Genomic DNA, 56,851 nt, shown 5'->3' with positions numbered 1-56,851 from the left:
CAAGAGCATCCGCGAGGTGACCTTCCGTTCCCGTTACGGTCTGAGTGTGGTGGGGATCCGCCGGGATGGAGAGGCGCTGACCGGCAAGCTGGTGGACGAGGCGCTGCAGATGGGGGATACCCTGCTGGTGGTGGGGAACTGGAGCCTCATTCGTCAGTTGCAGACCCATCATCGCGATTTTCTGCTGCTGGGCCTGCCTGCGGAAGTGGACGAGATGGCGCCGGCCCGCAGCCAGGCCATCCACGCCCTGATTGCCCTCGGGGTCATGATAGTGCTGATGGTGACGGATCCCGTGCCCAACGTCATCGCGGCGCTCATCGCCTGCCTGCTGATGGGCAAGTTCCGCTGCATCGATCTGGAGAGTGCCTACAAGTCCATCCACTGGCCGACCCTGATCCTCATCGTGGGCATGTTGCCCTTTGCCCTTGCATTGCAGCAGACCGGCGGGGTGGATCTCATCGTCGGCGCGCTCATCTCGGCAGTGGGGGAGATGGGCCCCAGGGTGATGCTGGCCAGCCTCTTCGCGCTCTGTGCCGTCATCGGGCTCTTCATCTCCAACACGGCGACGGCGGTGCTGATGGCGCCCATCGCGCTGGGGACGGCCCATCAGATGGGGGTCTCGCCTTATCCCTTTGCCATGACCATCGCCATCGCCGCCTCGGCAGCCTTCATGACGCCGGTCTCGTCGCCGGTCAACACCCTGGTGCTGGGCCCGGGCAACTACAAGTTCATGGATTTCGTGCGCATCGGCGTGCCCTTCACCTTGCTGGTGATGGTGGTCAGCGTCATCGCCATCCCCTGGTTCTTCCCGTTCTGACGACAGCAAACGATATGGCGGCCTGCGGGCCGCCTTTTTATTGCCCGCAGCGCTCTGCGAGATGAAAAGGGCGGCATCACGCCGGAGCAGGACATAGCGCCGTCGCAGAGGAGAGCACAAGGCTCAGCCGTTGAGACATGAGGTGGCGTTGCAGGCGTGCGATGGCGTGGAGAGGGGAAGAAGAGCGGCAAACGCCGGATACAAAAAAACCAGCCTGAGCTGGTCTGTTTGGTACTGCTTTCGATGGTGCGGAAGGAGAGACTCGAACTCTCACGCCTAGGGCGCCAGAACCTAAATCTGGTGCGTCTACCAATTTCGCCACTTCCGCAAGAATAATGGTGGCTATGACGGGATTCGAACCTGTGACCCCCGCATTATGAGTGCGATGCTCTAACCAACTGAGCTACATAGCCGTCTTGTGCACGACTTGCGTCGAATACAAGCAAAAATGGCTGGGGCACTAGGATTCGAACCTAGGTATGGCGAGATCAAAACCCGCTGCCTTACCGCTTGGCGATGCCCCAACAGTGTTCTTTGCAATCGGATGATTGAAGGAACGTTTTTCAAACATGGTGGCTATGACGGGATTCGAACCTGTGACCCCCGCATTATGAGTGCGATGCTCTAACCAACTGAGCTACATAGCCGTTTGTTGTCAACCACAAACGTGGAAGAGAACAGAAAAATGGCTGGGGTACTAGGATTCGAACCTAGGGATGGCGAGATCAAAACCCGCTGCCTTACCGCTTGGCGATACCCCAACTAGAGATGGTGGCTATGACGGGATTCGAACCTGTGACCCCCGCATTATGAGTGCGATGCTCTAACCAACTGAGCTACATAGCCAACCGTGCTTCCAGTGAGTCGTTGCCTCGTCACTGTGCGGCCGGAATTATGCGTATCTGGCTCTGGGGCGTCAACCCTTTTTTTGTTTGAAAAAACGAATTTGGGTGCGTTTGGCGAGTTATTGGCCGCTGTCGTGCAAAAGCCCAACAATCTGGTTTTTTTTACGACATTCGCACCCAGATCGCGCCTCTGGCCAGATAAAAAAGAGGCCAGCAAATGCTGGCCTCTCATGGGGTTAGACGTTGAACAGGAAGTTCATGATATCGCCATCCTTGACGATGTAGTCTTTCCCTTCCGCGCGCATCTTGCCTGCTTCCTTGGCGCCTTGCTCACCCTTGTAGGTGATAAAGTCGTCGAAGGCGATGGTCTGGGCGCGAATAAAGCCTTTTTCGAAGTCGGTGTGGATCTTGCCAGCGGCCTGCGGGGCGGTGGCGCCTACCGGAATGGTCCAGGCGCGCACTTCTTTCACACCGGCGGTGAAGTAGGTCTGCAACTTGAGCAGCTCGTATCCGGAGCGGATCACCCGGTTCAGGCCCGGCTCCTCGATGCCCAGATCCGCCATGAACTCGGCGCGGTCTTCGTCGTCCAGCTCGGCGATGTCCGCCTCGATGGCGCAGCAGACGACCACGACAACGGCGTTTTCGGCGGCGGCTATCTCACGGACCTGATCCAGGTAGGGGTTGTTCTCGAAGCCATCTTCCGCCACGTTGGCGATGTACATGGTGGGTTTGAGGGTCAGGAAGTTGAGGTGGCTGACGGCGTCCAGCTCATCCTTGTCCAGCTTCATGCCGCGGATCATCTGGCCGTTTTCCAGGGCAACCTTGATCTTCTCCAGCACTTCCACTTCCAGCTTGGCATCCTTGTCGCCGCCCTTGGCACGCTTGGACTGGCGATTGATGGCGCGCTCGCAGGCATCCAGGTCGGAGAGGGCCAGCTCGGTGTTGATCACCTCGATGTCGTCGGCCGGGGAGACCTTGCCCGCCACGTGGACGATGTTCTCGTCCTCGAAGCAGCGCACCACGTGACCGATGGCTTCGGTTTCACGGATGTTGGCGAGGAACTGGTTGCCAAGGCCTTCGCCCTTGGAGGCACCGGCCACCAGGCCGGCGATGTCCACGAACTCCATGGTGGTCGGCACGACACGCTGCGGATTGATGATGGCCGCCAGCTGGTCGAGGCGAGGATCCGGCATGGGGACCACACCCGTGTTCGGCTCAATGGTGCAGAACGGGAAGTTGGCGGCTTCGATGCCGGCCTTGGTCAGCGCATTGAACAGGGTGGATTTGCCTACATTGGGCAGGCCCACGATACCGCATTTAAAACCCATGGATTGTTACCTTGTTGGTGGATGCTTCAAGGGGCCGCGCGGGCGGCCCGTGTCGTGTTGCTTGACCCCGAGGCGAGGGATCTCGCCAGGGGGCCGGTCATCTTGAACTGCCTGGCGATGCAGGCTGAAGGCCTAGACTTTCTCGGCCTTGAAACTGTGCAGGCGATTCATGGCCTTGGTCATGTCCTGCTTGAACAGGATGTCGGTGGCGCGCAGGGACTCGTCCAGCGCGGCCTCGATCAGACTCTGCTCACTGCTGGGCGCCTTGGTCAGCACGAAGCCGGCGACCAGCTCCTTGGCGCCCGGATGGCCGATGCCAAGGCGCAGCCGGAAGAAGTTATTGTTGTTGCCCATCCTGGCGATGATGTCCTTGAGGCCGTTATGGCCGCCGTGACCGCCCCCTTGCTTGAACTTGGCGATGCCGGGAGGCAGGTCCAGCTCATCGTGGGCCACCAGCATGGCTTCCGGCTCGATCTGGTAGAAGCGGGCGAGCGCGGCCACCGCCTTGCCGGAGAGGTTCATGTAGGTGTTCGGGATGAGCAGCCGCACATCCTGGCCATCCACCTGGATGCGGGCGGTGTGGCCGAAGAACTTGGGCTCTTCGCGCAGGCTGACGTTGTGCCAGCGTGCCAGTTGCTCCACATACCAGGCGCCCGCATTGTGGCGGGTCTTGGCATATTCGGGGCCGGGATTACCCAGCCCGACAATCAGTTTGATTTGACTTGTCACGCTTGATGTCTTCACTCGCTACTTGCCATGGGCGGATGACCCGGGGCAATGGGACGCAATATTCTAGCCGCCGAGTGGCGATCACTCAACCAAAGTGCGGCAAGGTCGGGGAAAAGCCGGACAGAAGGGCTCGGGTGGGGTGGCTCGTCCGAGGTTTTCGTCTCTTGCCGAGTGGAGGCTGGCGGCTGGCGCCAGGCACCCAAAAAAACAAAAACCGCCATTCGGCGGTTTTTGTCACAACAGGGTCTATCAATGCTCGAACATGGCAGAGATGGACTCTTCGTTGCTGATGCGGCGAATCGCTTCGGCCAGCACGGAGGAGAGGGTCAGCTGCTTGACCTTGCCGACTGCCTTCATCTCCGGGGTGAGCGGGATGGAGTCGGTGATGATCAGCTCGTCGATGACCGAATTCTTGATGTTTTCAACGGCGGTGCCGGAGAAGACAGGGTGGGTCGCATAGGCGAACACGCGCTTGGCACCACGCTCTTTCAGCGCTTCGGCCGCTTTGCACAGGGTGCCGCCGGTGTCGATCATGTCGTCGACGATGACGCAGTCACGACCGGCTACGTCGCCGATCAGGTGCATGACCTGGGAGACGTTCGGACGGGGACGACGCTTGTCGATGATGGCGATGTCGGTGTCGTCCAGCAGCTTGGCGATGGCACGGGCACGGACTACGCCGCCGATGTCCGGTGACACGACCACGGGGGATTCGAGGTTCTTGGCCTTCATGTCTTCCAGCAGCACCGGGCTGCCGAACACGTTGTCGACGGGGACGTCGAAGAAGCCCTGGATCTGCTCGGCATGCAGGTCAACGGTCAGCACACGGTCCACACCCACGCTGGAGAGGAAGTCGGCGACGACCTTGGCGGTGATGGGCACACGGGCGGAGCGGACGCGGCGGTCCTGACGGGCATAACCAAAGTAGGGGATAACGGCAGTGATACGGCCAGCTGAAGCACGACGCAGTGCATCCACCATGACGATCAATTCCATCAAATTGTCGTTGGTCGGGGCACAGGTGGATTGAATGATGAAGATATCGCCACCGCGTACATTCTCGTTGATCTGTACGCTGATCTCGCCGTCGCTAAAGCGACCTACGGCAGCATTGCCGAGTTTGATAAACAGGCGATCTGCGATCTTCTGGGCTAGTTCCGGCGTTGCGTTACCAGCAAACAGCTTCATGTCAGGCACGGTTTGAAACCTCGGGGTTGCATCCAGTATGTGGGGAGTCTGATTTTAGACCCGTATCGTTTGGGGGCAAACGATTTAGCAAGATGACGGACAAGGTCTCTGGGCGATGTCGAGGATGGCGTCTCATCACCCGCAGGGTGGGTGGACGGGAATCCACCTTGAGCGCCATCGCGTCAGATTGGCCCAAGACACATCGACGAGGTCAACACCTCCCGATACGGCCTCAACAAGGAGAGAGTTGGCTGGGGTACTAGGATTCGAACCTAGGAATGGCGAGATCAAAACCCGCTGCCTTACCGCTTGGCGATACCCCAATCACTGACTTGTTGCAAAGTGGCGAAGAGTGGTGATATGTTCTCGCCCTTGGCGACAAACCCATCCCAGCCTTCCGGCACTTTGGCCAACACCTTCCGAGCAGCCATTTCGTCTTCAAATTGAGCAAAGACGCAGGCGCCAGTGCCCGTCATTCTTGACGGCGCGTATTCTAGCAACCAGCCGAGCGCATTGGCAACCTCGGGGTGGCGCTTTTTCACCAGCAATTCGCAATCGTTTTTCCACTCCCCTTCCAGCAGATTGCCCAGGGTCATCTTGGGGGTGTCGCGAGGCAGTTCCGGATCCTGAAACACGGCCGCCGTTGCCACATGGCAGTCGGGCTTGAGCACCAGATACCAGGCAGCGGGCACCTCGACCGGTTGCAGTCGCTCGCCCACTCCTTCTGCAAAGGCGGCCCGGCCGCGCACGAACACCGGCACGTCGGCGCCGAGCTGCACGCCGAGCTGCGCCAGCTCATCCTCGCCGAGGCCCGCCTGCCAGAGATGGTTCAGGGCCACGAGCGTGGTGGCGGCATCGGACGAGCCCCCGCCGATGCCGCCGCCCATGGGCAGCACCTTCTCCAGCCGGATATGGGCCCCCTGGGGGCTCGGCAGCCTGGTTTGCAGCAGGCGGGCGGCGCGGATGATGAGGTTCTGTTCATCGGGCACGCCGGGAATGGCGGGGCTCAGGGTGAGCTGGTCGCTACCCGGGATCACCTCGAACTCCAGCCAGTCGCCGTGGCTGAGGAAGATGAACAGGGTCTGCAGCTCGTGATAGCCGTCGGGGCGGCGGCCGTTGACGTGCAGGAAGAGGTTGAGCTTGGCCGGGGCGGGCCAGCGGATCTGGCCAGGCTTCATCATGGTGCTGTGCTCCTGCGCCATCACTGTGCCAGCGTCCACTGGTTGATCTGCAACTTGAGGCGGCTCTCCTGGCCCGTCATGGTCAGCAGGTGCGGCAGGCGGTAGCCGTCCTGGTCCCGGTAATCGCCGTAGAGGATCTGCCACTGGCCATCGCGCACACTGGCGAGGCTGGCGTCGGGATTGAGCTCGAACTCGGCGTTGCCCGGCAGCCCCTTGATCCACTCCGGCAGCCCGGCCACCGGAATGTGCCAGCCGGTGAGCTGGTAGACGAGCGCCTCGGCATCCTGGCTCTGGTGCAGCCTGCCGTCGTTGTCGAGCAGGGTCACCTCGCCCCCGGTGCGGGAGAGCTCCAGGATATGGGTGCCGATCAGGCTGGTGAGGTTGAGGCGGTAGTCGTCGCCGTTCTGCTGCCAGTTGAGGCGGGCGCTGCCCTTCTGGCGGGCGGTGATGATGGCCATCTTGCCCGACAACTGCCAGTGTGTGAGGCGTTCGAGGCGGGCGCGCTCCTGCTGCCAGTTGACCTGATCCCGCTGGGGTTGGGTGGTGGTACAGCCCGCCAGCACCAGCAGGCAGGCGAGGGAGAAGATACGCAACAACAAGGTGGAGCTCCGCAGATGAGGTTTGCGACAGTATAAGGGGCGGCCGTATTGCTTTTAAAGACTTACCCTTTCTCGTACAATTGTCGGCCTCTACACCCTGTGCATGAAACGATCATCACCCACCCATGAGTCTGCTTGCCCTCGGAATCAACCACAACACCGCCAGTGTCGCCTTGCGGGAGCGGGTCGCCTTTGGCCCGGACCGCATCGATCGCGCCCTGCGTGAGCTGGTGGAGCAGCCTGGCGTCAGCGAGGCGGTGATCGTCTCCACCTGCAACCGCACTGAGCTCTATTGCAGCCTGGAGCAGGGGCAGGGGGAGCAGGTGCTGAACTGGTTGCAGCGGTTCCACGCGCTGGAGGCGAGCGAGGTGCTCTCCGCCATCTTCCGGCACCAGGACGAGGAAGCGGTGCGGCACCTGATGCGGGTGGCCTGCGGCCTCGACTCCCTGGTGCTCGGGGAGCCGCAGATCCTGGGGCAGATCAAGCAATCCTACGCCCACGCCCAGCAGGCGGATGCGGTGAAAGGATCCCTGGAGCGCCTGTTCCAGAAATCCTTCTCGGTGGCCAAACGGGTGCGCACTGACACCGAGATCGGCGCCAGCGCGGTGTCGGTAGCCTTCGCCGCCGTGAGCCTGGCCCGCCGTATCTTCTCCGATCTCTCCCAGACCAAGGTGCTGCTGGTGGGCGCCGGCGAAACCATCGAACTGGTGGCCCGCCATCTGCGCGAGCAGAGCGTGACCCGGATGATGGTGGCGAACCGCACCCTGCAACGGGCCCAGTTGCTGGCAGAGGAGTTCGGTGCCCAGGTAATGACGCTCGAAGAGATCCCGGACTACCTGCACGAGGCGGACATCGTCATCAGCTCCACCGCCAGCCCCCTTCCCATCCTCGGCAAGGGCATGGTGGAGCGGGCGCTGAAGGCCCGCCGCTTCAGGCCCATGTTCCTGGTGGACATCGCCGTGCCGCGTGACATCGAGGCCGAGGTGGACGAGCTCTCCGACGCCTACCTCTACACGGTGGACGACCTGCAGGGCATCATCGAGCAGAACCTCGAGACCCGCAAGCGGGCGGCCGCCGAGGCGGAGCTCATCGTCCAGGAAGAGCGCGACGACTTCATGGGCTGGTATCGCAGCCAGCACTCGGTGGATCTCATCCGCGATTACCGTCACCAGTCCCAGCAGGTGGCCGATGAAGAGCTGCAGCGCGCCCTGCTGGCCCTGCAACAGGGCGAGAATGCCGAGCAGGCCCTCAGGGCCATGGCGCACCGCCTCACCAACAAGTTGATCCACGCACCGACCCAGGCCCTGCGCCAGGCCGCCGCCCAGGGGGATGCCCACAAGCTGGCCCAGCTGCGTCAGGTGCTGGGATTGTCACAAGAATCATAGTGTTGGGGCGGCCCCTTGGCCGTCCCGTCCTCCATCGAGAATCCAAGAGTCATGAACCCGTCATTGATCAGAAAGCTGGAAGGCCTCATCGAGCGCCACGAAGAAGTACAGGCCCTGCTCGGCGAGCCCGGGGTGGCCTCGGATCAGGACAGATACCGTGCCCTGACCCGGGAATATGCCCAGCTGGAAGACATAGTCCACGCCTTCCAGCGTTTCCGTCAGGCCGAAGAGAACCTAGAGACCACCCGGCTGATGCTGGAGGAGGAGGATGCCGACCTGCGCGAGATGGCGCAGGAGGAGCTGCCGCTCGCCAAGGCGGCCTTCGAGGAGCAGGAGCAGGCGCTGCAGGTGATGCTGCTGCCGCGGGATCCCAAGGATGACAACAACTGCTATCTGGAGATCCGCGCCGGCGCCGGTGGTGACGAGGCGGCCATCTTCGCGGGGGATCTGTTCCGCATGTATTCCCGCTACGCCGAGCGCCAGGGCTGGCGTGTCTCCATCGTCAGCTGCAACGAGGGCGAGCACGGCGGCTACAAGGAGGTGATCGCCAAGGTGGACGGCGAGCACGTCTACGGCCGCCTCAAGTTCGAATCCGGCGGTCACCGGGTGCAGCGGGTGCCGGAGACCGAGTCCCAGGGCCGGGTGCACACCTCCGCCTGCACCGTCGCCGTGCTGCCGGAAGTGCCGGAGGCCGAGCAGATCGAAATCAACCCCTCGGAGCTGAAGATCGACACCTTCCGCGCCTCCGGGGCCGGCGGCCAGCACGTCAACAAGACCGACTCGGCCATCCGCATCACCCACCTGCCCACCGGCCTGGTGGTGGAGTGCCAGGACGAGCGCTCCCAGCACAAGAACCGCGCCAAGGCGATGTCGGTGCTCTCGGCCCGCCTGCAGGCGGCCGAGGACGAGCGCCACCGCGCCGCCGAGCAGAGCACCCGCCGCAACCTGGTGGGCTCCGGGGATCGCTCCGAGCGCATCCGCACCTACAACTACCCCCAGGGACGCCTCTCCGAGCACCGGATCAACCTCACCCTGTATCGCCTGGGCGAAATCCTGGAGGGAGATCTGGACTGCGTGATCACCCCCCTGGTGCAGGAGTATCAGGCGGATCAGCTCGCCTCCCTGGCCGAGAGCAACTGATGCAGATCCAGCAGGCCCGTGCCCATATCATGGCGACCCTGGCCTCCGGGGAATCCCCCCGCGCCGACGCCGATGCCCTGCTCTGCCATCTGCTGGAGTGCCGGCGCGGCTACCTGATGACCTGGCCGGAGCGCGAGCTCGATGCCGCCCAGCAGGCGACCCTGGCGGGCTGGCTGGCGCGCCGCCTCCAGGGCGAACCCATCGCCCACCTCATCGGCGAGCGGGAGTTCTGGTCCCTGCCGCTGAAAGTGAGCCCGGCCACTCTGATCCCGCGCCCGGATACCGAGGTGCTGGTGGAGCAGGCGCTGGCGCGCCTGCCAGCAGGCCCCTGCGCCCTGCTGGATCTCGGCACAGGGACCGGCGCCATCGCGCTCGCGCTCAAGTCCGAGCGACCGGATGCCGATGTATGGGCCGTGGACAGGATGCCGGAGGCCGCCGCCCTGGCCCGCGCCAACAGCGCCGCGCTGGGCTTGCCCGTCACGGTGCGGGACGGCAGCTGGTTCGAGCCGCTCTCGGGTGCTCCGCGCTTTGCGATGATCGTCTCCAACCCGCCCTACATCGACGGGGCGGATCCTCATCTCGACGAGGGGGACGTGCGCTTCGAGCCCCGCTCCGCCCTGGTGGCGGACGAGCAGGGGCTGGCGGACATCCGCCTCATCGTGGCAGGCGCACCTGCCCACCTGGTTCCCGGTGGCTGGCTCCTGCTGGAGCACGGCTGGGAGCAGGGGGCATTGGTGCGTCAACTCCTGTTGCAGCAAGGCTACGACCAGGTGGAAACCGTGCGCGATTACGGTGATAACGAGCGAGTGACCCTGGGGCGGCTGGCTCGTTGACGATGACGGGCGGGCTCTTCCCGCCCCCGTGCAAGGAAATGTTATGTATGTTGTGCTCAAGCATCTGCACCTCGCCCTGATAGCCGGGGCCGTGCTGATGTTTATCCTGCGCTTTTACTGGTCGCAGACCGGCTCCGCCCTGGCGGGGGCCCGTACCCTCAGGGTGAGCGGCTGGCTCAACGGCCTGGTGGTGCTCTCCGGCGTGCTGTTGTGCATGGTGCTGGACCTCAACCCCCTCAACAACGCCATTCCCTGGCTCAGCGAGAAGCTGACCGCGGTGCTGGTGGTGATGTTTCTGGCCATGATGGCCCTGCGCCTGGCGCGCAGCAACGGCATCCGCTGGTTTGCCTTCCTGGGCGCCCTGGGGTGGATCTTCTTTATCGCCAAGCTGGCGGTACAAAAGCAGGCCAGCCTGTTCGGTTAGGGATGACGACGATGATACGCGTGGACGAATGGACCGATTTCGAAGCCCATGACATCGCCGAGCTGGCGCTGTCGGTGAGCGACGAGATCCGGGGACAGGGTGGGAGCGGGGAGGCCGAGCTGGCCCGCCTCGATGCCTGGCTGGACGAGGCGATTGCCGAGGGGGACTGCGACGAGGTGCGCCGCCAGCTGCTGCAGGGGTTCTACCAGACCCTGGGGTTTCGCGGCGACTGGCAGGATTACTTCTCGGCGGCCAACTGCGACCTGAACCAGGTGCTGGCAAGGCGCAAGGGGATCCCGGTCAGCCTCGGCATCCTCATCATCCAGCTGGGTCGCAAGATAGGGCTGGATGTGGAGGGGATCTGCTTCCCCGGCCACTTCCTGCTGAGCTTCGCCGGCCTGGAAGGGGAGGTCTATGTGGACCCCTTCAATGGGGACGAGCTGAGCCGGCACCGCATCGAGCTGCTGCTGCGCGGCGCCCTCGGCAACCTGGCGAGCCTGAGCGACGACCACCTGCAGCCATCGGGGCAGTGGGAGATCATCGAACGGTTGCTCAACGTCAGCAAGGGGGCCCTGCTGCGGGAGGAGCGGATGACGGAGGCGCTGCGCTGCAGCGAGCTGCTGCTGCGCATGAAACCCGGCGATCCGCTGGAGACGCGGGATCGGGGCTTCATCTACGAGCAGCTCGATTGCCCGCGCTTCGCCGCCGACGATTTCGAGTACTTTATTGAACAATGCCCCGACGATCCCGTGGCCGACGTGCTGAAAACCCAGCTGGCCAGTCTGGATCTGAGCCCCAAGCCACTCCATTGAGGGGGCTGGGAAATCAAGCGGAAGAATATCGAGGCCGCCGTGCCCAGGGCACAGCGGCCGGATGTGGATTCAAGCCCCGAGCCCTTTTACCTAAGGAAGCCTGAGATGGAACAGAAGAATATCAAGATCAACCAGATCGACGTCGCCAACGACAAGCCCTTCGTGCTGTTCGGCGGCATGAACGTGCTGGAGTCCCGCGACATGGCGATGGCGGTGTGCGAGAAGTACGTGGAAGTGACCAGCAAGCTGGGCATCCCGTTCGTGTTCAAGGCGAGCTGGGACAAGGCCAACCGTTCCTCCATCCACTCCTATCGTGGCCCGGGTCTGGAAGAGGGGATGAAGATCTTCCAGGAGCTGAAAGCGACCTTCGGCATGCCGGTGATCTCAGACCTGCACGAGCCCCATCAGGCCAAGCCGGTGGCGGAGGTGGTCGACGTCATCCAGCTGCCCGCCTTCCTGGCGCGCCAGACCGATCTGGTGGAGGCTATGGCCCGCACCGGCAACGTCATCAACATCAAGAAGCCGCAGTTCCTGAGCCCGAGCCAGATGAAGAACATCACCGACAAGTTCGAGGAGTGCGGCAACGATCGCCTTATCCTGTGCGAACGCGGCGTCAACTTCGGCTATGACAACCTGGTGGTGGACATGCTGGGTCTGGGCGTCATGAAGAAGAGCACGGGTGGCTACCCCGTCATCTTCGACGTGACCCACTCCCTGCAGTGCCGTGACCCCCTGGGCGCCGCCTCCGGTGGTCGCCGCGAGCAGGTGGCCGAGCTGGCCCGTGCCGGCATGGCGGTGGGCCTGGCAGGCCTGTTCATCGAATCCCACCCGGATCCCAAGGTCGCCCGCTGCGACGGTCCGAGCGCCCTGCCGCTGGAGAAGCTGGAAGGCTTCCTCAAGCAGATGAAGGCCATCGACGATCTGGTCAAGGGCTTCGAGCCCCTCGATACTTCGGTCTGATCCAGGCTTAGGTTGAAAAATGCCCCGCTCTGCGGGGCATTTTTATTTCTTCCGTCTTCACATGGCGCCGCTTCATGGTCATTACTGCAAGGTTGCTGTGGTGTTAATGATGTTAAATATATTGTGTGATTGATGTCGCTAAATTGATTCTTATAACGTGTGAAAGTGCCGCCGTCGGAATGGCGAAATGGCATGAACCGGGTGAGAGGTGTGAACTGTCTCGCCGCGGATCCCTGCACGCGTTTTTTGCCATCGCCCGTGTCAATTAATTAACAGGACGTTGAGCATGCACAAGAAAATAGTCAGCAGCCTCTACTTTCAGGTGATATTGGCCATCACCATCGGAATATTGCTGGGGCACTTCTATCCGAGCCTGGGCGCCGATATGAAACCCCTCGGCGATGGTTTCGTGAAATTGATCAAGATGATCATTGCCCCCGTTATTTTCTGTACCGTGGTGACGGGGATCGCCGGCATGGAGAGCATGAAGGCAGTCGGCAAGACGGGGGCCATCGCGCTCATCTATTTCGAGGTGGTGAGCACCCTGGCGCTGATCATCGGCCTGTGCGTGGTCAACCTGCTGCAACCCGGGGTCGGCATGAACGTGGACCCCTCCTCGCTGGATGCCAGCGCCATCTCCGCCTATGCGGAGCAGGCTCAGTCACAGGGCATCGTCGCCTTCCTGCTGGACGTGATCCCGGCCAGCGTGATCGGCGCCTTTGCCAGCGGCAATATTCTCCAGGTGCTGCTGTTTGCGGTGCTGTTTGGTTTTTCCCTGCATCATATCGGTGAGAAGGGTAAGGCTATTTTCAATATCATCGACGGCTTCTCCCAGGTTATTTTCGGGATCATCAACATGATCATGAAATTGGCACCTGTCGGGGCATTTGGTGCCATGGCGTTTACCATAGGAAAATATGGCATCGGCTCCCTGGTACAGCTCGGGCAATTGATCGCCAGCTTCTATCTGACCTGTCTGCTGTTTATTTTCCTGGTGCTTGGCAGTATCGCCAAGGCAAATGGCTTCAGCATAGTGCGCTTTATTTCCTACATCCGGGAAGAGCTGCTGATCGTGCTCGGCACTTCCTCATCGGAATCCGTATTGCCGCGCATGCTGGTGAAGATGGAGGCGCTCGGCTGCAAGAAGTCGGTGGTGGGCCTGGTGATCCCGACCGGTTACTCCTTCAACCTGGACGGCACCTCCATCTACCTGACCATGGCCGCCGTCTTCATCGCCCAGGCGACCAACACCCCGCTGGACTTGTTCCATCAGCTCACTCTGCTGGTGGTGCTGCTCATCTCCTCCAAGGGGGCGGCCGGGGTCACGGGCAGCGGCTTCATCGTGCTGGCGGCGACCATCTCGGCGGTGGGACATCTGCCGCTGGCCGGGCTGGCGCTGATCCTCGGGATTGATCGCTTCATGTCGGAGGCGCGCGCCCTGACCAACCTCATCGGCAACGGGGTGGCGACCCTGGTGGTAGCTCGTTACTGCGATCAGCTCGACGAGGCCACCATGCAGGACGCCCTGGCGAAACCCGTGGTGGCAAGGCCGGTGGACCTGCGAAGCTGAGCCAGGTTCCGGCGGTGATCATCACCCATGAAAAAACGGCCCGAGGGGGCCGTTTTTTTATCTCTTTACGCAGGGCGCCTTACAGGCTCTGGGTGAAGGTGCGGGTGACCACGTCACGCTGCTGCTCCGGGGTCAGGGCGTTGAAACGCACGGCGTAACCGGAGACGCGGATGGTGAGCTGCGGGTATTTTTCCGGGTTGGCGATGGCGTCTTCCAGGGTTTCGCGGCGCAGTACGTTGACGTTCAGGTGCTGACCCCCTTCGACCACAGGCTCTTGCTGAACCGGCAGTTCACGGTATTCGAATTGACCCAGGTCGGAGAGGCTGACTTCCTGATCGGCGGCAAAGCTGTCGCCCTTGGCGCAGATGCAGCGAGCCTGTTGTTTCTCTTCGTCCAGCAGCCAGAAAGAGTTCAGCAGAGCGGCGTTGGCGGACTGGGTGATTTGGATGCCCTTGATCATGGTATGACTCCTCATAGGAAAGCGGATTCAACGGTAAGCACATTACCCTGATGTTTTTAAACCACCTCTTGGAAGGAATGATTTAACGGGGCCTTGCCTTACACCTTTACTTCGTTGGGGCCATATATACCACGACGGTAATATTACGAAAATTGATCCAAATCAATAAAACCCCATTTTGCACGCATTAAAAGGGATTAAATCATTGAGTTGAATCAAAAACAGATCATTTTTCTGTTTTTGTAAGATATATGAATTATGCATTTTTTATTATTCATATCTAGTAATTTAACTACACCTTTAGGGTTTATTTCTGGCGTCAGCGAAAACCGGCCTGCCCATGAGGCTTGTCCGAAGGACATCCTGTTATTCCTGTGTCGACGCAGCCCCGGTCATTGCCCGTGAACGCCGCCGCCACTTCCCAGGCTGGCCAGGCTGAGCCTGACCTCCATGCGGTTGCGTCTTGGGGGCGAGGACCCTATCCTGAGCCCCTTGCTCTATTGACCGAGGAGATAGCGGTGCCAAGCTGGACAGAAGGCGGGGAGTGGGGAGAGGGAGAGGCTGGCATGCCAGCCAGGATGGAAGGAGTGGATTCGCAACGAGAGGAGACGGGTGTGCTGACCTGGAAAGATGTGATTGGTTCGGAGAAAGAGCAGGCGTATTTCATGGACACCCTGGCCACCGTCAGGGCCGAGCGGGAGGCGGGCAAGGTGATCTATCCCCCGGCGACCGAGGTATTCAATGCCTTCAAACTGACCGAGCTGGATGACGTCAAGGTGGTGATTCTGGGGCAGGATCCCTATCACGGCCCGGACCAGGCGCACGGCCTCTGTTTCTCCGTCTTGCCCGGAGTGCGCACGCCGCCGTCCCTCGTCAACATCTACAAGGAGATGCAGCGGGATCTGCCGGGTTTTGTCACACCCAATCACGGATTCCTGGAATCCTGGGCCAGACAGGGAGTGCTGCTGCTCAATACGGTGCTGACGGTCCAGGCGGGCATGGCGCACTCTCACGCCCACCTGGGGTGGGAGACCTTTACCGATCGGGTCATCGAGCGGATCAATGCCCATTGCCAGGGAGTTGTCTTCCTGCTGTGGGGCGCTCATGCCCAGAAGAAAGGGCGCTTCATCGACCGGTCGCGCCACCATGTGCTGAGCGCCCCCCATCCCAGCCCGCTCTCTGCCCATCGCGGTTTCATCGGTTGCGGCCACTTCTCCGAGGCCAATCGCCTGCTGGTCCAGCAAGGACGCAGTCCCATCGACTGGCTCTCGGTCTGCGCCGATCCGGCGGCCTGACGCCGTGCATGCACAGGGGAAATGGTGTCCCCTGTGCCTCCTGTGGTGAGAGGCTGGTGCAGCCGCTGTCTGCATCCGACTTGATTGAGTGCAAAGTTCAGGCAATAAATGACCGTATACTCGAGACAGACGTTTTCTCATTTCAGTGCAAGGAGTGCCCATGTTATCCAGTCTGCATAAGGACCACCTCAACATCACCCGGTTGCTGACGCTGCTCAAGCAAAAGCTGGCGGCCATTCGCAATGAGCAGCCGGTCAGCTACTTCCTGCTGCGGGATGTGGTGGATTATCTGCGCGAGGTATCTGACAAGTACCACCACCCGAAGGAAGACATGATTTATGACTACTACCTGAAATACAGGGTGGTGGAGGGGGAAGTGGCCAACCGGTTGCACGAGGAGCACGCCCGTCTGCTGGATGCAGGGACCGAGCTCAAGGAGATGGTGGAGATGATCCTGATGGATGCGGTCATCCCGCTGGATCAGTTCGTGGCCTGTCTGGAGCAGTTCATCGAGCAGCAGGAGGCGCACATGAACTATGAGGAAGGGGTCATCTTCCCCCATCTGCGCGACTCCCTGACCGAGGATGACTGGCGTCATCTCGAACAGCTCTGGCAGAACCGGGCCATCAATGATCCCCTGTTCGGGGCGGAGGTGAGCCAGCACTTCCAGGCGCTGGCCAAACAGCTCTCGCTGCCTGCAGCCTGACAGGATCACCCATAAAAACAGCGCCCCGGTCAATCCGGGGCGCTGTTTTTATGGCTCCACTCGCTGGAGTGAAACATGGGCGACGTGGGCGTATCAGAGCTCCAGGTCGTCCGATCCTTCATAGGCGATGTCGATGGCCTGCAGCTCCTTTTGCAGGCGGTGCTTGTCTTTAAGCGCCTCAATCTCACGCCATTTGCGTTTTTTTCCCGTTGTCCCGCGGCTACGTGAACCCAGCTCAACGACCTCGTCAAAATCGAAGTTGAACATGTCCATGGCTCCCTCCTTGGTTTTATGGTTTTCACCATCCGTATAACACGACGCCTTTGAAAATAAAACGTTTTTATGACGAAGTTGTGACAACCGGAAACAGGCACAAAAAAACCGGGCTGCCCTTTCGGGAGCCCGGTTTTTGCAGCGCCACTTCGCTCTGTGAGAGCCGTGTGGCGAGCGGCCTTACAGGTGGCTTGCCAGCATGGTTTCCAGCTTGCCCTGGTCGATGGCGAACAGGCGGATGCCTTCCCCCAGTTTCTCGACTGCCATGGCGTCCTGGTTCAGCTCCCAGCGGAATTCGGCTTCGGTCATCGGGGCCGGTTTGGCTGTGCGCTCGCCGGTGTAGTCCAGTTTGCGCACCACGGTGCCTTCGGCCTTGCTCAGCTCTTCCAGCAAAGCGGGGCCAATGGTCAGGCGGTCGCAGCCGGCCAGTTCCAGGATTTCGCCGGTGTTGCGGAAGCTCGCGCCCATGACCACGGTCGGGTAGTCGTGCTGCTTGTAGTAGTTGTAGATGGCGGTGACGGAGACCACGCCCGGATCTTCACTGGCGGTGTAGTCACGGCCGTTCTTGGCCTTGTACCAGTCGAGGATGCGGCCCACGAACGGGGAGATGAGGAAGGCGCCGGCTTCGGCACAGGCACGAGCCTGGGCGAAGGAGAACAGCAGGGTCAGGTTGCACTGGATACCCTCTTTCTCCAGCACCTCGGCGGCACGGATCCCTTCCCAAGTGGAGGCCAGCTTGATCAGGATGCGATCATTGCTGATGCCGGCTTCGTTGTAGAGGCGGATCAGCTTGCGGGCCTTGGCGATGCTGGCGTCGGTGTCGAAGGAGAGGCGGGCGTCCACTTCGGTGGAGATGCGGCCCGGGACGATTTTCAGCACTTCGAGGCCGATGTTGACCGCCAGCTTGTCGCCTGCGTCGATGATTTGCTGTGCCTTGTCCTGGCTCTGGGATTTGGCCCAGGCAATGGCGTCCTGGATCAGGGCTGCGTACTCGGGGATCTCGGAGGCCTTGAGTACCAGAGAGGGGTTGGTGGTGGCATCGATGGGCTGGTAGCGCTTGATGGCTTCGATGTCGCCGGTATCGGCAACCACTGTGGTCAGGGCTTTCAGCTGGGTCAATTTATCGGCCATGGCAAATATCATCTCTTTATGAGGGAGCAATCCCAGGGTGGCGGGCATGAGACGGCAGTTCTGAAATTAAATTACAAGATCCCGGCGGCTCAGGCTCAGAAAGGGGCGATGGGCAGGCCCCATCGTCATTGCCTGCCTAATTAATACGGATGTGGCGCATCCTGCAATAGGGGGGCTTGTATGCGAATCAGCCAGGTGGTGAAAGCGGTACCGGCTGTCGGGTGAAAGTGTTTGATAAAAAAAGAGTTTTATTCATGGTGTGGCGGCTGGCTCCGACATGGAAAAGCGCAATTATTTTGGTGGATTCATGAATTTGTGCGGGAGGTCACATAAATAGTTCTGTCAGCTACTTGAAATTTAATTACGTGTAAAACGTTTTGCGTTACAACCCCTTGCCGATGAGGCATGAGAGGCAAACGCTTGTCTCCCTGGTTTCGTTTCACTCAGCGGTTTTTACCCCCATGGGATGAGTTGTAAAATGGTTCTCTATTGGCTCTAATTTGTGTGGGGCTGGGTTGCGCATCAATTTTTGTTGATTTATTGCGTGCTAAATGAAGCTTTTTTGCATCAAATTGCTCGTTTTTTGTCTCCCCAGTGAGCCCTGTCACTATTCTGAATTCCCTCGCTATGCTAGATTCCGCCCCTTCGGCGCAATGCTGGTTCGGAAATTGACAGAGAGCGGTCAGCGCAGACTGGCCATGGATGTGATAACAACGAGAGAATTATGGACACCTTGATTGCAATGATTAACGACCTGATGTGGGGAGCCGTGCTCATTTACCTGCTGATCGGGGTCGGTATCTTCTTTACCTTCCGTCTGGGCTTTATCCAGATCCGCCACTTCGGCCACATGTTCTCGGTCCTGCGCAACAGTCGCAAATCCGACAGCGCCGGCATCTCCTCCTTCCAGGCTCTGTGTACCAGCCTGGCGGCACGCGTCGGGACGGGCAATCTGGCCGGTGTGGCCGTCGCCATCTATCTGGGTGGCCCTGGCGCCGTCTTCTGGATGTGGCTGATCGCCTTCATCGGCATGGCCACCGCCTTCGTGGAGAGCACCCTGGCCCAGCTCTACAAGGTCAAGGATGAGGATGGCAACTACCGGGGCGGTCCCGCCTACTACATGGAGCGCGGCCTCGGCATGCGCTGGATGGGGGTGGTCTTCTCCCTCTGCCTGCTGCTGGCCTTCGGTCTGGTGTTCAACGCGGTGCAGGCCAACTCCATCAGCCTGGCCATGAACGTCGCCTTCGGCATCCCTGACTGGGTGAGCGGTCTGGCCCTGGTGGTGCTCTCCGGCCTCATCATCTTCGGCGGCATCCGCGGCATCGCCCGTTTCGCCGAGCTGGTGGTGCCCTTCATGGCGCTCGCCTACATCCTGATGGCGCTGTTCGTGGTGGCCATGAACATCAGCGAGCTGCCCGGCGTGCTGGCCCTGATCATCAAGTCTGCGTTCGGCATCGAGCAGGCGGGTTCCGGCGCCATGGGCTATGCCATCTCCCAGGCGATGATCAACGGCATCAAGCGCGGCCTCTTCTCCAACGAGGCGGGCATGGGCTCTGCCCCCAATGCTGCCGCCACCGCCACCCCCTATCCGCCGCACCCGGCCTCCCAGGGTTATGTGCAGATGCTGGGTGTCTTCCTCGATACCATCGTCATCTGTACCTGTACTGCCGCCATCATCCTGATGTCCGGCCAGTTCGAGCCGGGCTCCGGTGTGACCGGTGTCGAGCTGACCCAGCGTGCGCTCTCCTCCCAGGTGGGCGGCGGTGGCAACATCTTCATCGCAGCGGCCATCTTCTTCTTCGCCTTCACCTCCATCGTGGCGAACTACTCCTATGCGGAGACCAACCTGGTGTTCCTCGAGCACAACCACAAGGGCGGCCTGATGCTGTTCCGGATGTTCGTGCTGGGCATGGTGATGTTCGGCTCCGTGGGCGAGCTGCCGACCGTGTGGGCTCTGGCGGATGTCTCCATGGGGCTGATGGCCATCGTCAACCTGGTGGCCATCCTGCTGCTCTCCGGCGTCGCCATCAAGCTGGCCAAGGACTACAACGACCAGCTCAAGCTGGGGCGCGTCCCCACCTTCGATGCCAACAAGTACCCCGAGCTGCGCAGTCAGCTGGAAGAGGGGATCTGGGACAACCCGGGCAAGAAATAAGCCCGTGTTGCAAGGTGATTGAAGGGGAGCCATGGCTCCCCTTTTTCATGGGTAAAAAGAGGGGGTGGCTTCACACAGACTTCACAGAGCCTCATCGGCAGCACACCTCGTGGGACTATGCTGGGCTCATCAGTCGCCGCCATGGCGATACCTTGCTAACGACAGTCAGGAGACATGCTATGCAACAACGACAATCCATCCTGTGGGGCGCTTTGGCCACCCTGATGTGGGCCGGTCTGGCTCATGCCGGTGACAAGGCGGCGACCGATCCCCTGCGCCCCGTGGTGGATGCCAGCATCCGGCCGCTGCTCAAGGAGCACAGGATCCCGGGCATGGCGGTGGCCGTGCTCAAGGATGGCAAGGCCCACTATTTCAACTACGGTGTGGCCGATCGGGAGCGCGCGGTCGGTGTCAGCGAGCAGACCCTGTTCGAGATAGGCTCCGTGAGCAAGCCCCTGACCGCGACCCTAGGAGCCTATGCGGTGGTCAAGGGAGCGATGCAACTGGATGACAAGGCGAGCCGGCACGCCCCCTGGCTCAAGGGATCCGCCTTTGACAGCATCACCATGGGGGAGCTGGCTACCTACAGCGCGGGCGGCTTGCCGCTGCAATTCCCCGAGGAGGTGGATTCGCTCGAGAAGATGCAGGCCTACTACCGCCAGTGGACCCCAGCCTACTCGCCGGGTTCCCATCGCCAGTACTCTAACCCCAGCATAGGGCTGTTCGGCCACCTGGCGGCGAGCAGCATGAAGCAGCCGTTTGCCCAGTTGATGGAGCAGACGCTCCTGCCGGGGCTTGGCCTGCACCACACCTATGTCAATGTGCCGAAGCAGGCCATGGCGAGTTATGCCTATGGCTATTCGAAAGAGGACAAGCCCATCAGGGTCAGCCCCGGCATGCTGGCGGACGAGGCCTACGGCATCAAGACCAGCTCGGCGGATCTGCTGCGCTTTGTGAAGGCCAACATCAGCGGGGTTGATGACAAGGCGTTGCAGCAGGCCATCTCCCTGACCCACAAAGGGCACTACTCGGTAGGCGGGATGACCCAGGGACTGGGTTGGGAGAGTTACGCCTATCCCGTCAGCGAGCAGACATTGCTGGCGGGCAACTCCCCGGCGATGATTTACAATGCCAACCCGGCGGCGCCCGCGCCCGCTGCGGCAGGGCACCCTGTGCTCTTCAACAAGACCGGCTCGACCAGCGGCTTCGGCGCCTATGTGGCCTTCGTGCCGGCCAAAGGGATCGGCATCGTCATGCTGGCCAACCGCAACTATCCTATCCCGGCCAGGGTGAAAGCGGCCCACGCCATCCTGACGCAACTGGCCAGGTAATGGTGCGCCGTCGCTGAGCCTTGAGGGCACGTCGCATCGCGGCGTGCCCGTTACCTCGGACCCGACCCCTCAAGGGCGACCTGGCAGGGGGCGGGTCGATGAGCATGCCAGTCCGGGCCTCTCCTGCGGGAGATGTCCGGATTGGCATCCACCGAGTGCCATCTCGTCACTAGGCCCCGGCAGGCCGTCCGCTCTATAGTGCCCGGCATCTTCCTCTGCTTTTGCAGGATTGAGTTGTCAATCTCGCTGACAGCGCACCTGTGATGGTGAAACCTGCTGCTATGGAGCCTTCATGGGTATGTTTCTGCTGTGTACTTTTCTGATGATCATCCTCTATCCCCTCGGGATCGATCTCTATCTGGTGGCCGTCCCCCGCATTGCGCAAACCCTGCAGGGGAGCGAGGCGCAGATCCACACCGCTTTTTCCATCTATCTGCTGGGCATGGCGGCTACCGTGCTGCCGGGGGGCATGCTGGCGGATCGCCATGGCAGGCGTCCCGTGGTGCTGGGGGGCGCCCTCATCTTCGTGGTCGCTTCCCTGGTGGCGGCGGAGGCAACCGGCATCGCCCAGTTTTATCTGGGGCGTTTCTGGCAAGGGGTGGGCGCTGGAGCGCTCTACATCATGACCTTCACCGTGCTGCGGGATGTGCTGAGCCAGGCGCGCCTCGCGATGGCCCTCTCCCTCATCAACGGCGTGATTTGCGTCATTCCGGTGCTGGCTCCCGTACTCGGTTATCTCATCCTGTCGCACTTCGAGTGGCGCGGCATCTTCGTGGGCATGGCGCTGGTGGCTGCCATCAGTGCCCTGGTCAACCTGCGACTGCTCAAGGAGACCCGCCCCGCCCGCCAGCCTGCGTGGGCATCGCCGTTGGCCCTGCTGGGCATGGCCCCCTTCATGCAGCGCGCCTTGCTGACCAGCGCCAGCGTGACTGCCATCCTGGTCTATGTGAGCGTCTCGCCCCTCGTCCTGATGACCACGTTCGGCCTGTCTCCCGAGCAGTACACCCGGCTGATGATGGCGATGGCCGGGGTGAGCATGTCCGCTTCCTTCCTGACCCTCTTGCTGCTGCGCTGGCTCGGCAAGCTGCGGGACTGGTTCGGGGACCCCCTCTTCGTGCGCGTGCGCCAGGGCTTGCAGCCGACCAACCTCTCCCTGACCCTGGCAGAGGAGCTCAAGACCTGGTTCCAGCTCACCGAGAGCATCAGCACCCTCAACCGCGAGGCGATCCCCGAGGGGGCCCGCTTCAGTCTGGTGATGGAGTCCCCCTTTGGCATCAGCTTCCTGAGCGAGCTGCCCACGACCATCTACCAGAAGTACCCCCACTCCGTGGTCAGGATGCTGGGCTGGGATCACCACTCTCTCAACGACATCGTCAACGGGGAGGCGGATCTCGGCTTCTGTGCCCGGGAGACCCACGGCCGCTCCCATGCCAGGGTCAACCGGCTGCCCTATTACATCGATCATGAGGTGCTGTTCTGCGATCGTCCCGTGGTGTTCCTGCGCAAGGATCACCCCTTGCTCGGGCAGACGTGGTCGCTGACCCGCTTTCTGGCCTGCCCCCAGGTGAGCGTGGTGTGGGAGGCCAGCGACAGCTGGGCACTGGATGATCTGCTGGAGGACGAAGGCCACAGGCGGCAGGTGCCCATCATGGTGGCGAGCTTCGAGCAGGCGCTGCATATCGCCGCCCAAAAGAGCCACGAGCTGATCGCCGTGGTGCCTTCATATTGCGCGGACTATGCCGCCAGACATCACCCCGACCTCATCCCCATGCCGTTGCCGCTGGAAGAGTCTCTCTATGCCCAGCTGGAGATCGCCTTCATCCTGCTGTGGCACAAGCGCCACAATCAGGATGCCAAGGTGATGTGGTTGCGGGGGGAGATCCGGCGGCTCTATGGCCTGGCCGCGGCGGGGATGACGCGTTTTGCCTAGGGCGGGCCCATGGGGAGCGGGGCGGTGAAAGAGAAGCAAGGGGGAGGAGGCTCCCCGGTTTAGTCGTACTGCTCTTCCATCCAGGCTTCGACGATGAGCTGGGCGGAGACGCCGTCCACGCTCCCCTTGTCCAGCGCCTTGTAGCCGCCACGTTCAAACAGGCGGGCGCGGGCATCCGTGGTGGTGAGCCGCTCGTCCTTGAACTCCACCGGCTTGCCGAAGCGACCGTGCAGGCGATTGCCGAACTTGCGAGCTCGCACCGTGATCTCCTGGTCCGTGCCATCCATGTTGAGCGGCAGACCGACGATCAGCAGATCCGGTTGCCACTCCTTGATCAGCTTCTCTATCTCGTCCCAGTTGGGGATGCCGTCGTTGGCCTTGAGGGAGCGAAGGGGGCGGGCGCTGCCCGTGAGCTCCTGGCCGATGGCGACACCGATGCTCTTGGTGCCGTAGTCAAAGCCCATGATGCTGCGTGATGACATGGGGTCTCCTCGAAATGGATGGATAAATGAAGGGGGAAGACCCCTCCCTGTCTCCCCCTGATCGTGGGGGGAGAGCGTGCCGTCTCCCCCGGAGGGGAGGTCCGGGGTGTCAGCTATGGCCCACCTGGCTGGAGAGGTGCAGGGGGTTGACCCCAATGCTCGCGGCGGCTTGCTGCCAGCGCAGGTGGATGGGGGTATCGAAGACCAGCTTGGGATTGGGGGGGATCACCAGCCAGGCGCCATCCACCAGCTCCTGCTCGAGCTGGCCTGCACTCCAGCCGGCGTAACCGAGCGCCACCAGCCAGTGGTCCGGCGCCTCGTCGGTGCCCAGGGTCTCCAGGATGTCCTTGGAGGTGGTGACCATCATCTCGTCGCTCACCTGCAGGGTGGAGTTGAAGCCCGGGCGGAAGCTGTGCAGCACGAAGCCGCGATCCCCGTGCACCGGCCCCCCCTGTAACACCGGCTGTTTCATCTCGGCGGTGGCGGGGGGATTGAGGTTGAGCTTGGTCAGCATGGCGTCCAGGGACATGTCGACCGGAATGTTGACCACCAGTCCCATGGCGCCTTCGCTGCTGTGTTCGCACAGATAGACCAGGGAGCGCTGGAAATAAGCGTCCGTGAGGCTCGGCATGGCGAGCAGAAAGTGATTTTGCAGTGTTTGCATGGAGCGTATGTATCTCTAAGCGTGCAAAGGTATTTGGGGTGATTATGGCAGTTGATGGCGGCGGGCAAAACCGCTTTTTGCCGGCAGGAGGGCGGCAGTCAAAGGGGCCTTCACGGCCCCTTGTGTGTGTGTCCTCGCCGTGGCAACGAAGGGGTCAGCGGCCCAGTCGGCGCTCGATGGCGTCCATCAGCATGCCGGTGATGGAGACGTCGAAGGCCGCCTCAATCTCGCGGATGCAGGTCGGGCTGGTGACGTTAATCTCGGTCAGGCGATCGCCGATGATGTCGAGGCCGACGAAGATGAGCCCCTTCTCTTTCAGCGTCGGGCCCACCGCGCGGGCGATGGCCCAGTCCGCGTCACTCAAGGGGCGGGCCTCACCACGGCCACCGGCCGCCAGGTTGCCACGGGTCTCACCTTGGGCCGGAATGCGGGCCAGGCAGTAAGGTACTGGTTCGCCGTCCACCACCAGCACCCGCTTGTCGCCATCCTTGATGGCGGGCAGATAGGTCTGCGCCATGCAGTACTGGCTGCCGTGAGAGGTTAATGTCTCGATGATGACGCCGACGTTGGCGTCATCCTCCTTCATGCGGAAGATGGAGGCGCCGCCCATGCCGTCCAGCGGCTTGAGGATGACGTCCTTGTGCCTGGCGTGGAAGGCCCGCAGCTTGTCTGCTCTGCGAGTGACGAGCGTGGTCGGGGTGTGCTCGGCAAACCAGGCGGTGTAGAGCTTCTCGTTGGCGTCGCGCAGGCTCTGGGGCTTGTTGACGATGAGGCAGCCCTCATCCTCGGCCCGCTCCAGCATGTAGGTGGCGTAGATGAACTCCGTGTCGAAGGGGGGATCCTTGCGCATCAGGATCACATCCAGGCTGGAGAGCGGCTGATCCACCACCTCGCCGAGGCTGTACCAGTCGGCATAGTCATATTTGACGGTGAGCGGGCGCATGGTACCGAAGGCGCGACCGGCCTCCATGTAGAGATCCTTCATCTCCAGATAGAACAGCTCGTAGCCGCGCTTTTGCGCCTCTTCGAGCATGGCGAAGCTGGAGTCCTTCTTGATGTTGATGGCCGAGATGGGGTCCATCACGATGCCGAGTTTAATGGTCATCCGAGTTTCCTTCCTAATGGCTCGATGGGATGTGATGACCCCCTCCCTGCCTCCCCCTTCACAAGGGGGAGGGGCCTGTTGCTCCCTCCCCTGCGAAGGGGAGGGTCGGGGTGGGGTCGGCTGTCAGGCCAGATCGCCAAAGCGGCACTGAAGCGCAGTAATTGCCGTCAGGGCGGCGGTTTCGGTGCGCAGCACCCGCGGCCCCAGCAGCATCTCCTTGAAATCTTCCTGCACGGTACGGGCGATCTCGTCGCTGGACAAGCCCCCTTCCGGGCCGATCAGCAGGCGCACGCCGTGCTCGGGGATGGGCAGGGTGTTGATGCTGTAAGGGGCGCGCGGGTGCAGGTTGAGCTTGAGCTCCTGAGTCTCTTCCGCCAGCCAGGCGTCCAGCTCCATCGGCATGCGCACCTCGGGCACGGTATTGCGGCCGCACTGCTCGCAGGCGCTGATCACCACTTTTTGCCACTGCTCGCGTTTTTTCTCCAGCCGATCGGCGGGCAGCTTGACGCCGCAGCGCTCGGAGAAGAGCGGCGTGATGCAGGTGACGCCGAGCTCCACGGATTTCTGGATGGTGAAGTCCATCTTGTCGCCGCGGCTGATCACCTGACCCAGGTGGATGGCAAGGGGGGACTCCACCGAGCGGGTCTCGCAACTGTCGATGGTCACTTCCACCGACTTCTTGCCGACGTTGGCGATGGTGGCGGGGTACTGGTTGCCGTCGCCGTTGAACAGCTCGAGCTGCTGGCCCGGCTGCATGCGCAGCACGCGGCCGATGTGATTGGCACCGTCTTCCGACAGGGCGAGGGTCTGGCCAACCTGCAGGCTGGCCGGTTCATAGATACGTGGAATGCGCATGGCTGATAGTCAGTCTCTTGCTTGGAAACCCTTCAATACCCTACTGCACGGCGGCGAGCAAGGCTCGCGAGACAGAGAGTGAAGGGATTCAGGAGGAGGGGGACGCTCCCCCTCCCTGGTCAAATGGGGTTATTGGCACTGCTTTTCAATGAAGGGATTGGTATTGCCCTGCAGCTTGCCGATACGGCGGTTGCGCTCGCACTCCCAGCGATCAGCCGGATACTGCCTGTCCCAGGCTTCGTAAAGCTTGCGCTGCTGGGCCGCCAGACGCAGTCCGTACTGCTGGCTCATGTAGAGGTAGGCGCGGGCGATCTGGCCACGCACCGGCCCCTTGGGCGGCTGCACCTGGCGCTCCTTGAAGTCCACCAGCATCTGGCACTTGCCGTACTGGTTCGGTTTGCCGTTCCAGTCGCTGAAGCGGAAGTTCGCCCGATCACCGTTCACCTCGCCGATGGTGGGGAAGAGGTTGTGCATGTCTCCCTCCATCCTGTTGAACTCGTCGCTCTTGCCGCAATTCTTGCGACCCCCGTCCTGCCAGCACTGGAGCTGGTGGCCGAACTCCCAGGCGGGCACCACGTGCTCCCATTCGATGCGGGAGGCCCGCTCGGCCTGTTTGCGCGGCAGGTAGCCGCAGCTCTCCCAGTCGGGGGCCATCTTCTTGCCGCTGAACTTGATGTTGCAGCCGCAGTAGAAGGTGACGGGGTGGCTCTGGTAGAGCTTGTTCAGATCCTGCTTGGCGGCGCGAAAGGTCTGGATGTTGTCGGCATGGGCCGGGGCGCTGACCAGCAGGGCCAGGCAGAGGGAGAGCAGAGGGCGAAACATGAATATCCTTGGCAATGAGACAGTTGAATGAAGTAAGCGCGCACCCTATCACAGGAGCGCGACACGGGGTGACTCAATCCGCCGTCGTGTCGCGCTGCCACACCAGGGGCTGGCGACAGCGGCGGCAGTGATAGCGGGCCTCGCCGCGCATCACCTTGTTGTGGCGGCGCACCGAGAGGGGATGCTGCTGGCAGGCGCAGGCATACACGAAGGTGCGCTGGGCCAGCACCCCCAGATCGAAGCTGTGGGTGGTGCTGGGTTCGAGACCGAACAGCTCCCGCATCACCGACTGCCACTGGCGACCGTGGGGCAGTACCCGGCTCTTGCCACGCCCCTCTCCCCAGAGCGCATAGACCAGCAGGTGCGCCACCTCGTGGGGCACTACTTCCCTGAGAAACGCCTGCTGATTGGCCTGATAGAGCGCCGGATTGAAACGCAGCTCCCAGGTTTGCAGCCGCGCAGACCCTGCCGCCCGGCCCCGCATGTTGCAATGGACTTGCGGGCGGAGAAAGGTGCGGCCAAGGCGCGTTTCAGCCTGCACAAAGCAGGCCTCGACGCGCGCGAGCAGCATCTCGATGAGGGCGGGGTCAAGCCGGGTGGCAGTGGCAGGCATGGGATCCTCGGGACGGACACAAAAGCAAAAGGGGAGCCTGGCTCCCCTTTTATCACAACCTCGGGCCTTACAGGCCGGCGGCAGCGCGAAGCAGCTCGGCCTTGTCGGTCTTCTCCCAGGGGAACTCGTCGCGGCCGAAGTGGCCGTAAGCGGCGGTTGCCTGGTAGATCGGGCGCTTCAGATCCAGCATCTCGATGAGGCCATAGGGGCGCAGCTCGAAGAACTCGCGCACCAGCTTGACCAGCAGGGCTTCGGCCACCTTGCCGGTACCGAAGGTTTCGACGCTGATGGAGGTGGGCTCGGCCACGCCGATGGCGTAGGAGACCTGCACTTCACAGCGATCCGCGAGGCCTGCGGCCACGATGTTCTTGGCCACGTAGCGGGCGGCGTAGGCGGCGGAGCGGTCCACCTTGGACGGATCCTTGCCGGAGAAGGCGCCACCACCGTGACGGGCCATGCCGCCGTAGGTGTCGACGATGATCTTGCGACCGGTCAGACCGCAGTCACCCATGGGGCCGCCGATGACGAAACGACCGGTCGGGTTGATGAAGTACTTGGTGTCCTTGTTGATCCACTCGGCGGGCAGCACCGGCTTGATGATCTCTTCGCGCACCGCTTCCACCAGATCGCTGTGGCTGATGGAGTCGCAATGCTGGGTGGAGAGCACCACGGCATCGACACCCAGGATCTTGCCTGCGTCGTCGTAGGCGAAGGTCAGCTGGCTCTTGGCGTCCGGACGCAGCCACGGCAGGGTGCCGTTCTTGCGCACTTCTGCCTGACGCTTCACCAGCAGGTGGGAGTAGGTGATGGGCGCGGGCATCAGCACGTCGGTTTCGTTGGTGGCGTAGCCGAACATCAGGCCCTGGTCACCGGCACCTTGCTCCAGCGGGTCGGTACGGTCGACGCCCTGGTTGATGTCCGGAGACTGTTTGCCGATGGCGTTCAGCACGGCGCAGGAGTCGGCGTCGAAGCCCATGTCGGAGTGGGTGTAACCAATCTCGCGCACGGTGTCGCGCACGATCTGTTCGATGTCGACCCAGGCAGAGGTGGTCACTTCGCCGGCTACCATCACCATGCCGGTCTTGACCAGGGTTTCGCAGGCGACGCGCGCCTTGGTGTCCTGCTGCAGGATGGCGTCCAGCACCGCATCGGAGATCTGGTCGGCGATTTTATCGGGATGGCCTTCGGAGACCGACTCGGAAGTAAACAGCTTTGCCATGTTTGGTTCTCGATTCGTAAGGGTTATCGCCTTGGCCATAACCGGATAATGACAGGATGACTGTAGAGGTATCTACATCTGGACGTCTATTTTAAATAGGTCATCCGGTGATTGCCAGCACTATTTGGGGGTGGAGCCGCCCGGGGCGGGATGGGGAAGGGATCCACCTCCATGGAGGTAAAGCAGGGGGCGGATTGAATCGTTTTCCCCGCCCAGAAAAGCGATTGTGCTCCCAAAGCCACTTTATTCGCCCAGATAATATTTGCACGCCGCGCCCCCTGCTGGGACAATAACGCGCCTTAATCTTGGCCATCAAATGAAGCAATCGCAGGAGATACAGATGCCTTCTCGTAAAGAGCTTGCCAATGCCATTCGTGCATTGAGTATGGATGCCGTTCAAAAAGCCAACTCCGGTCACCCGGGCGCCCCCATGGGAATGGCGGATATCGCTGAAGTGCTGTGGCGCAGCCACCTCAAACACAACCCGAACAACCCCAAGTGGGCCGACCGCGACCGTTTCATTCTCTCCAACGGCCACGGCTCCATGCTGCTGTACTCCCTGCTGCACCTCTCCGGTTATGACCTCTCCATCGACGATCTGAAAAACTTCCGCCAGCTGCACTCTCGCACCCCGGGTCACCCGGAGTACGGTTATGCGCCGGGCGTTGAAACCACCACCGGCCCGCTGGGTCAGGGCATCACCAACGCCGTGGGCATGGCGATCGCCGAGAAGGCCATGGCCGAGCAGTTCAACCAGCCGGGTCACGACATCGTCGACCACTACACCTACGCCTTCATGGGCGACGGCTGCCTGATGGAAGGTATCTCCCACGAAGCCTGCTCCCTGGCCGGCACCCTGGGTCTGGGCAAGCTGATCGCGTTCTGGGATGACAACGGCATCTCCATCGACGGTCACGTAGAAGGCTGGTTCACCGACGACACTCCCAAGCGCTTCGAAGCCTACGGCTGGCACGTCATCCCGGCCGTTGACGGTCACAACCCGGAAGCCATCAACGCTGCCATCGAAGCCGCCAAGGCCGAGACCGGCAAGCCGACCCTGATCTGCTGCCGCACCATCATCGGCTACGGTTCCCCGAACAAGTCCGGCTCCCACGACTGCCACGGCGCACCGCTGGGCAACGACGAGATCGCCGCCGCCCGTGCCTTCCTGAAGTGGGACCACGCGCCGTTCGTCATCCCGTCCGACATCGCCGCCGAGTGGAACGGTCAGGAGAAGGGTGCCAAGCTCGAATCCGACTGGGCTGCCAAGTTCGCCGCCTATGAAGCCGCTCACCCGGCCCTGGCTGCCGAGTTCAAGCGCCGTACCGCTGGCGAGCTGCCGGCCAACTGGGCTGCTGAATCCGCCAAGATCATCGAAACCCTGCAGGCCAACCCGGCCAAGATCGCGACCCGTAAAGCGTCCCAGAACTCTCTGGAAGCCTTCGGCAAGCTGCTGCCGGAATTCATGGGCGGCTCCGCGGATCTCGCGCCGTCCAACCTGACCATGTGGTCCGGCTCCAAGTCCCTGACTCCCGAGAGCGCCGCAGGCAACTACATCCACTACGGCGTGCGCGAGTTCGGCATGTCCGCCATCATGAACGGCATCGCCCTGCACGGTGGTTTCATCCCCTACGGCGCCACCTTCCTGATGTTCATGGAGTACGCCCGCAACGCCCTGCGCATGGCCGCCCTGATGAAGCAGCGCGCCATCTTCGTCTACACCCACGACTCCATCGGTCTGGGTGAAGATGGTCCGACTCACCAGCCGGTCGAGCAGATCGCCTCCCTGCGTCTGACCCCGAACATGAGCACCTGGCGCCCGTGTGACCAGGTAGAGTCCGCCATCGCCTGGAAACACGCCATCGAGCGTACCGACGGCCCGACCTCCCTGATCTTCTCCCGTCAGAACCTGGCCCAGATGGACCGCACCGCCCAGCAACTGGCCGATGCCGCCAAGGGTGGTTACGTGCTGAAGGATTGCGCCGGTACCCCGGAGCTGATCCTGATCGCCACCGGTTCCGAAGTGGAGCTGGCCGTGACTGCCTATGAGCAGCTGACTGCCAATGGCCGTGCCGTGCGCGTGGTCTCCATCCCGTCTACCGACGTGTTCGACGCTCAATCTGCCGAGTACAAAGAGTCCGTCCTGCCGGCCGCCGTCACCAAGCGTGTGGCCATCGAAGCGGGCATCGCCGACTACTGGTACAAGTACGTCGGTTTCGGCGGCAAGATCATCGGCATGCGCACCTTCGGTGAGTCCGCTCCGGCCGAGCTGCTGTTCAAGGAATTCGGCTTTACCGTGGAAAACGTGGTTGCGACCGCAGAGTCCCTGTAATCGCTGAACGTTGGGCCTTTTTGGCTCAATAGCCGGAACAATAAAACGCCCTCCATCGCAAGATGGGGGGCGTTTTTTATGGAGTTAAAGGAAGATTTCAGTTAATTATGTATATATATAAACTATTTTTTAAAGATACTTTTCGAGCCATGAAAACATCCAAATAACACCATTGTCATTATGGGGGGGGCCGGTAGTAACATTTGACAATTCATTCTAACGAGCACGCTTGAGTATGAATAGTTACGAAAAGCCATTTTATATATCATTATTAATAATTTTTTTAATCTTTGCTCTCTATGGTGCGGCATTACTTTGGATTGTGTGGCCAATTTCTGAATTTTCAGTTACTAAAGCTGGAACATTTGGGGATAGCTTTGGAGTATTAACTTCATTTTTTACTGGTATTGCATTCTCTGGAATATTAGCGACTCTCTTTATGCAAAGAGAAGATCTTAAATTAACGAGAGAAGAGCTGATTGAGACAAGAAAAGAAATGTTTTCACAGAGTCAGACTTTTGCAAGGCAGAGATTTGAAGATTCTTTTTATCAGTTACTAAAATTATATAAAGAAAATCTTAAAGATTTATCTATCAGAACCCAAGAGCAATCAACTCGGCTCTGTGGTGTCGAGGCATTGCGATTTTTAATCTTAAAGTTTGATAAATTGTGGGCTTCACAAGGATATCGTTCCCTTCCAAGTGAAGAGAATGCTCTACTTGCCTATAAATATGAACTAATTCGGTCTATTAAGTCTGTTTTTATTAAGCAAAGTCGATATATCGGTACTTTCTATAGTATCCTTACCCTTATAGATGAGGAATGTAAGGCTCCACTAATTAAAGAAACTTACTGGAGAATTTTAGCATCACAACTAACAGCGTATGAGGTAAAATATTTATTTTATCAGGCAGTTGTATATGGTGACAATAAATTTTTTAAAAATCTACTTATCGAGTCCATGGTTTTTCAAGAGTTGATTCTTAGCCAAGGATTTACTAAACCTAATTTAACTATATTTGAAGGGATTTTAGAAGTTAAAATAAATGCAGTTGCCAGTAAAGATAAAATCCCAATGTCTAAAAAGCAAATAAAAATCGCTAGGAAATTTATATCTGCACGCAATGCAAAGTTAAAAGCGAAGAGCAATCAAGAAAAATCACCACAGCCTGTAGGTTCGATTAGCGAAGCGTAATCGGACGTTCGCGTTCTTTAAGACGATGCCATAAAAATAATATCCCTTCCTGTTACCAAAAAAGAGACCGGCATATAGCCGGCCTCTTTTTTTTTTGAGCGAAAACTTACACCTGCGGCGGGGTGCTTTCGGCGTTGGACATCACCGCATCCATCTGCACCAGGGCGCCGGCGGGCAGCTCGCTGACGCCAATCACGGTGCGGGCAGGCAGATAGCCCGGGAAATATTTGGCGTAGATGGCATCCACCTCCGCCAGATCCGCGATGTTGGCAAGCTGGATATTGACCTTGACGATATCGTCCATCACGTGGCCGATGCTCTCGACGATGGTCTTGATATGGCCGAGGCACTGGGCGGTCTGCTCACGGACGCAACCGGTCAGCACTTTGTCTGTGGTCATGTCGAGCGGCAGCTGGCCCGCGATATGGTTGTAGTGGGAGAAGGCGACGCTCTGGGTATGCAGCGGGCTTCTCGGTGCCTTGTCGGTATTGCGGGCACGGATCACCAGATTGTGCCTGTCTTCCACCAGCTGGGGCGGGGTGCCGTCACCGTGGGAGATGACCGCATCCATCTGCACCCGGGCGCTCAGCGGCAGGGCGGCGGCACTGACCACAGAGCGGGCGGGCAGATAGGCGACGGCACGGGCGATGGCGGAGTCCGGGAAGAAGGTGGTGTAAACCTCGTTGACGGCGTCGAGATCCGCCAGATTGGTCAGATAGACGGTCACCTTGACGATGTCGTCAAAGGGCACGTCGATGCTCTCCAGCACGGTTTTGATATTGCGCAGGCACTGGGCCGCCTGCTCGCGGATGCCACCGTCAACCAGGGCGCCGGAGGCGGGGTCGAGGGGCAGCTGGGCACCGATATTGTTGTAATGGGAGAAGGCGACGCTCTGGCTGGAGAGCGGATCCTGCGGGGCGCGGTCGCTGTTTCGGGAGATCTTGAGCAGCGGGCAGGGGGCCTGGGGGAAGGTGCCTTCCCCGTTGGAGAGCAGGGCGTCCATCTGCACCCTGGCGCCGAGCGGCAGACTGGCGACGGCGAGCACTGTGCGGGTCGGCAGCGAGTGGGGGAAGAATTCCCGATAGACGGCGTTGACGGCATCGAGGTCGGCGATGTCCGCGAGGAACAGGGTCACCTTCACCATGTCCTCCATGCCGTGGCCAACGCTCTGGACGATGGCCTGGATATTGGTGAGACACTGTCTGGCCTGCGCCTGGATATCCCCTGCGACCAGCGCGCCCGTTTTCGGATCGACCGGGAGCTGGGCGGCAATATTGTTGTAGTGGGAGAAGGCCACGCTCTGGGTATAGGGCCCCAGATCCTGAGGCGCATTGGGGGTATTTCTGGCTGACTTGATGATGGTACCACTCATGGCGATACTCCTTTTTCGTTTTTGATGTAGGGTCCGGGCCGCATTGTTCTTCCCTGGCCGAATACGGCACGCTGATGACTCGTGATATTGCGGCAACAGTTGCCCGTTCCCGCCGCAGGGCGACGGAGAAAAGGAGAACGATCATCACAGTGTCGAGCCCTGTTTCGATGCAGACAGCGCGTGCAACAGACAAGGGAGAGAAGTTGGCCTGGTGATTCAGACGGGAGAATTCTAGGGGGCGGTTATCCCGGGATGCAAACCGGGATCCGGTTTCTATGAGGTGGCTCAACAGAGTGAAATATATTCATTTTGCGATTCAATTCATGACGGACATGGCAAATAAAGGTGATGATGATCCCGCTTTACCATGAAAGTGGAACCAGATAGCGCCATATTGTCGCGCATCAGGGTTACAGCCTGTGAATCCTCCGTTAATACTTTTGGCGAAATGGCAGCTTATTCTCCCAGTTTTGCATAGCTATCTATTTATCGCTCTCTCGACGCCCTGTTCAGCGCCGCCAAAATATGCTGCGGTGAGCACACTGAAATAACATTCACCCTCTTTGCATGGCCACAGGTCATGACATAAATACGGGAGAAAGAGAGGGCGCTTTTTAGCCCCTGCGGCGGAGGCTGACATGGGCGGGTCGCCACACCGCCTATGCCATATCTTTTCAGTGGCGCGAACGCAGCCCGCCAGCAGGGCGCAGAAGCAAGGGGAGGGGGCCTTCCCCTTGCCTGCCCCGACTTGCCGCCCCCCGATGCATATCACTCCTGTCATGACCCTCCCTGTGAGGGGGCCCCGGAGTCCGCCCTGCTTTGCCGCCCTGGCGTATCCCGCACTCCTTGCGATGCAGCCGGCTCATCTTCCCCGCACCATCCTTATTTGTGTTCTTTGTCATCAACTGCCGTTATTGTGACCTTGGTCGGGGTTTGGGTGGATTATTAACTGTATGATTAATAATGAAATCAGGGACCCTGCCGACGAGCAGCACGGATCGGCACTCATCTGCCCGGGAGTGGCACATGCGATCGCATCGCGACCCCCGTCATCTGACTTCGGAGGTTTTATGCTTGGATTCATTCTGGGTGACATGTACAGCCGCACCAGCGGGTTTCGGCCACCCCCCCGCCTAGGCAAGCACTTCCCCCTCGTCCCCGACTATCAACTGCGCGGTCGCACCGGTGCCGCCATCCTGACCATGGAGACCCTGCTCGATACCCCCTATCCCCAGAAGAAGTTCAGGGCCCTGATCTATGGCGCCTTTATCGAGCGCCAGCGTCGCCTCTTTGCCGAGCAGGTGGTCATTGGCCGAATGGAGGAGGGTCAGGACCTGGCGATCGCCATCGATCTTGCCTTTATCAGCACGGCGGTGCCCATCGGTCTGCTCGCCATCTCGGAGGAGATCGCGCTGCTGACCACCCCCCGTCCCACCCAGACCCATCCTCATCAGGAGGCCTTGAGCCAGGCGCTCGACTGCACCGCCATGCTGATGTTCTATGCCAAGGTCATTCGCCAGCGCAATGCGGTGCTTGAGCACATCGGCCACCAGTTCGGCTACAGGCCGCAGGCCGGGCTGGTGGCCAGGGTGGGCCACGGCGGGGAAGATGACTATGCCGCCTTCATGGTCAATGTGATGACCTGCATCGCCCATTCGGGCTCCTTCAAGGAGGCGCTGGAGAATGGCGTCAGGATGGGCATGCACGAGCCCGCCTTCTTCTGTATCGTCGGCGCCCTGGCCTCGACCCTGTGGGGAGTCCCCAAACCCTGGGCCCATGAGATCTCTCGATTCATCCAGCGCCAGCACCCCCACTATCTCCAGATCCTGCTGCGGGGCGAAGCCAGGGTGGGCCGCAGACAGATCAACCTGGAGCCTCCCAAACCGCCGCTCTGTGCACCGGTCAAGCGCCAGGTAAACCGCTTCCTGAAGTGGGCCTTCTAGGGCCATGGGAGTGCTCTCGAGGTGCGGGCCCATGGCACCATCCCATCGGCCCGCCCCTGCTGAGGGTCATCACGGGACTGTTATCTCACTGACCCCTGATCCCCCGGCTACCTTGCCCAAGAGAGGATTGCCAGAAAAGCCAACGGCTGCACGGGGGACAAGGGGTGGGTAGAAGGTGATCCACCTCGCCTTTTGATGTGAACGCCTTTTGATGTTTGGCGCCATACGATACCATGCGCAGCGTGTGTTCCTGTTGGGGGAGGCGCCGCCCATCGCCCCGTGGCTGGCCGCTGGTCCGTCATGATCACGGGATGCACAATCCGGGGCCGCCACGGCAACCCCTTATCGCCATAGCCAACAGGACGGAGTATCAGGATGGCCATTGCCATTGAACAGTCGGACAACACACTGAGGGTGAACAAGGATCGCTACGATCTGGGCCGCATCGTCGGCGTGCAGGTAAAAGCACTCGGCTGGATGGATCGGCTCAAGAAGACCTTGTTGCTGGGAGTGGTCACCTCCAGTGTGCTCTTTTACTTCACCCCTTCCTACGAGCAGGCGGGCAACTGGCTCATCGTGCTCTTCCTGCCCCTGGTAGGTTTTCTGTCTGGCGCCCTGATGGGGCTGCTCTCCAGCGCGAAATATGAGTTTTGCATCGAATTTTCCCACGCCGACGAGACGGGCGTGCAGTGGATCACCGCCGCCAGGAGTCGGCATGTCGCCGATTATGAGACCTTCAAGGCGCAGGCGGCCAGGTTGAAAGAGCGGCTCGGGTAGGGAGCACAGAGTGACGGGTCTGCGCCATCTGGCGTCAGGCATAACAACAAGCCCGATCAGGTGCACCTGTTCGGGCTTGTTCCATTAGAGGGGAGGGCGCTCGGGAAGCGGCTCAGGCGGGATAGAGGGCGCCCAGTACCGCCGGGCGGCTCGCGCCGGTCACCGCAGGCAGGTTGCCCGGCTTTCGCTGGATAAAGCGTTGTGCCAGCCAGGCAAAGGCGGCCCCTTCCACCCAGTCCGGTGCAAGGCCGAGCTGGGCGGTGCTGGTCAGATGCCAGTCGGGCAGCAGGGCTGCCAGCTCCGCCAGCAGCGGGGCGTTGTGGGCGCCGCCGCCGCAGACAAACAGCTCGGGCCGGGTTGGCGCATCACTGTGGGCGGGCAACTGGCGGGCGATGCTGTGGCAGGTAAGGGATTGCAGGGTACGCTGCACATCTGCGGGGGCGTATGTGCAGCCGTCCAGCTCGCCGTCGAGCCAGTCGAGGGTGAACATCTCACGCCCCGTGCTCTTGGGGGCGGGGGCGGCGAAGTAGGGGTGAGCCAGCAACTGCTCCAGCAGCGCAGGGATAAGCCTGCCGCTGGCGGCCCACTGGCCACCGGCATCATAGTTGTCACCGTGCGGATGGTGGCGGCGATACCAGCCGTCGAGCAGGGTATTGGCGGGGCCGGTATCGAAGCCATATACCCCTGAACCTGCCCCCCCGTCGGCCTGGCCGAGCAGCACCGAGATATTGGCAATGCCGCCGAGGTTCAGCACCACCCGAAGGGCGCCGGGGCGGGCAAAGAGCGCCTGATGGAAGGCGGGCACCAGGGGGGCCCCTTGACCGCCGAGGGCCATGTCCATGGTGCGAAAATCGGCCACCACGTCGATGCCGGTCAGGGCCGCCAGCAGGGCCGCGTTGCCGATCTGCAGGGTAAAGCCGAGGGCAGGGCGGTGGCGTATGGTCTGGCCGTGACTGCCGATGGCGCGAATCTCCTTGGGAGTCAGCGCCGCCTTGGCGAGCAGGGCCTGGGTGGCGGCGGCAAATTCGCGGGCCACCAGGTTGTCGGCGACCCCCATGCGGTCGATTTCGTTCTCCCCCGGGGTGCAAAGCTCATGCAGGGTGCGAGCCGTATCGGCAGGCCAGGGATGGCAGAGGGCCACCTCGACCCGCAGTGCATCCCCCTCGAGCTGCACCAGCACGGCGTCGATACCGTCCATGCTGGTACCGGACATCAAGCCTATATAGCGTTCCGTCATGACAACCCTCTTTCAATGATGCAGGGGAACGGTTCGATGCCATGCCCCGCTCTGGTACCGGACATCCAGCCTATATAGCGCTCAGTCATGACAACCCCCTTTCAATGATGCAGAGGAACGGTTCGATGCCGTGTTCCGCCTTGGTCCCCGACATCAATCGGATATATGGCCCGCTCATGACAACCCCTTTCAATGATGCAGAGGAACGGTCTGATACCGTGTTCCACCTTGGTCGACAGCGGTCAGCTGTCGTCGCCGTTGCCCTTGTTTCTGGCCAGTTGCAGCTCGGGGCTGTCCAGCTTGGCGAGCTGGGGCATGGCCTGGGCCTTGAAGCTGGCCAGCGCCCGCCCGCTGAGAGACTCCGCCTGGGGCAGGTTGAGGGTGCGCGGGTTCTTGTGCACGCCGCCCACCACGAACTCATAGTGCAGGTGCGGGCCTGTGACCCGGCCGGTGCCGCCGAGCAGGCCGATGGTCTGGCCCTGCTTCACTCGCTGCCCCTTGTTGACGGTGCGCTTGGAGAGGTGCAGGTACTTGGTCACGTAGTTGCCCGCGTGCTTGATGAAGACGTAGTTGCCGTTGAACTGGTTGTAGCCGGCGGCCACCACGCTGCCGCCGCCCGCCGCCATGATGGGGGTCCCCACCGGCGCCACGTAGTCGATGCCGTTGTGGGGACGCACCTTGCCGGTGACCGGGTGAAGGCGGCGCGGATTGAAGTTGGAGCTGATGTATTTGAAGTTGACCGGCGCGCGCAGGAAGCTCTTGCGCATCGCCTTGCCGTCCGGGGTGTAGTAGTTGCCATCCTCATTCAGCACGGCGCGGTAGATGGCCCCCTGGTTGATGAACTCGGCGGCCAGGATGTCGCCGGAGGCAACCCGCTCGTCATCCTGGTATTTGTCCTGGTAGACCACCCGGAAGCTGTCCCCCGGTTGCAGGTCCTGGGCAAAGTCGATGTCCCAGCCGAAGATGGCGGCGAGATCCATGATCTGGTCTTCCGTCATGCCCGCTTCGACGGCGGCGCCCCAGAAGCTGGAGCGGATTTCCCCCTGGGCCACTTGTTCGCGGGTGTCGAGCTCGATCTTCACCGGCCTGGCCACGAAGCCGTCATCCCGGCGGTTCACCTTGAGCGCCTGCTCCAGGCTGTGGGGGTAATAGAGGCTGTGCAGCTCGCCGCCCTTGGTGAGCTTGAAGGTGAGCTCCTGACCGGGCTTGAGCAGGCGCAGGGTATCCGTGCCCTCGAGCTGGTCGATGAGGTGCAGATCCGTGGTGCTGAGGCCCAGGCGCTGGAAGATGACCCCCATGTTGTCGCCGCTGCGCACCTTCACCTGTCTGGTGACATAGCGCGGTTTGGGCGGGGTGACGGGCTCGGCCCGTGCCAGCTGGGCCTCCTCGTCGACCTGCTGTTCGACGGCCAGTTCGTTGTCGTTGTCATCGACCCGGGTGGCGACTGCCTGTTCGCTCGGCCAGGCCGCCAGCATCATCACCATGATGCTCAGGATAAGCACCATCTTGCGGTGCCAGTGAGGGAGAGAGTTGAAGGCGTGCCAAAGGACCATGAGAAGCAGACAAAGTTGAACCCGGAAGAAGGTCGGAGTTTACCGCCTTTCCAATTGGCCCGCCATTCCAGTAATATGTCTGGCCCTGTGGAATCGTGATTGGAGAGTCAAAAAATGTCCCAGCTCGAGGTGGCGCTAGCCGAGATCAAGCGCGGAGCGGAAGAAATTCTGGTTGAAGAAGAACTGATCGCCAAGTTGAAGGAAGGGCGCCCCCTGCGCATCAAGCTGGGGATGGACCCGACCGCGCCGGACATCCACCTGGGTCATACCGTGATCCTCAACAAGCTGAAGACCTTCCAGGATCTGGGCCATGAAGTGATCCTGCTGATCGGTGACTTCACCGCCATGGTGGGTGACCCCTCCGGCAAAAACGCCACCCGTCCGCCGCTCTCCGAAGAGGCCATCAAGCACAACGCCCTCACCTATGCCGAGCAGGCGTTCAAGATCCTCGACCCGGCCAAGACCCGCATCGAGTACAACTCCACCTGGCTGAGCGAGCTGGGCGCGACCGGCATGATCAAGCTGGCGGCCAAGCAGACAGTGGCCCGCATGATGGAGCGTGACGACTTCAAGAAGCGCTACTCGGGCGGCCAGTCCATCGCCATTCACGAATTCCTCTATCCGCTGCTGCAAGGCTATGACTCGGTCGCGCTCAAGGCGGATGTCGAGCTCGGCGGTACCGATCAGAAGTTCAACCTGCTGATGGGTCGCGAGCTGCAAAAAGATGCGGGCATGGCGACCCAGTGCGTGCTGATGATGCCGCTGCTGGTAGGCCTCGATGGCGTCAAGAAGATGTCCAAGTCCGCTGCCAACTACATCGGCGTGCACGATGCCCCGGGGGAGATGTTCGGCAAGATCATGTCCATCACCGACGATCTGATGTGGAACTACTACGAACTGCTCTCCTTCCGTCCGCTGGCTGAAATCGAAGAGTTCAAGGCAGGCATTGCTGCCGGCACCCTCAACCCGCGCGACGTGAAGATCTGGCTGGCCAAGGAGATCATCGCCCGTTATCACGATGAAGCGGCGGCCGAAGCGGCCCACGAAGACTTCACCCAGCGCTTCTCCAAGAACGCCATTCCGGACGACATGCCGGAAGTCGAGCTGGCACTGGAAGGGGAAGGGCTGGCCATCGCCAACCTGCTCAAAGACGCCGATCTGGTGGCCACCACCTCCGAAGCGCTGCGCATGATCAAGCAGGGCGCGGTCAAGGTGGATGGCGAGAAGCTGGACGATGGCAAGGCCCTCATCGGTGCCGGTACCGCCGTCTACCAGGTCGGCAAGCGCAAGTTTGCCCGGGTGACCGTGAAGTAAGTCGCCACCTCTGGCGCTGCCATAAGAAAGGCCTCCCTTACGGAGGCCTTTTTGTTTTTTGGGTGCAGCATGGCGTTCGATGCCATGCAAAGGAGAGGGGCGATCAGCGTTCTCCTACCTGGCGAGCGGCATGGCTCCCGGGGCAGGTACGCAGGTATTGGTGGGGGGTCAGGCCGAACTCCTCCTTGAAGCGCGCGGCAAAGCGGCCGGGGGAGTCGTAGCCACAGGCGAGGGCGGTTTGAAGCGGAGTGAGCCCCTGTTGCAGCAGGGTGAGGGCGTGCCCCAGGCGTACCTGGGTCAGCACCTGGCGAAAGCTGCGCCCCTCGGCGGCCAGCTTGCGGACCAGAGAGGCGCGGCTCATGGCGAAGTGGGTCGCTACCGTCTCCAGCCGGTGATCGAGACCAGGCTCCACGCTGAGGTAACGGGCCAGCCGTTCCCCCAGGGTCATGGTGGTGGCAGGAAAGAGCAGGCCAAGGCCCCCCGCTTCCCTGAGCTCGCCATAAAACCCTTGCAGCAGCTGGGTCTGGGCCGTCTCGCAGAGCTGCCGCTGCGCCATGGTGGTGACGAGATCGAAGCAGAAGGCGAGGGCCGACGTCACCCTGATGGCCGGTGGCTTGAGGAGATCGAGGGGGCTCTCTGCCAGCCACTCGGCCGGTGGAGGGGCCAGCAGGGTGAGCGCCTGGGAGCGAAACGTGCCCTGCTCCGGCTGGTTGACGAAGGTGAGCCGGTGACCCGCCGGGATCAGCAGCCAGCTCTCCTTGTCAAAGGAGAGGCGCTGCTCCCGCCACCACAGCTGCTTGCGGCCCTGCTGCACCCAGATGAGGGTCGGCGCGTAGATGAGCACCCGGCGCAGGGGCTGCTGGCGGATCCCGAAGTAATGATTCAGTTGCAGCAGGGGCGTGCTCATCGGGCGGGCTCCTAGGGGGTGGTGAAGGTGGCGGTCAGGGTGGCCTTGCCAAGGGCCAGGCTGTTGAGCATGTAGCCTACCATGGCGGGCGGGGTGTTGGCCTTCACCTCCAGCGCCTTGGGCAGGGCCCAGACGGTGAACTGGTAGCGGTGCATGCCGTGACCGGCGGGCGGGCAGGGGCCGCCATAACCCTGGGTACCGTAGTCGGTGCCAAGCTCCAGCCCCTGCTTGAGCTTGCCGGAGGCATTGCTCGGCAGCTCGCTCTGGCTGGCCGGCAGGTTCACCACCAGCCAGTGCCACCAGCCGCTGCCGGTGGGGGCGTCCGGGTCATAGGCGGTGATGGCGACGCTCTGGGTGCCGGCGGGCAGGCTCTGCCAGCTCAACTGGGGGGAGCGGTTCTCGCCGCTGCAACCAAAGCCGTTGAAGCTGAAGATCTTGTCCATGGGTTCACCCTCGCGGATGTCGGTACTCTTGAGGGTCATGGCACCGGCGGGCAGAGCCGCGAGGCAGAACAGGGGCAGCAGCGGGATAATGGGGGATCTCATGATGGGCACTCCTTTGTGTGAATATGGCATTCACTCTAAGGGGGCTGGCTCAAAACAGAGTGCCCATATGGCTCAAATTATGCCATAAAGGTGGCTTTTGTGAGCTGTTCGGGGCTTTTGAGGGGCATAAAAAAACCGGCATCCTGGGATGCCGGTTTTTGGGAGAGGCGAGGGGCCTTAGCGCAGGATCATCTCGTCACGGCCCGGGCCGACGGAGACCATGGGCACCGGCACGCCCAGCAGGGCTTCGATGCGCAGCACATAGTCCTGGGCAGCCTTGGGCAGCTCGGCGAAGGTGCGGCAGCCGCTGATGTCTTCGCTCCAGCTCTCCATCTTCTCGTAGACGGGGGTGAGGGCGGCGGTCTGCGGCCAGATCGGGTTCTCGGTGTGGGCACCTTCGTAGGCCACGCAGATCTTCAGATCCGGCAGACCGGTCAGGCAGTCCAGCTTGGTCAGGGCCACTTCGGTGGCAGCCTGCAGCTCGACGCCGTTCTTGGTGGCGACGGCATCGAAGTAACCCACGTCACGGGGACGGCCGGTGGTGGCGCCGAACTCGTTGGTGATCTTGCGGAACTCGTCCTGGTTCTCCATGGCGGTCAGCAGGGTGCCGGTACCGACGGAGGAGCTGAATGCCTTGGCCACGGCGATGACGCGCTCCGGGCGCAGGCCCGGCAGACCGCCACCGATGCCGGCGTAGGCGCCGGAAACGTGGGAGGAGGTGACCCAGGGGTATTCGCCGTAGATGAGATCACGGCCGGCACCCAGCTGGGCTTCGAACAGCAGGGTCTTGCCTTCGGCTTGCAGTGCCTTGAGGGGCATGCTGACGTTACAGACGGCGTCCAGCCAGGGAGCGGACACTTCCAGCAGCCAGTCGGCCATCTCCTGGGCGGTCTGGGTGAATTCGAAGTCCGGATAGAGAGCCTTCATCTGCGGCAGTTTCCAGTCCAGCATGAACTGGATGCGCTCGACCAGCACGTCCGGCTGTTTCAGCCAGCCCACCAGGATCGCCTTTTTCATGACCCGATCACCGTAAGCCGGGGCGATGCCCTGACGGGTGGAGCCGTAGGCGCCGTCGCCCAGACGTTGCTCTTCCAGGGTGTCTTCCAGTGCGTGCAGCGGCAGGCAGAGGGTGGCACGGTCAGAGATGGCGAGCTTGGGAATGACGCCGGAGGCCTTGACCTCTTCCAGCTCGACGGTCAGCTTCTCGGGGCTGATCACCATGCCGGGGCCCAGCACGACCAGGCAGTCCGGGTTGAAGACGCCGCTCGGCACCTGGTGCAGCTTGAAGGTGCCCAGATCGTTGACCACGGTGTGGCCGGCGTTGTTGCCGCCCTGGAAGCGAATGCTGGCGCCAGCCTGGCCTGCCAGATAATCGACGATGCGGCCCTTGCCTTCATCACCCCAGTTAGCACCTACGACTACGATAGACGACATGACTCTTTCTCCTAAGACGTTAGGCGTTCATCCTAGGAGCCCCGTGAGGATTAGAAAAATTAATTATCTTTATAATTCCGATAAGAGAGCCATATAATCATGGCGTATTTATCGACACCAGGCCCGCTTCGGGAGGCGTCCCTCCCCACAGGGCGGCGCTCCGGGAGCCGGGGTAGAAGAGGATCCCCATGCTGGACATTCACTGGCTGCACACCTTCGTCACCCTGGCCCGGTTGCAGCACTTCGGCCAGACCGCCACCGAGCTGCACATGACCCAGCCCAACGTCAGCCTGCACCTCAAGAACCTGGAGCAGGCGACCCGGGTCAAGCTGGTGGAGCGCAGCCCGTTCCGTCTGACCCAGGCGGGGGAGCGGCTGCTGCAAAGCGCCGAGCGCGCCATCAACGAGCTGCAGCTCTGCCAGTCCGATCTCAATGCCCTGAGCCAGTTGAGCCAGGGGACGCTCGCCATCGCGGCCAGCGACATCATCTCGCGCCTGCTGCTCATCCAGCCGTTCCAGCGCTTCAAGCAGGCCTTTCCCGGCATCGACCTCACCCTGTTCAACACCACCTCGGATCAGGCGGCAGACCTGGTGCGAGCGGGCAAGGCGGATCTGGGCTTCGTGATGGCGCAAAAGCGCAGCGAGCCGCTCTTCTACACCGAGCTGCAGCAGGTGACCTGGTGCGCCCTGGGCCACGGCCTCGGCCGCTGGCAGGCGCGGGCAAGCTCGGGGGAGAGCGATCCCCTGGACGAGCCCACCCTGATCCTGCTGGGGCACGACACCCGCACCCGGGCGCTCATCGACCCCTCCCTGCCCCTGCTCGGCCTGCCGAGTTGCCGCATCATGGAGGTGGGCAGCGTGGATGCCCAGCTCGACTGGGCGGAGGCGGGCTTTGGCGTCGCCATCGTGCCGGACTTCTCCCTCCACCCCAGGCTCAAGCTGACCGCCCCCGTGACCCGCCTCACCGACTTTCCCGGCACCAGCCTGGGGTATGTGGTGCGCCAGAACCAGGTGCTGTCGCGGGCTATCAAGCAACTGCTGCACTGGGTGGAGGAGGAGATCCAGAATCCGGCGCTGCTGCTGGCGCCGTGACAGGCCAGGCGCCCGTTCCCGATAACCAAGAGGCCACCCCTGGGGTGGCCTCTTGGTTGGTGTTCATTGCCCGGCGGGGGCTGTGGTCCCCACCGCGTGGCTGGGCGGGCTGGCCGGCATGGCCTCCGGTGATGGCGCCTCCAGCGGCGTTGCCGACGAGGCGGGCGCCTCAGGCGGGGTCAGGGGATGGCCTGGTGCCAGGGTTGCGCTGCCCGGTGTGGGCGGCTCGGTCAGTGCCGGGGCCTGGTTGGTGGAGGCCGCCCCCGAACTGGTTGAGAGGGTCGCGGCGGCCGGCTGCTCCGGCAAGGTGTCGGACCCCTCCAGTGGCGCGGTGCCTTCCAGGGGGCCTGTCCCATCGGTCGGTGTGGCCGCGCTGCTCGCCGGGGACAAGGTCGGCAAGGCACCCGAGGTGGCCCCGGCACCGGATGCCGTGAGGGTGTCCGCCGGGAGGGTGGGCACGGCATCCAGCATGCCGGGATGGAGCAGGGCGATGCTACCCGCCTGCATGCCTTCCCAGGTGAGGGTGGTCAGTGCCGGATGCAGCCGGGTGAACTGCTTGAGCCGCTCGTTCAGCACGTCCCGCAGGGTGCGCACCTCGCTCTCGGGCAGACTGGCCAGCGCCACCAGTTCGGCGGTGACGGCGAAGGTATTGACGCCGCTTGTCTGCCCCGGATAGAGGTTGGCGCCAATGCGGCTGCGATCATAGTAGGGGTGCTGCTTGAGCAGCTTGTCCACCTGTTCCCCCTCGATGGGAATGAGGCGGGCCTGACAGCGGCCGGTGAGATCGCCGATGGCCTGATTGGGGTGACCGGCGACCACGAAGGCGGCATCCAGGGTGCCGTCACAGAGCCCCTCCAGCCGGTTGCCCGCGGAGATCACGGGCGGGCGGCTGAAGTCGGCGATCCGCCACCCCATGGCATCGAGCAGGGCCCGGCTGGTGACCCTGTCCCCGGAGTTGGGGGCGCCGACATCGACCCGCTTGCCCTTGATGTCGGCCAGGGTGGTGATGTTGCTGGTGGCGCTGGCAATCAGGGTCAGGGACTCCTTGTGGAGCCGCAAGAGGCTGCGCAGCTGATCGTCCGGGGCCTGGCCCGCGAAGGGGCCGCTGCCGTGCACCGCATGGTAGAGCACATCCGACTGCATCAGGGCGAGCTGTACCTCTCCCTTGGCGAGCGCCGCCAGATTGGCGATGGAGCCCGAGGTACTCTGCACCGTGCAGTGCAGGCCGTGGCGGGCACTCTCCTCGTTGAGCAGGCGGCAGATGGCCCCCCCTGTGGGGTAGTAGACGCCGTTGAGGGCTCCCGTACCGATGGTGACATAGGCGGGGGAGGCGAAGAGGGAGGGCGCCAGCACGGCCGCAAGCCAGGGCAGGGCGGTACGTGGCAGACGCAACAGGGCAGAGAAGGCGAATGGGCGCATAGTGGACCGAAACCGTGGCTGAACATAAGGAGGAGGCGGGCTCATCCGGTGATGAGCCTCATCTTATCCGTATCAGACGGGAAGCTGAACGGATTTTACCGCTTTTGCGCGCACCGGGCGGCCTGGGGCCGCCGCCCGGGACGGTTCGCTAGCGGGTCTGGAGAATGGCTTTCTCCATGCGGGCCAGGGCCTCGGTGAGACGGGCCCGGGTGCAACCAAAGTTGAGGCGCACGAACTGGCCGTTGCCGAACTGGGCTCCGGGGGAGAGACCCACGCCCGCCTGTTCGAAGAAGGCGACGGGATCGTCCAGGCCCAGGGCGCTCATGTCGATCCAGGCGAGGTAGGTGGCCTGGTTGCGGGCCAGCTTGACGCCGGGCCAGCGGGCCACGGCCTGCTCGATCAGGGCCAGGTTGCCGGCCAGATAGTCGAGCTGTTCATTCAGCCACTGCTCGCCCCCCTCATAGGCCGCCTCGGCCGCCACGAACCCCAGCAGATTGACGTCGGCGCTGATGCCGCGCATCGCCTGTTGCAGCTTGAGCCGCAGGCGGGCATTGGGGATCACGGCGAAGGAGCAGCACAGCCCTGCGATGTTGAAGGTCTTGCTCGGCGCCATCATGACGGCGGAGCGTTCGGCCGCCTCCGGGCTCAGGGCACCATAGGGGATGTGGCGGGCATCCTTGTCCAGCAGCAGGTCGCAGTGGATTTCGTCGGAGCAGATCACCAGGTTGTGGCGCTCGGCGATGGCGTCGATGGCCAGCAGCTCTTCCCGGGTGAAGACGGTGCCGCCCGGGTTGTGGGGGTTGCACAGCAACAGCAGATCCGCCGAGGGGGCCTGACGCTCAAGCTCTTCGAGATCCAGCACCCAGCGGCCTTCTTCCTCCACCACGGGGACAGTGAGCAGGGGGCGGTCATTGAAGCCCGGCGCCTGCAGGAAGGGGTAGTAGACCGGCTTGGGGGTGATGATGCCGCGCCCGTGCTGGCTCCAGGCCTTGCAGGCGAGATTGAGGCCCGGCACCACCCCGGGCAGGAAGACGAGCCATTCGGGCTGGATGGTCCAGCCATAGCGGCTGGCCAGACGCGATACGATCAGTTCGATGAGCCGGGGAGAGGGGCGCGAATAGCCGAAGATGCCGTGGGCGACCCGTTTGGTGAGGGCCTCCAGTACGGCGGGGGGAGAGACGAAGTCGGTGTCTGCGACCCACATGGGCAGGACATCCTGACCCTTGTATTTGTCCCATTTCAGGCTCATGGTACCGCTGCGATCTATTTCCCGGTCAAAATCAAACATGTTAAATCCTTGTACTGGCGCTGGATGGGCTTCCAATGTACGGACTTGGACGCCCCCTCGCAACCCTTGAGGTGGCTGTTGATAATGGCATAAAATAGCCGCCGCCATACGCCAAGCCCGCCCGCATCTGGCTCCTTTTTTTCTTCCATATCAATGGTATCTCTATGAGTTTGCTGTCTGCTGCCCGCAAGAGGCCGGATCCCGTCTCTCTCTCGTTTCTCGCCGTGACCTTCATGACCGGGGTGGCGGTGGCGCTGCAGGTGCCGACCTTGAGCCTGTTTCTGGCCGAGGAGGTGCAGGTGCGCCCCTTCCTGGTGGGGCTCTTCTACACGGTGAACGCGGTGATCGGCATCCTCATCAGCCAGTGGCTCGGCCACCGCTCCGACAACAAGGGGGATCGCAAGCAGCTGATCCTGCGCTGCTGCTTCGCCGGCATCGCGCTCTCCCTGCTGTTTGCCTGGAACCGGCAGTACTGGTTGCTGGTGAGCCTGGGGGTGCTGCTGGCGAGCCTGACCGCCACCGCCAGCCCGCAGCTGTTCGCCCTGGCGCGGGAATACGCCGACAGCCGCAACAAACAGGCCGACATGTTCAGCTCGGTGCTGCGGGCCCAGTTCTCCCTGGCCTGGGTGATCGGGCCGCCCATCGCCTTCGCGCTCGCCATCGGCTACGGCTTCAAGGTGATGTATCTGGCCTCGGCGCTGGCCTATGTCATCTGCGCTTTCGTGGTGTGGCGCTGGCTTCCCTCCCTGCCGCTGCCGGTGATGGACAGCGAGGTGGAGCGGGTGAGCAGCTGGCGGGATCCGTCGGTGCGGGCGCTCTTCATTGCCTCCACCCTGATGTGGACCTGCAACAGCATGTACCTCATCAACATGCCCCTCTACATCACCCGCGAGTTGGGGCTGGAGGAGAAGCTGGCGGGTTTGCTGATGGGCACGGCGGCGGCCCTGGAGATCCCCTTCATGCTGCTGGCGGGCTACTACACCCGGCGCTTCGGCAAGCGGCCCATGATGCTGCTGGCGGTGCTGGCCGGGGTCGGTTTCTATGGCGGTCTCGTGACCCTGTCGAGCCAGCATGCCCTCATTGCGCTGCAACTGCTCAATGCCATCTTCATCGGCATCGTGGCCGGCATCGGCATGTCCTATTTCCAGGACTTGATGCCGGGGCGCGCCGGGGTGGCAACCACCCTGTTCGCCAACAGCATCCGCACCGGCTCCATCATGGCGGGAGCCATTGCCGGCACTGTGGCGGAGATCTGGAGTTTCCACGGGGTCTTTATGGTGGCTACCGCATTGGCGCTGGCTGCACTGGCCGCCTGCTGGCGGGTGCCCAACGTATAGGGGATGCAAAAGGGAGCCGATGCCCGGATGAGCGGGCACCAGTGCCCCGGTCGTGCGGGGAAGAAGCGGCCTTACCTGGGGTTCTCTCCCTGGTATTCGATGCGCAGGCAGCGCAGCAGCAGCTCGGCCGCCGGCCCCAGCGCCTCCACCGAGGGGGTGAGCAGGTAGGTGTAGAGATAGCGCTCGTTGCCGCCGGTGAGATCGAGCTGCACCAGCGAGCCTTCGGTGAGCTCCTCCTGCACCAGATGGCGGGGCACCCAGGCGTAACCCATGCCAAGGCGCACCATGTTGAGCACCTCATGATAGTGGGTCGCCTTCCAGCCGGTGTCGTCCGCATCGTTCCAGTCCACCGAGCGGTGGATGGGGGGATGCAGGCTTATCTGGTTGTGGCTGGCCAGCACCTCGGCGGTGATGGGCTCTCCCTGCTCCGCAAGGGGGTGGCCCGCTGCGCACAGAGGAAGCAGACAGACTTCGTCCAGCGGCAGGCCGGTGCGATCCTGGGGCAGGTGCTCGGAGAGCATCAGATCTCCTGCCTGCAGCGCATTGAAGTGGCAGTGGATCCGCTCATGCAGGTTGATGCGGCAACCGCGGCTGCGGGGATAGAAGTGGGCCAGCGCCCGGTAGAGGCGCTCCCGCGGCTGGACCACGGACACATAGAGGTTGATCTGCGGCTCCCACTGCCGCTCCAGGTTGTTGGCCAGGTTCTCCAGCTCTTCCACCTGCTGGCTGAGCTGGCGCGCCCGCTTGAGGAAGATCTCCCCCGCCGGCGTCAGCACCGCCTTGCGCCCCCGCACCTCCAGCAGGGCCACCCCCAGACTCTGTTGCAGCTTGGCAACCGCATGATTGAGGGAGGATTGGCTCTTGTTCAGCGCCTCGGCAGCCTGGGCATAACCGCCGCAGTCCACCACCGCCTGAAAGATCCGCCATTGCTCAAACGTGCTCTTGGGACGAAACATAGTGCAACCTGTCTGGGGCCGATGGGATTCAACAGGGCGCGCCTTGGCACCCCCTCTTCACTGTAATCCCATCCGGTTGATTTGTTGATTTATTTGGGCTGGGCCACGAAGGTCTTGCCGCTCTGGCCCTGACTGTCACGCCCCATCAGGTAGAGATAGAGGGGCATCAGATCGGCCGGGGTCTTGAGGGTCTGCGGATCTTCCGCCGGGAAGGCGCTGGCCCGCATCCTGGTGCGGGTGCCGCCCGGGTTCAGGGTGTTGACCCGCACCCTGGTGTTCTCCAGCTCGTCCGCCAGCACCTCCATCATGCCTTCGACGGCGAACTTGGAAATGGCATAGGTGCCCCAGTAGGCGCGCCCTTTGCGGCCCACGCTGGAGGAGGTGTAGACGATGGACGCCTCGCCGTGCTCCTTGGCGGTCTGGCGAATGAGGGGCAGCAGCGCCTGGGTCAGCAGGAATTCGGATTTGACGTTGACCTGCATCACCTCGTCCCACTCCTGCTCCTGAATGTGTTCGAACGGCGACAGGGTGCCGAGCAGCCCGGCGTTGAACAGCACGCCGTCGAGGCGGCCGAACTGCTGGGCGAAGGTCTCCGCCATGCCGCGGTAGTGGGTGGCAGTAGCCCCTTTCAAGTCCACCGGCACGATGGCGGGCAGGGGGTGACCGGCCGCTTCAATCTGGTCGTAGACCGCCTCCAGCTTGGCACTGGTACGCCCGAGCAGGATCACGGTGGCGCCGTGGGCCGCATAGGTGAGGGCCGCTTCGCGGCCGATGCCGTCACCGGCACCCGTCACCAGAATGACCTTGTCCTTGAGCAGATCACGGGGGGCCTGATAGTCGAGCATGTGGACTCCTGTTAACAATGCCTGGCGGCTTGGCGCAACGAATCGAGTGGGCAAGTGTACTGATCCGGCCCGGCAGTTGACCAGTATGAGACGGCAAAAATGTGAATAAAACAGGGCGATAGCATCGATCCCTCCGCCCTTGGCACGGGAGATGGCAGAGTTTTTGCGCGAGGGGGGCAAACTCCTTACTATGTGAAAAAAACGGACATTGAGCGGAGCATCAAGTGGCATTTTTGACCGAATACGGCCTGTTTCTGGCCAAGACCCTCACCTTCTTGCTGGCCATCGGCGCCGTCATCCTGATGGTGGCGAGCAGCCGCCAGCCCAAATCCCGCAAGGGGGAGCTGGTGGTGACGGATCTCTCCGGCGAGCTGGAGCAGGGGCGCCATCAACTGCAGGCAGCCCTGGCGGGCAAGGCCGAGCGCAAGCAGATGGAGAAGACCCGCAAGGCGGAGCACAAGGCCAAAGCCAAGGGAGAGGATGAGCGCAGCCGGCTGTTCGTCATCGACTTCAACGGCAGCATGGATGCCAAGGAGGTGGCATCCCTGCGGGAAGAGGTGAGCGCCGTGATAGGCGTGGCCCGCCCCGGGGACGAGGTGCTGCTGCGCCTCGAATCCGGCGGCGGCGTGGTGCACGGCTACGGCCTGGCCGCCTCCCAGTTGCAGCGGCTGCGGGACAAGGACATCACGCTGACCGTGGCCATCGACAAGGTGGCGGCGAGCGGTGGCTACATGATGGCCTGCGTCGCGGACAAGATCCTGGCGGCGCCGTTCGCCATCGTCGGCTCCATCGGGGTGATTGCCCAGATGCCGAACTTCAACAAGCTGCTCAAGAAGCACGACATCGAATTCGAGATGCACACCGCAGGCCAGTACAAGCGCACCATCACCATGTTCGGCGAGAACGACGATCTGGGGCGGGAGAAGTTTCGCGAGGAGCTGGGGGCCATCCACGAACAGTTCAAGGCCTTCGTGGCCGAGCACAGACCCGGTCTCGACATCGACAAGGTGACCACCGGCGAGCATTGGCTGGCGAGCCAGGCCAAGCAGCTCGGACTGGTGGATGCGCTTTGCACCAGCGATGACTACCTGCTGGCCCAGGCCAGCCATCACAAGGTGGTCGGTATCCGCTACAGCAAACCAAGGAGCCTGACCCAGAAGCTTGGCAAGCAGGCGGCACTGGGGCTGGAGGGGGCCCTCGGCCGCCTGTGGCAGCATAGCCCCTGGCGCTGAGAACCTGTTTCGAGCTTACTGCGAGGTCGTGATCAAGGCTCATGCGCTGCTCTTCACCTTGCTGACGATCTCTCGCTACAGCTCGTGAACAGGTTTTATAGCTCAGCGCAAAGGACTAAAAAGAGAGCCGGGCATTGCCCGGCTCTCTTTTTTTATTGCGTCGGCTCTGCAGGCCGATGGCGCACCTCAGCGCTGGAAGGGGTAGACGGAACCCAGTTTCAGGATCTGGGTCAGCTCGTCCAGGGCGGTGCGGGTCTCCAGCACCAGGGAGGGGTCCCGCAGATCGTCCAGCGCCAGGCTGTCGCGATAGTGCTTCTCGACCCACTGATCCAGGCGGGCAAACTGGTTGTCGGTGATGAGGCAGGCCGGGTTGACCGCGGCGAGCTCGGTGTCGTTCATGGCAACCCGCAGGCGCAGACAGGCGGGGCCGCCGCCGTTTCTCATGCTCTGCTTCACGTCCATGTAGTGGACGTCCTTGATGGGGGTGCCCAGGGTCACCAGCCTGGCCAGATAGGCGGACACAGCCGGGTTGTCGCGGCATTCGGTGGGGGCGATGATCGCCATCTCGCCGGATGGCAGGGTGAGGATCTGGGTGTTGAACAGGTAGGATTTCACCGCATCCTGCACCGACACTTCGCTGGTCGGCACTTCGATGAAGTGCAGCTCACCGTCGCCGAACTTGGTACGCACCTCGGCCAGCGCAGCGTCGGTATTGAGGAACGCCTGCTGGTGGAAGAAGAGCACGTTCTGGTTGCCCACCGCGATGACGTCGTTGTGGAACACCCCCTGATCGATCACGTCCGGGTTCTGCTGAATGAAGACCGCGCTCTCATCCCCAAGGCCATGCAGGCGGGCGATGGCCTGGCTCGCTTCCAGGGTCTGGCGGGCCGGGTAGCGTTTGGGGGCGGGCTGGGAGACGTCGAAGGCGCTGCGGCCATAGACGAACAGCTCGACCCCCGCTTCGCCATAGGCGCGGCACAGCCGGGTGTGGTTGGCGGCGCCTTCGTCACCGAAGTGGTCGTTCTCCGGCAGATGCTGGTGATGATAGAAGTGGCGATCGTTGTTGAACACGGCCCGCAGGATGCGCCCGGTCACCTCGGGCTCCAGGGAGCGGTGGAACTTGTTGGTCAGGTTGGCGGGGGTAAAGTGAATGCGGCCATCCTGGGTGTCGGCGCTCGGGGAGACGGTGGCGGCGTTGGCGGTCCACATGCTGGAGGCGGAGTAGCAGGCGGCCAGCACGGCGGGGGCCTGTCTGGCCGCCTGGGCCAGGACGCTGGCATCGTTGCCGGTGAAGCCCAGGCGGCGCAGGGTCGCGAGATCCGGCCTCTCCTGGGGGGCCAGCACGCCCTGTACCATGCCGAGGTCGGTCAGCGCCTTCATCTTGCGCAGCCCCTGCTTGGCCGCTTCCTTGGGGTTGGAGGCCTCTTTGGCGTTGCTCTGGGAGGCGACGTTGCCATAGGAGAGGCCGGCATAGTTGTGGGTGGGGCCGACCAGGCCGTCGAAGTTGACCTCGAAGTGCTTCATGATCACATCCTTTCGATTTTTATATGGGGAGCGGTTCCTTCCGCGCACAAAGCTGCGGTGTGCGGCCATTATAAAGAGATTTCATCCTTTGTAACAAGCTGATAACCAGAATGGGTTTTTATGTCACAAGGGTGGCTGGATATGTCATTTCCAATCTAAAAAAGGGGGGGATATAGCATAAAAACAAAAAAGCGGTTGCTTCCCGCGCCCCGGCTTCGCATTAATAAATAAAGAAGCAGGGCGGTTCGGGCTGTCGGGCAAATTGACCCGCAAGATTGCTTTTTCCCGTCAAATCTCTTATACAGCCCCACAAAACCGCACGCCAACCCCGTCGGGTGCAATGAGGATAATAGTTACAGCATGGGCAAATCACTGGTCATCGTGGAGTCTCCGGCCAAGGCCAAGACCATCAACAAATATTTGGGCAAGGACTACGTGGTGAAATCCAGCGTAGGCCACGTGCGCGATCTGCCGACCAGCGGCAGCGCCAGCACCGAGCCCAAAAAACCTGTCATTCGCGGCATCAAGCTCAGCGAATCCGAGAAGGCGGCCAAGGATCGCAACGCCCTGTTCTCAAGGATGGGCATCAACCCGACCGCAGGCTGGCAGGCCAACTACCAGATTTTGCCCGGCAAGGAAAAAGTGGTCAGCGAGTTGCAAAGTCTGGCCGCCAAGGCTGACACCATCTATCTCGCAACCGACTTGGATAGAGAGGGGGAAGCGATCGCCTGGCACCTGCGCGAGATCATCGGTGGCGACGACAGCCGCTACAAGCGCGTGGTGTTCAACGAGATCACCAAGAGCGCCATCCAGGAGGCGTTCGCCCAGCCGTCCGAGTTGAACATTCATCGCGTCAACGCCCAGCAGGCCCGTCGTTTCCTCGACCGGGTGGTGGGCTACATGGTCTCCCCGCTCTTGTGGAAGAAGCTGGCCCGCGGCCTCTCCGCCGGTCGGGTGCAATCCGTCGCGGTGCGCCTCATCGTCGACAAGGAGCGCGAGATCAAGGCGTTCGTGCCGGTGGAGTTCTGGGATCTCAACGCCGACCTGCTCACCGCCGAGAAGAGCGAGCTGCGCATGGAGGTGGTCAGCCGCAACGGAGCCGACTTCAAGCCGGTGACCCAGGCCGAGACCTTCGCCGCCGTGGCGGCCCTGGAAGGGGTCGACTACAAGGTGGTGAACCGGGAAGACAAGCCGACCGGCTCCAAGCCGTCCGCTCCCTTTATCACGTCCACCCTGCAGCAGGCGGCTTCTACCCGTCTGAGCTTCGGGGTCAAGAAGACCATGATGATGGCCCAGCGTCTCTATGAAGCGGGTTACATCACTTATATGCGTACCGACTCCACCAACCTCAGCAAAGAGGCGGTGGACGCGGTGCGGGAATACATCGGCGAGCAGTATGGTGCCGCCTACCTGCCGAGCGAGCCGAACCTCTACGGCGCCAAGGCCAATGCCCAGGAGGCCCACGAGGCGATCCGCCCTTCCAGCGTCCAGGTGACTGCCGAGATGCTGGAAGGGATGGAGCCCGATGCCATGCGGCTCTATGACCTCATCTGGCGCCAGTTTGTCGCCTGCCAGATGACCCCGGCCCAGTACGACTCCTCCACCCTGACCGTCAAGGCAGGGGAGTTCGAGCTCAAGGCCCGTGGCCGCACCCTGCGCTTCGCCGGCTGGACCAAGGCCCTGCCGCCCATGGGCCGCAAGGGTGAAGACAGCCAGCTGCCGGCGGTGACCGTCGGCGAGGTGCTGAAACTGGTCAAGCTGGATCCGCGCCAGCATTTCACCAAGCCGCCCGCCCGCTTCACCGAAGCGGCCCTGGTACGCGAGCTGGAAAAGCGCGGCATCGGCCGTCCGTCCACCTATGCCTCCATCATCTCCACCATCGTCGACCGTGGGTATGTGCGGGTCGAGAGCCGCCGCTTCTTCGCCGAGAAGATGGGGGAAATCGTCACCGACCGCCTGGTGGAGAACTTCGTCGAGCTGATGAACTACGAGTTCACCGCCAAGATGGAAGACAAGCTCGACGGCATCGCCGAGGGGAGCCTGGAGTGGAAGAAGGTGCTCGACGCCTTCTACGCCGAGTTCACCCAGGAGCTGGAGCAGGCCGACAAGCCCCACGAAGAGGGAGGCATGCGTGCCAACCAGATGGTGCTGACCGACATCGACTGCCCGGATTGTGGCCGCAAGATGGGTATCCGTACCGCCACCACCGGCGTCTTCCTCGGCTGCTCCGGCTATGCCCTGCCGCCCAAGGAGCGCTGCAAGAAGACCATCAACCTGGTCAGTGCGGACGAGTTCGTCTCCGCCACCGACGGGGACGAGGCGGAAACCGATGCGCTGCGTGCCAAGCATCGCTGCGGGATCTGCGGCACCGCCATGGACGCCTACATCATCGACGACAGCCGCAAGCTGCACGTCTGCGGTCGCAACCCGGATTGCGATGGCTACGAGGTGGAGCAGGGGCAGTTCAAGCTCAAGGGCTACGAAGGGCCGAGCATCGAGTGCGATCGCTGCGGCTCCGAGATGCAGCTCAAGAACGGCCGTTTCGGCAAATACATGGGTTGCACCAACGAGAGCTGCAAGAACACCCGCAAGATCCTGAAAAATGGCGACATTGCACCGCCGAAAGAGGATCCGGTACCCCTGCCCGAGCTGAAATGCACCCAGTCCGACGCCCACTTCGTGCTGCGGGACGGCGCCGCCGGCCTCTTCCTGGCCGCCAGCAACTTCCCCAAATCCCGCGAGACCCGTGCGCCCCTGGTGGAGGAGCTCAAGCGCTTCCGCGATCGCCTCTCTCCCAAGCACCAGTACCTGGCGGACGCCCCGGCGTCAGATCCTGACGGAAACGCCTCCGTGGTGCGCTTCAGCCGCAAGACCAAGGAGCAGTACGTGATGACCGAGGTCAACGGCAAGGCGACCGGCTGGACAGCCCATTACGACAACGGAAAATGGCAGGAGAGCCTGCCCAAGGCGAAGAAAGCCTGATGGCGACGCCGCTCACAGCATGATGAAAGAGGCCCCTTGCGAGGGGCCTCTTTGTTGGTGGATGGCGATATACTGGAATGGCTGCATGGATGGCAGCGCAAGACAGGGAGTTGTCATGGAGATACATGAAATACGGCCGGGCATGACCTGCCTGACCCGTGAAGGGACGGCCTATGTGCTGGAGGTGGACAGACAGAGTCTGCTGGTGCTCTTGCAACGGGAGGATGAGACCATCCCGGTACAGGTGCGCAGCGATGACATTCTGGGGCCCATTGCCGGCGACTAGGGAAGAGAACGTGACGGAGGGCGACCACAGAGGCCCTCCCTTTGTTGCAAGAGCCCCCATCCCTTCGGGACGTGCCAGCCTCGTCAGAAGGGAACCAGAAAGAGCAGCTCGGCCAGGTCGGGCTGCCACTGCCACTCCCGCATCCTGACCCGCCCGCCAATCACGGGCACCCCCTCCTCCTGCAGCAGCCCCGCTTGCTTATCAAAGCCTGCGGATCCTTTTGGCAGCGAAATGGTGCCTGCCGCCCCCAGCACCCGATGCCAGGGCAGCACCTTGTCGGTTTCCCGCAACACCTTGCCCACCAGTCGTGCCCGTCCGGGCAGGCCCGCGAGATCCGCCACCTGGCCGTAGCTCACCACACGGCCGGGGGGGATCAGGGCCAGGATCGCCTCGATGCGGGCCGTCTTGTCCAGGGGGGTCGCGTTCGTTC

General features: G+C 62.0%; 50 protein-coding genes and 7 tRNA genes (2 of these 57 running past the window's edge). 23 read left to right on the top strand and 34 right to left on the bottom strand.

Going from position 1 to position 56,851, the window contains the following annotated elements:
• On the top strand, positions 1-817 hold the end of the coding sequence (locus PG892_RS02670; protein ID WP_029314126.1) for an SLC13 family permease. Its footprint begins 1,016 nt before the window's first position; 817 of the gene's 1,833 nt are visible here — the last part of the coding sequence; its start codon lies off the left edge, out of view; its stop codon occupies positions 815-817.
• Between the two features lie 244 nt (positions 818-1,061).
• Here PG892_RS02670 and PG892_RS02665 read toward each other — a convergent pair.
• From PG892_RS02665 to lolB, 12 genes are all read right to left on the bottom strand, one after another.
• Positions 1,062-1,145: transfer RNA gene (locus PG892_RS02665), tRNA-Leu, on the bottom strand.
• Positions 1,146-1,153: 8 nt separating this feature from the next.
• Positions 1,154-1,230 (bottom strand) — tRNA-Met (locus PG892_RS02660).
• 36 nt (positions 1,231-1,266) lie between these two features.
• Positions 1,267-1,341: transfer RNA gene (locus PG892_RS02655), tRNA-Gln, on the bottom strand.
• Between the two features lie 46 nt (positions 1,342-1,387).
• Positions 1,388-1,464, bottom strand: a tRNA-Met gene (locus PG892_RS02650).
• 39 nt (positions 1,465-1,503) lie between these two features.
• A tRNA-Gln gene (locus tag PG892_RS02645) sits at positions 1,504-1,578 on the bottom strand.
• Between the two features lie 8 nt (positions 1,579-1,586).
• Positions 1,587-1,663, bottom strand: a tRNA-Met gene (locus PG892_RS02640).
• 235 nt (positions 1,664-1,898) lie between these two features.
• On the bottom strand, positions 1,899-2,990 hold the full coding sequence (ychF, locus tag PG892_RS02635; RefSeq protein WP_010673843.1) for a redox-regulated ATPase YchF: 1,092 nt from the start codon (positions 2,988-2,990) through the stop codon (positions 1,899-1,901).
• A gap of 132 nt (positions 2,991-3,122) precedes the next feature.
• Positions 3,123-3,719, bottom strand: a complete 597-nt coding sequence (pth, locus tag PG892_RS02630) for an aminoacyl-tRNA hydrolase (protein WP_010673844.1) — start codon at positions 3,717-3,719, stop codon at positions 3,123-3,125.
• 249 nt (positions 3,720-3,968) lie between these two features.
• Positions 3,969-4,916, bottom strand: coding sequence for a ribose-phosphate pyrophosphokinase (locus PG892_RS02625; RefSeq protein ID WP_010673845.1), 948 nt, complete (start codon positions 4,914-4,916; stop codon positions 3,969-3,971).
• A 239-nt stretch (positions 4,917-5,155) separates the two neighbouring features.
• Positions 5,156-5,230 (bottom strand) — tRNA-Gln (locus PG892_RS02620).
• Positions 5,210-6,088: a 4-(cytidine 5'-diphospho)-2-C-methyl-D-erythritol kinase gene (gene ispE / locus PG892_RS02615; protein WP_029314128.1), complete on the bottom strand. Its 879-nt coding sequence runs from the start codon at positions 6,086-6,088 to the stop codon at positions 5,210-5,212. The genes PG892_RS02620 and ispE overlap by 21 nt, the downstream gene beginning before the upstream one ends.
• Before the next feature lie 20 nt (positions 6,089-6,108).
• Positions 6,109-6,687: a lipoprotein insertase outer membrane protein LolB gene (lolB, locus tag PG892_RS02610; protein WP_069784693.1), complete on the bottom strand. Its 579-nt coding sequence runs from the start codon at positions 6,685-6,687 to the stop codon at positions 6,109-6,111.
• A 125-nt stretch (positions 6,688-6,812) separates the two neighbouring features.
• Here lolB and hemA point away from each other — a divergent pair, with 125 nt between their 5' ends.
• The 7 genes from hemA to PG892_RS02575 all read left to right on the top strand — a co-directional run bounded on the left by hemA (position 6,813) and on the right by PG892_RS02575 (position 13,811).
• Positions 6,813-8,072, top strand: a complete 1,260-nt coding sequence (hemA, locus tag PG892_RS02605; RefSeq protein WP_270825103.1) for a glutamyl-tRNA reductase — start codon at positions 6,813-6,815, stop codon at positions 8,070-8,072.
• Between the two features lie 51 nt (positions 8,073-8,123).
• Complete coding sequence (gene prfA, locus PG892_RS02600) at positions 8,124-9,212, top strand: peptide chain release factor 1 (protein ID WP_010673849.1); 1,089 nt, start codon at positions 8,124-8,126, stop codon at positions 9,210-9,212.
• Positions 9,212-10,045, top strand: coding sequence for a peptide chain release factor N(5)-glutamine methyltransferase (prmC, locus tag PG892_RS02595; RefSeq protein ID WP_010673850.1), 834 nt, complete (start codon positions 9,212-9,214; stop codon positions 10,043-10,045). The genes prfA and prmC overlap by 1 nt, the downstream gene beginning before the upstream one ends.
• A 43-nt stretch (positions 10,046-10,088) precedes the next feature.
• Positions 10,089-10,469 carry a SirB2 family protein gene (locus PG892_RS02590; RefSeq protein WP_010673851.1) on the top strand — a complete coding sequence of 127 codons (381 nt, stop codon included), beginning with the start codon at positions 10,089-10,091 and terminating at the stop codon, positions 10,467-10,469.
• An 11-nt stretch (positions 10,470-10,480) separates the two neighbouring features.
• Positions 10,481-11,281, top strand: coding sequence for a SirB1 family protein (locus PG892_RS02585; protein ID WP_010673852.1), 801 nt, complete (start codon positions 10,481-10,483; stop codon positions 11,279-11,281).
• A 105-nt stretch (positions 11,282-11,386) separates the two neighbouring features.
• Entirely contained in the window at positions 11,387-12,241 is an 855-nt protein-coding gene (gene kdsA, locus PG892_RS02580; protein WP_010673853.1) for a 3-deoxy-8-phosphooctulonate synthase, read from the top strand.
• 286 nt (positions 12,242-12,527) lie between these two features.
• Positions 12,528-13,811, top strand: coding sequence for a dicarboxylate/amino acid:cation symporter (locus PG892_RS02575; protein WP_010673854.1), 1,284 nt, complete (start codon positions 12,528-12,530; stop codon positions 13,809-13,811).
• A gap of 79 nt (positions 13,812-13,890) precedes the next feature.
• On the opposite strand, the gene grcA is transcribed toward PG892_RS02575, so the two are convergent.
• Entirely contained in the window at positions 13,891-14,271 is a 381-nt protein-coding gene (grcA, locus tag PG892_RS02570; protein WP_010673855.1) for an autonomous glycyl radical cofactor GrcA, read from the bottom strand.
• A gap of 614 nt (positions 14,272-14,885) precedes the next feature.
• On the opposite strand from grcA, the gene ung reads away from it, so the two are divergent.
• A complete protein-coding gene (ung, locus tag PG892_RS02565; protein WP_010673856.1) occupies positions 14,886-15,566 on the top strand; it encodes a uracil-DNA glycosylase in 681 nt (226 codons plus the stop codon).
• Between the two features lie 160 nt (positions 15,567-15,726).
• Entirely contained in the window at positions 15,727-16,272 is a 546-nt protein-coding gene (locus PG892_RS02560) for a hemerythrin domain-containing protein (RefSeq protein WP_010673857.1), read from the top strand.
• A 93-nt stretch (positions 16,273-16,365) separates the two neighbouring features.
• On the opposite strand, the gene PG892_RS02555 is transcribed toward PG892_RS02560, so the two are convergent.
• Both PG892_RS02555 and tal read right to left on the bottom strand, forming a co-directional pair.
• Positions 16,366-16,545, bottom strand: a complete 180-nt coding sequence (locus PG892_RS02555; protein WP_010673858.1) for a DUF3545 family protein — start codon at positions 16,543-16,545, stop codon at positions 16,366-16,368.
• Positions 16,546-16,725: 180 nt separating this feature from the next.
• Entirely contained in the window at positions 16,726-17,676 is a 951-nt protein-coding gene (tal, locus tag PG892_RS02550) for a transaldolase (protein WP_010673859.1), read from the bottom strand.
• Between the two features lie 724 nt (positions 17,677-18,400).
• Here tal and PG892_RS02545 point away from each other — a divergent pair.
• The 3 genes from PG892_RS02545 to yidZ all read left to right on the top strand — a co-directional run bounded on the left by PG892_RS02545 (position 18,401) and on the right by yidZ (position 23,092).
• Positions 18,401-19,831 (top strand): alanine/glycine:cation symporter family protein, encoded by a 1,431-nt coding sequence (locus PG892_RS02545; protein ID WP_010673860.1) that lies wholly within the window; start codon positions 18,401-18,403, stop codon positions 19,829-19,831.
• Between the two features lie 179 nt (positions 19,832-20,010).
• Positions 20,011-21,162 carry a CMY-1/MOX family class C beta-lactamase MOX-8 gene (locus PG892_RS02540; RefSeq protein ID WP_010673861.1) on the top strand — a complete coding sequence of 384 codons (1,152 nt, stop codon included), beginning with the start codon at positions 20,011-20,013 and terminating at the stop codon, positions 21,160-21,162.
• A 292-nt stretch (positions 21,163-21,454) separates the two neighbouring features.
• The gene (gene yidZ / locus PG892_RS02535; protein WP_080560456.1) at positions 21,455-23,092 is read left to right on the top strand and encodes an HTH-type transcriptional regulator YidZ; all 1,638 of its coding nucleotides are present in this window, start codon (positions 21,455-21,457) and stop codon (positions 23,090-23,092) included.
• Positions 23,093-23,151: 59 nt separating this feature from the next.
• Here the strand turns inward: yidZ and ruvX are convergent, their stop codons facing one another.
• The 7 genes from ruvX to metK form a co-directional block, all read right to left on the bottom strand.
• Complete coding sequence (gene ruvX / locus PG892_RS02530; RefSeq protein ID WP_010673863.1) at positions 23,152-23,574, bottom strand: Holliday junction resolvase RuvX; 423 nt, start codon at positions 23,572-23,574, stop codon at positions 23,152-23,154.
• Between the two features lie 109 nt (positions 23,575-23,683).
• Complete coding sequence (locus PG892_RS02525; RefSeq protein ID WP_010673864.1) at positions 23,684-24,238, bottom strand: YqgE/AlgH family protein; 555 nt, start codon at positions 24,236-24,238, stop codon at positions 23,684-23,686.
• 154 nt (positions 24,239-24,392) lie between these two features.
• Entirely contained in the window at positions 24,393-25,343 is a 951-nt protein-coding gene (gene gshB, locus PG892_RS02520) for a glutathione synthase (RefSeq protein ID WP_010673865.1), read from the bottom strand.
• 123 nt (positions 25,344-25,466) lie between these two features.
• Positions 25,467-26,198 (bottom strand): 16S rRNA (uracil(1498)-N(3))-methyltransferase, encoded by a 732-nt coding sequence (rsmE, locus tag PG892_RS02515; RefSeq protein WP_010673866.1) that lies wholly within the window; start codon positions 26,196-26,198, stop codon positions 25,467-25,469.
• Positions 26,199-26,327: 129 nt separating this feature from the next.
• Complete coding sequence (locus tag PG892_RS02510; RefSeq protein ID WP_010673867.1) at positions 26,328-27,020, bottom strand: endonuclease; 693 nt, start codon at positions 27,018-27,020, stop codon at positions 26,328-26,330.
• A 73-nt stretch (positions 27,021-27,093) separates the two neighbouring features.
• Complete coding sequence (locus tag PG892_RS02505) at positions 27,094-27,633, bottom strand: SprT family zinc-dependent metalloprotease (RefSeq protein WP_010673868.1); 540 nt, start codon at positions 27,631-27,633, stop codon at positions 27,094-27,096.
• Positions 27,634-27,700: 67 nt separating this feature from the next.
• On the bottom strand, positions 27,701-28,852 hold the full coding sequence (gene metK / locus PG892_RS02500) for a methionine adenosyltransferase (RefSeq protein WP_010673869.1): 1,152 nt from the start codon (positions 28,850-28,852) through the stop codon (positions 27,701-27,703).
• Positions 28,853-29,192: 340 nt separating this feature from the next.
• Here metK and tkt point away from each other — a divergent pair, with 340 nt between their 5' ends.
• Positions 29,193-31,184 (top strand): transketolase, encoded by a 1,992-nt coding sequence (gene tkt / locus PG892_RS02495; RefSeq protein WP_010673870.1) that lies wholly within the window; start codon positions 29,193-29,195, stop codon positions 31,182-31,184.
• 235 nt (positions 31,185-31,419) lie between these two features.
• The gene (locus tag PG892_RS02490) at positions 31,420-32,379 is read left to right on the top strand and encodes a putative phage abortive infection protein (protein WP_113725002.1); all 960 of its coding nucleotides are present in this window, start codon (positions 31,420-31,422) and stop codon (positions 32,377-32,379) included.
• 106 nt (positions 32,380-32,485) lie between these two features.
• Here the strand turns inward: PG892_RS02490 and PG892_RS02485 are convergent, their stop codons facing one another.
• Positions 32,486-33,751 carry a RidA family protein gene (locus tag PG892_RS02485; RefSeq protein ID WP_069784474.1) on the bottom strand — a complete coding sequence of 422 codons (1,266 nt, stop codon included), beginning with the start codon at positions 33,749-33,751 and terminating at the stop codon, positions 32,486-32,488.
• Positions 33,752-34,821: 1,070 nt separating this feature from the next.
• On the opposite strand from PG892_RS02485, the gene PG892_RS02480 reads away from it, so the two are divergent.
• The gene (locus PG892_RS02480) at positions 34,822-35,694 is read left to right on the top strand and encodes an ADP-ribosylglycohydrolase family protein (RefSeq protein WP_069784475.1); all 873 of its coding nucleotides are present in this window, start codon (positions 34,822-34,824) and stop codon (positions 35,692-35,694) included.
• Between the two features lie 375 nt (positions 35,695-36,069).
• A complete protein-coding gene (locus PG892_RS02475; RefSeq protein ID WP_223929890.1) occupies positions 36,070-36,471 on the top strand; it encodes a hypothetical protein in 402 nt (133 codons plus the stop codon).
• 112 nt (positions 36,472-36,583) lie between these two features.
• Here the strand turns inward: PG892_RS02475 and PG892_RS02470 are convergent, their stop codons facing one another.
• Both PG892_RS02470 and PG892_RS02465 read right to left on the bottom strand, forming a co-directional pair.
• Entirely contained in the window at positions 36,584-37,708 is a 1,125-nt protein-coding gene (locus PG892_RS02470; protein ID WP_069784476.1) for an anhydro-N-acetylmuramic acid kinase, read from the bottom strand.
• Positions 37,709-37,950: 242 nt separating this feature from the next.
• The gene (locus tag PG892_RS02465) at positions 37,951-39,261 is read right to left on the bottom strand and encodes a peptidoglycan DD-metalloendopeptidase family protein (protein ID WP_069784477.1); all 1,311 of its coding nucleotides are present in this window, start codon (positions 39,259-39,261) and stop codon (positions 37,951-37,953) included.
• Between the two features lie 114 nt (positions 39,262-39,375).
• Here PG892_RS02465 and tyrS point away from each other — a divergent pair, with 114 nt between their 5' ends.
• Entirely contained in the window at positions 39,376-40,575 is a 1,200-nt protein-coding gene (gene tyrS / locus PG892_RS02460; RefSeq protein WP_045525179.1) for a tyrosine--tRNA ligase, read from the top strand.
• Positions 40,576-40,678: 103 nt separating this feature from the next.
• Here tyrS and PG892_RS02455 read toward each other — a convergent pair whose 3' ends face one another.
• The 3 genes from PG892_RS02455 to PG892_RS02445 form a co-directional block, all read right to left on the bottom strand.
• Positions 40,679-41,482, bottom strand: coding sequence for a helix-turn-helix transcriptional regulator (locus tag PG892_RS02455; protein ID WP_010673884.1), 804 nt, complete (start codon positions 41,480-41,482; stop codon positions 40,679-40,681).
• Between the two features lie 11 nt (positions 41,483-41,493).
• Positions 41,494-42,027 (bottom strand): YbhB/YbcL family Raf kinase inhibitor-like protein, encoded by a 534-nt coding sequence (locus PG892_RS02450; protein ID WP_010673885.1) that lies wholly within the window; start codon positions 42,025-42,027, stop codon positions 41,494-41,496.
• 177 nt (positions 42,028-42,204) lie between these two features.
• On the bottom strand, positions 42,205-43,461 hold the full coding sequence (locus tag PG892_RS02445; RefSeq protein WP_010673886.1) for an adenylosuccinate synthetase: 1,257 nt from the start codon (positions 43,459-43,461) through the stop codon (positions 42,205-42,207).
• Between the two features lie 188 nt (positions 43,462-43,649).
• Between PG892_RS02445 and PG892_RS02440 the strand changes: the two genes are divergently transcribed.
• The gene (locus tag PG892_RS02440; RefSeq protein ID WP_010673887.1) at positions 43,650-44,552 is read left to right on the top strand and encodes a LysR family transcriptional regulator; all 903 of its coding nucleotides are present in this window, start codon (positions 43,650-43,652) and stop codon (positions 44,550-44,552) included.
• A gap of 63 nt (positions 44,553-44,615) precedes the next feature.
• Here the strand turns inward: PG892_RS02440 and PG892_RS02435 are convergent, their stop codons facing one another.
• A complete protein-coding gene (locus tag PG892_RS02435) occupies positions 44,616-45,971 on the bottom strand; it encodes a TAXI family TRAP transporter solute-binding subunit (RefSeq protein ID WP_010673888.1) in 1,356 nt (451 codons plus the stop codon).
• Positions 45,972-46,119: 148 nt separating this feature from the next.
• On the bottom strand, positions 46,120-47,259 hold the full coding sequence (locus PG892_RS02430; RefSeq protein ID WP_010673889.1) for a MalY/PatB family protein: 1,140 nt from the start codon (positions 47,257-47,259) through the stop codon (positions 46,120-46,122).
• A gap of 164 nt (positions 47,260-47,423) precedes the next feature.
• Between PG892_RS02430 and PG892_RS02425 the strand changes: the two genes are divergently transcribed.
• Complete coding sequence (locus PG892_RS02425) at positions 47,424-48,596, top strand: MFS transporter (RefSeq protein WP_010673890.1); 1,173 nt, start codon at positions 47,424-47,426, stop codon at positions 48,594-48,596.
• 71 nt (positions 48,597-48,667) lie between these two features.
• On the opposite strand, the gene PG892_RS02420 is transcribed toward PG892_RS02425, so the two are convergent.
• Positions 48,668-49,552, bottom strand: coding sequence for a LysR family transcriptional regulator (locus PG892_RS02420; RefSeq protein ID WP_010673891.1), 885 nt, complete (start codon positions 49,550-49,552; stop codon positions 48,668-48,670).
• A gap of 89 nt (positions 49,553-49,641) precedes the next feature.
• Positions 49,642-50,397 (bottom strand): YciK family oxidoreductase, encoded by a 756-nt coding sequence (locus PG892_RS02415; RefSeq protein WP_010673892.1) that lies wholly within the window; start codon positions 50,395-50,397, stop codon positions 49,642-49,644.
• Positions 50,398-50,621: 224 nt separating this feature from the next.
• On the opposite strand from PG892_RS02415, the gene sohB reads away from it, so the two are divergent.
• Positions 50,622-51,629, top strand: a complete 1,008-nt coding sequence (gene sohB / locus PG892_RS02410) for a protease SohB (protein WP_029314156.1) — start codon at positions 50,622-50,624, stop codon at positions 51,627-51,629.
• A gap of 186 nt (positions 51,630-51,815) precedes the next feature.
• Here sohB and astB read toward each other — a convergent pair whose 3' ends face one another.
• On the bottom strand, positions 51,816-53,153 hold the full coding sequence (gene astB, locus PG892_RS02405; protein ID WP_010673894.1) for an N-succinylarginine dihydrolase: 1,338 nt from the start codon (positions 53,151-53,153) through the stop codon (positions 51,816-51,818).
• A 360-nt stretch (positions 53,154-53,513) separates the two neighbouring features.
• On the opposite strand from astB, the gene topA reads away from it, so the two are divergent.
• Both topA and PG892_RS02395 read left to right on the top strand, forming a co-directional pair.
• Positions 53,514-56,135 carry a type I DNA topoisomerase gene (gene topA, locus PG892_RS02400; RefSeq protein WP_010673895.1) on the top strand — a complete coding sequence of 874 codons (2,622 nt, stop codon included), beginning with the start codon at positions 53,514-53,516 and terminating at the stop codon, positions 56,133-56,135.
• Between the two features lie 115 nt (positions 56,136-56,250).
• The gene (locus PG892_RS02395; protein ID WP_164882955.1) at positions 56,251-56,421 is read left to right on the top strand and encodes a hypothetical protein; all 171 of its coding nucleotides are present in this window, start codon (positions 56,251-56,253) and stop codon (positions 56,419-56,421) included.
• A gap of 83 nt (positions 56,422-56,504) precedes the next feature.
• Here PG892_RS02395 and PG892_RS02390 read toward each other — a convergent pair whose 3' ends face one another.
• Positions 56,505-56,851 carry the 3' portion of an MGMT family protein gene (locus PG892_RS02390; protein WP_010673897.1) on the bottom strand. The gene runs 4 nt beyond the window's last position, so 347 of the gene's 351 nt are visible here — the last part of the coding sequence; the start codon falls outside the window, past its right edge; it ends in the stop codon at positions 56,505-56,507.

The sequence above is a fragment of the Aeromonas sp. QDB68 genome (genome assembly GCF_027707405.1).
In the GTDB taxonomy this organism is placed as follows: domain Bacteria; phylum Pseudomonadota; class Gammaproteobacteria; order Enterobacterales; family Aeromonadaceae; genus Aeromonas; species Aeromonas caviae.
This window is presented reverse-complemented; position numbering and strand designations above follow the sequence as displayed.

Excerpts from the sequence above, each read along its gene's own strand:
- ychF (WP_010673843.1), bottom strand. The coding sequence starts at position 2,990 with ATGGGTTTTAAATGCGGTATCGTGGGCCTGCCCAATGTAGGCAAATCC.
- ispE (WP_029314128.1), bottom strand. The coding sequence starts at position 6,088 with ATGATGAAGCCTGGCCAGATCCGCTGGCCCGCCCCGGCCAAGCTCAAC.
- hemA (WP_270825103.1), top strand. The coding sequence starts at position 6,813 with ATGAGTCTGCTTGCCCTCGGAATCAACCACAACACCGCCAGTGTCGCC.
- prfA (WP_010673849.1), top strand. The coding sequence starts at position 8,124 with ATGAACCCGTCATTGATCAGAAAGCTGGAAGGCCTCATCGAGCGCCAC.
- prmC (WP_010673850.1), top strand. The coding sequence starts at position 9,212 with ATGCAGATCCAGCAGGCCCGTGCCCATATCATGGCGACCCTGGCCTCC.
- PG892_RS02590 (WP_010673851.1), top strand. The coding sequence starts at position 10,089 with ATGTATGTTGTGCTCAAGCATCTGCACCTCGCCCTGATAGCCGGGGCC.
- PG892_RS02585 (WP_010673852.1), top strand. The coding sequence starts at position 10,481 with ATGATACGCGTGGACGAATGGACCGATTTCGAAGCCCATGACATCGCC.
- kdsA (WP_010673853.1), top strand. The coding sequence starts at position 11,387 with ATGGAACAGAAGAATATCAAGATCAACCAGATCGACGTCGCCAACGAC.
- PG892_RS02575 (WP_010673854.1), top strand. The coding sequence starts at position 12,528 with ATGCACAAGAAAATAGTCAGCAGCCTCTACTTTCAGGTGATATTGGCC.
- grcA (WP_010673855.1), bottom strand. The coding sequence starts at position 14,271 with ATGATCAAGGGCATCCAAATCACCCAGTCCGCCAACGCCGCTCTGCTG.
- PG892_RS02560 (WP_010673857.1), top strand. The coding sequence starts at position 15,727 with ATGTTATCCAGTCTGCATAAGGACCACCTCAACATCACCCGGTTGCTG.
- PG892_RS02555 (WP_010673858.1), bottom strand. The coding sequence starts at position 16,545 with ATGGACATGTTCAACTTCGATTTTGACGAGGTCGTTGAGCTGGGTTCA.
- tal (WP_010673859.1), bottom strand. The coding sequence starts at position 17,676 with ATGGCCGATAAATTGACCCAGCTGAAAGCCCTGACCACAGTGGTTGCC.
- PG892_RS02545 (WP_010673860.1), top strand. The coding sequence starts at position 18,401 with ATGGACACCTTGATTGCAATGATTAACGACCTGATGTGGGGAGCCGTG.
- PG892_RS02540 (WP_010673861.1), top strand. The coding sequence starts at position 20,011 with ATGCAACAACGACAATCCATCCTGTGGGGCGCTTTGGCCACCCTGATG.
- yidZ (WP_080560456.1), top strand. The coding sequence starts at position 21,455 with ATGGGTATGTTTCTGCTGTGTACTTTTCTGATGATCATCCTCTATCCC.
- ruvX (WP_010673863.1), bottom strand. The coding sequence starts at position 23,574 with ATGTCATCACGCAGCATCATGGGCTTTGACTACGGCACCAAGAGCATC.
- PG892_RS02525 (WP_010673864.1), bottom strand. The coding sequence starts at position 24,238 with ATGCAAACACTGCAAAATCACTTTCTGCTCGCCATGCCGAGCCTCACG.
- gshB (WP_010673865.1), bottom strand. The coding sequence starts at position 25,343 with ATGACCATTAAACTCGGCATCGTGATGGACCCCATCTCGGCCATCAAC.
- rsmE (WP_010673866.1), bottom strand. The coding sequence starts at position 26,198 with ATGCGCATTCCACGTATCTATGAACCGGCCAGCCTGCAGGTTGGCCAG.
- PG892_RS02510 (WP_010673867.1), bottom strand. The coding sequence starts at position 27,020 with ATGTTTCGCCCTCTGCTCTCCCTCTGCCTGGCCCTGCTGGTCAGCGCC.
- PG892_RS02505 (WP_010673868.1), bottom strand. The coding sequence starts at position 27,633 with ATGCCTGCCACTGCCACCCGGCTTGACCCCGCCCTCATCGAGATGCTG.
- metK (WP_010673869.1), bottom strand. The coding sequence starts at position 28,852 with ATGGCAAAGCTGTTTACTTCCGAGTCGGTCTCCGAAGGCCATCCCGAT.
- tkt (WP_010673870.1), top strand. The coding sequence starts at position 29,193 with ATGCCTTCTCGTAAAGAGCTTGCCAATGCCATTCGTGCATTGAGTATG.
- PG892_RS02490 (WP_113725002.1), top strand. The coding sequence starts at position 31,420 with ATGAATAGTTACGAAAAGCCATTTTATATATCATTATTAATAATTTTT.
- PG892_RS02485 (WP_069784474.1), bottom strand. The coding sequence starts at position 33,751 with ATGAGTGGTACCATCATCAAGTCAGCCAGAAATACCCCCAATGCGCCT.
- PG892_RS02480 (WP_069784475.1), top strand. The coding sequence starts at position 34,822 with ATGCTTGGATTCATTCTGGGTGACATGTACAGCCGCACCAGCGGGTTT.
- PG892_RS02475 (WP_223929890.1), top strand. The coding sequence starts at position 36,070 with ATGGCCATTGCCATTGAACAGTCGGACAACACACTGAGGGTGAACAAG.
- PG892_RS02470 (WP_069784476.1), bottom strand. The coding sequence starts at position 37,708 with ATGACGGAACGCTATATAGGCTTGATGTCCGGTACCAGCATGGACGGT.
- PG892_RS02465 (WP_069784477.1), bottom strand. The coding sequence starts at position 39,261 with ATGGTCCTTTGGCACGCCTTCAACTCTCTCCCTCACTGGCACCGCAAG.
- tyrS (WP_045525179.1), top strand. The coding sequence starts at position 39,376 with ATGTCCCAGCTCGAGGTGGCGCTAGCCGAGATCAAGCGCGGAGCGGAA.
- PG892_RS02455 (WP_010673884.1), bottom strand. The coding sequence starts at position 41,482 with ATGAGCACGCCCCTGCTGCAACTGAATCATTACTTCGGGATCCGCCAG.
- PG892_RS02450 (WP_010673885.1), bottom strand. The coding sequence starts at position 42,027 with ATGAGATCCCCCATTATCCCGCTGCTGCCCCTGTTCTGCCTCGCGGCT.
- PG892_RS02445 (WP_010673886.1), bottom strand. The coding sequence starts at position 43,461 with ATGTCGTCTATCGTAGTCGTAGGTGCTAACTGGGGTGATGAAGGCAAG.
- PG892_RS02440 (WP_010673887.1), top strand. The coding sequence starts at position 43,650 with ATGCTGGACATTCACTGGCTGCACACCTTCGTCACCCTGGCCCGGTTG.
- PG892_RS02435 (WP_010673888.1), bottom strand. The coding sequence starts at position 45,971 with ATGCGCCCATTCGCCTTCTCTGCCCTGTTGCGTCTGCCACGTACCGCC.
- PG892_RS02430 (WP_010673889.1), bottom strand. The coding sequence starts at position 47,259 with ATGTTTGATTTTGACCGGGAAATAGATCGCAGCGGTACCATGAGCCTG.
- PG892_RS02425 (WP_010673890.1), top strand. The coding sequence starts at position 47,424 with ATGAGTTTGCTGTCTGCTGCCCGCAAGAGGCCGGATCCCGTCTCTCTC.
- PG892_RS02420 (WP_010673891.1), bottom strand. The coding sequence starts at position 49,552 with ATGTTTCGTCCCAAGAGCACGTTTGAGCAATGGCGGATCTTTCAGGCG.
- PG892_RS02415 (WP_010673892.1), bottom strand. The coding sequence starts at position 50,397 with ATGCTCGACTATCAGGCCCCCCGTGATCTGCTCAAGGACAAGGTCATT.
- astB (WP_010673894.1), bottom strand. The coding sequence starts at position 53,153 with ATGAAGCACTTCGAGGTCAACTTCGACGGCCTGGTCGGCCCCACCCAC.
- topA (WP_010673895.1), top strand. The coding sequence starts at position 53,514 with ATGGGCAAATCACTGGTCATCGTGGAGTCTCCGGCCAAGGCCAAGACC.
- PG892_RS02395 (WP_164882955.1), top strand. The coding sequence starts at position 56,251 with ATGGAGATACATGAAATACGGCCGGGCATGACCTGCCTGACCCGTGAA.